This is a genomic window from Pseudomonas idahonensis, assembly GCF_037903935.1.
GTDB lineage: Bacteria > Pseudomonadota > Gammaproteobacteria > Pseudomonadales > Pseudomonadaceae > Aquipseudomonas > Aquipseudomonas danubii.
In genome coordinates this window covers 5,366,481-5,423,107 of record NZ_CP149586.1, presented here as the reverse complement: position 1 = coordinate 5,423,107, position 56,627 = coordinate 5,366,481, and the positions used below count along the sequence as shown (strand labels likewise).

The window sequence follows — 56,627 nt, the reverse complement described above, 5'->3', positions numbered from 1 at the left end:
TAGTTCATCACGTTCATCCGTATTCATGATGTTTTTCTCCTGCGTGGGGCGGCCGCGCCAGCACGCTGTTCCTGGCGTGCCGCCCAATGCCATGGCGTTTATACAGGCGTGCCAGGACCGATGCTGCCTCATTTGCGCCAAGCTTCCCAGCGTTAAAGGTGCAACCGGGGCAAACAGCCGGTGCAGCGCCGGAGACGACTCTCTGGCATGGGTGCGCGAGCCTGTCCCGGGTTACCAGGCCCCGGCGAACTTCACCGCAGCCGCTGCCCGTGAGGGCACCTTCAGGGTGTGCAGCAGGGACGAGACATGGATGCGAACGGTGAACGGCGAGATATCCAGCTCCCGGGCAATTTCCTTGTTGGTCTTGCCCTGGGCGATCAGGCGCAGCACTTCTTGCTGGCGGGTGGTTAGCTGGCTGATCTCGGCGCCGGCATCCAGGGGCAGCAGCAAGCCGGAAGGTGCGTACTTGACCACCACTTCGCCCTGGCGAATGGCCTGGATTGCCTGGCCGATCTCCTCCGGGCTGATGCTCTTGCCGATAAAACCGTCGGCACCAGCGGCCATGACTTCGCCGATCAGGTCCTGGTTGTCCACCATCGATACCACGATGAGCGAGGTTCGGGGCAGCTGTCGGCGCAGGTCGGCAATCAGGCTGACCGAGGTCAATCCGGGGAAACGCAGGTCCAGAATCAGCGAGTCCGGCTCCTCGCCGGTCAGGGCCAGGGCCAGTACCGCCGCCAGGTCGCCAGCCTCTTCGAGCAGGGCGTCGGGCAGCAGGCGCTGGAGGGTGCGCAGCATGCCCTCGCGGAATAGCGGGTGGTCGTCGGCGACGATAATCCGGCATGTCATGTCGTGAAACTCCTTGAAACATCCAGTCCTGCGCGCATGCTAACTTGACGCGCGGCGTTGTAACTGGCCGCTGGTCGTGTTCGATACGCGGTATTGCCGAGCGGCAAAAGACCACGGCAACACAGATTGCACAAGGAGGTGATTGCATGAACGTTGAGAAGGACAGCGAACTCGACCAGGCCACCCTGCGGATTATCGTGGCCGGGTGCGCCCTGGTCTGGTTTACCGTGATCGGCTTTCTCCCGGGGCAGCAGGTCGACCCTTATGTGCCGGTGATGATCTACATTGCCCTGTTCATGTTGGGTTCGATCCTGCTGCGCATGGCCATTGCCCGCTGGCCCGGGCATTACCCGGCGCGGCGTATCCTGGGCATGGTCTACGACTACACCGGCACCTGTTACGGCTTGGTGGTAGGCGGCGAGGGGGCGCTACCGATTTATGCGGTGATGGTCTGGGTGAACCTGGGCAATGGCATGCGTTTTGGCTCGCGCTACCTGGCCATTGCCACCGTGCTGGCGCTGTTTGCGCTGTTCATGGTCTATCTGCTGACCCCGTATTGGCAGGCCCAGCCCTACATGGTGCTGATGCTGATGATCACCAGCACGGTGATTCCGGTGTACGCCCACATCCTGCTCAAGCGCACCCGTCTGGCTTCGGAAGAGGCGATTGCCGCCAACCTGGAAAAGTCCCGGTTCCTGGCCCAGGCCAGCCACGACCTGCGCCAGCCGATCCACTCCATCGGCCTGTTCACTGCTTGCCTGCGCGAGGCCAACCTGGGGGGCGAAGAGCGGCGGCTGGTGGACAACATCGACCGTTCGCTGCTCAACGTGTCGCAGTTGTTCCGTTCGATCCTCGACCTTTACACCCTGGACAACGGACGCGTGCAGCCCAAGTACGAAACCGTGCACCTGGGGGAGTTACTGCGGGATCTGGTGCGCCAGAACGCCGAAGCGGCGCGCTGGGCGCGGGTCGAACTGCGCTTGCGCCCCTGCAGTTACTGGGTGCGGGTTGATCCGGGGCTGTTGGCGACCATGGTGCAGAACGTGCTGTCCAACTGCTTCAAGTACGCCGCAGAACGGCCGGTGCTGATCGGTGTGCGCCGTCGTGGCCAGGGCCTGGCCATTGTCATTTATGACCAGGGCCGAGGCATCGCCGAGGAGCATCTGCCAAAGATCTTCGATGAGTTCTACCGGGTCCGCCAGGTGCGCGACAAGGACGTCGAAGGCGTTGGCCTGGGCCTGTCCATCGTCAAGCGCCTGGGGCAGATGACCGACCTGCAGGTGACGATTCGTTCGCGGGTCGATCACGGTACTACCGTCAGCCTGCATGGCTTGGTATTGGCCGCGCCGCAGCGTTTGCACAGCCGTGACGAAGCGGTGCAGAGCGGCTTGCTGACCGGGTTGCGAGTTTGTCTGGTGGAAGATGATCGTAACGTCCTGCTGGCCACCTCGGCGTTGCTGGAGCGCTGGGGCTGTGTGGTCCAGGCCGAATCGAGCGGGGAGAATCTACTGACCGATTGCGACATTATCGTCGCCGACTATGACCTGGGCACCCGCGCCTCGGGTATCGAATGCATCGACAGCATCCGCCAACAACGGGGTTGGGAAGTACCAGCCTTGATCATCACCGGACACGACCTCGAGAAAATCCACGCCGCCCTGCACGACCGCAACATCGCCATCCTCTCCAAGCCGGTGCGTCCGGTGGAACTGCGGGGCACCTTGCGGGCCCTGCGCGAGACGCCGCTGGCGTCCAGTCACAGGGCCGTGACGCAAGAGGCGGCTACCAGGTCCGGCACGGGATAAGCAGGGGGTAGTTGGTCATGGTCAGCTTCTTGTTCTCGCCACTGGCGAGTTCGACGAAGTCATCCAGCATCCCTGAGTACGAAGAGATCGAACTGCGCTCGGTGTAGTAGTGGGTGGTCACCGGCCCGTAGTTGGTGTTGCTCTGGCCGGTGCCCACGTACTCATTCCAGCGGCTGGTGCCGTACACCATGTCTTGGCCCTGGACGAAGTAGCGGCCCGGTTGCAGCCCCGTGAACTGGAAGATGCCGTTGCCGTCGGTCCGGGTCACCCGGTGCACGGCCACGGCCTCGGGGGTCATGCTCACCGGCGCGCCCTCGGGCTGGGACCTGCGCAAGTCATGCCAGGCCTGCAAGTGCGGGGTGACCGGGTAGAGATAGATCTCCACATTGCCACTGTTCTCGATGCCGTCGTTGCCGACGATGCAGAACTTGCCGGTGAGCGTTGCGTTGCCGGGTTGCAGGGCGGCGCGCGCGGCCTGGGTATCGAAGGGGACGGTGGGGTACTGCACGGTGGGGATTTTTACCGGCGGGTATTCGTCCAGGGTTCGTCCCTGGCGCGGCGCGCAGGCACTCAAGGCACAGGCGAGCAGGACTGTGCCTGCCACCATGAATAAGCGGGAGTTCATGGGTTCAGAACCTTTGCAGAGGTTGCAGTGTTCGCGCGACACAGCCCTGCCATGGCGCAGTGGCCGGTGGTCGCCGCGAACCTGGGTAGTCGGGGACTGCCGGCTTACTGCTTGGTGCACTGGGCGGGGAGCGCTACTGCGCCGCCCATGGTGGCGAAGGCGACCATGCCGCCGCTGGGCAATACACACTCGTATCCGCCGTTGCTGGTGTTGGCGGTGAAGTAGGTCTGGGACGCGTCGCTACGCACGTTCGAGACAGTGGACACGGGTTTGCCAATGGTGATCTGGGCGCGGTTCTTGAGGTCGTCGTTGCTCGGTTTGGCAATGGCGCAACCGCCCAAGGTGAGGGCCAGGGCGCTGATCAGGGCGAAGGGGCGGAGGCTGGACTGGAGTTTCATGATGAATCTTCCTTGGTGTTGTTGTGTTTTCAACGGCGCAGCCGCTCCCGACACCGCAGAACGGCGGTGTTGGAGGAGAGCGGGTGGTTGCTCGGCACTATAGCCCCGGCCTGGGGGAGGGTCGATTAGCACAAATGGGCTAATGTCGCTTTGCAATTACGGGGCGCAGGGGGCGGTGATCAGGGCGGCTTGGTGGGCCCGGCGGGGTGAGCCGGGCCCGGATCAGGGGTCAGGTGAGCAGTTGTTCCTGCAGGCGCCGGCCCAGCACATCGAGCAGGTCGCAGCCGTCGCGCAGGGGGATGACGCACAGCTGGGCGAAGTCCTGGAGCAGGGCGGGATTGCTCTGCAGGTTGTCGTGGCTGGCGATGTTTTCCAGCAACTGGGTGGCCGCGCGGATGCGGTGGGCGGCGGCTTCGTGGAGGGCGTCCAGCGGGGCCTGGGTGTCCACCAGCAGGGCGGGGATGTTGTAGTCGTTGCTGGTGAGGGGCATTTAGTGCTCCACGTTTTTATCCACTGTATCGATGGGTGGATCGGGTGTGATTTTCTTCATTGGTCTGCTTCCTAACGTATGAGTCGGAGTCGCCAAAAATCACTTCCACGTAATTAGGTGGCGGCTGTACGCAGGTGTGGAAGACCGGGACGTTAGGCACCCGGCGCACTCAAGAGTGCCCCGCGCACAGCCACCATAAAGTGCAGGCTACAAACATGCCTGACGGTTGCTGGTGCTTTGCGCGCCTAACGATATAGGGGCTTCCACACCCCTGTCACTGAATTTGCAATGACCCCCAGACCTTAAGGGCATCGCCTTGGAGGGACAAGGTGATGCAATTGGACGCGAGTTGTAGGAATTTTCGGTGATCGCGGTTTGAGGGGAAGGGGGGGAGGGTTTGGTCTTGAACGGTGGGGAAGCTAGTCGTAAAACCGGGATCTTTTTGTGTACATATCCGTTGCTGCGGTCAGGGCGGCTGGCTCGGCATCCTTGCCGAGCTGCCCCCTACGCAACGCCTACGCTCGGCCGGCAGGGAAGGGGCCGGAAGATCAAGATCAAGATCAAAAGCCAAAGCCAAAGCCAAAGCCAAAGCCAAGGTGCGCAGGCCGGCTCTTTGTAGCCGCTGCCGAAGGCTGCGAAACCAGGCGACGCGATATGTCAGGAATATCGGGGAGGCAGGTTTAGCGTCTCCTGCGGAGCCGTACGCAGCCTTCGGCAGCGGCTACAGAGTATGTGCGTTCTGTAGCCGCTGCTGAGCCTGCGAAGCTGCGAAGAGGTCCGCAGGACCTTCGGCTATGCCAAGAGCAACGTCGCCCTGTGAAGGAGAAATGAAACAAGGCCGGCCGGCAGGCCGCCGTCTTGCTCTTGCTGTGGCTTTTGATCTTGATCTGTTAGCCCCGTTAACCACGATGGCCGAACGCAGGCATTGATCCGTGGGTAACCCGGCAGGGATGCCGGGTTAGCCGCCACCCGGCCATGGATGGCCGGTGGCGGCGGCCCACGGATCAATGCCGGAGTTCGGGCATGCCGAGCCTAGGCGAGGCACCGAGTGGAGGGGCAGAGCGTTTTGCTTACTTTTGCGCTCTTCAAAAGTGAGCCGCTGTAAGAGCGGAACCTTAAGTAGTCGCACCCGCAGGAATGGATATGTCCCCAACCCCCGCTGTAAGAGCGGAACCGCCAGTAGCCACACCCGCAGCACCGGATATGTACCCAAACCCCACTGTAAGAGCGGAACCGCCAGCCGCCACACCCGCGGCACCGGATATGTACCCCAACCCCCGCTGTAAAAGCGCAACCACAAATGGCCACCCCCGCAGCAACGGATATACACACCATCCCCTCTACCCTGAACACAAAAAAAGGCGGCTACCCCCAGGTAGCCGCCTTTTTCATGCCTGCCGGTAAAGCTTATTCCGCCAGTTTGTAGGCAATGATGTAGTCGCCCATCTTGGTGCCCAGGGAGCCGTGGCCGCCCACGACCACCAGGACGTACTGCTGGCCGTCCTTGCCGGTGTAGCTCATCGGCGTGGCCTGGCCGCCCGCTGGCAGGCGGGATTTCCACAGTTCCTTGCCGTTTTTCACGTCATAGGCGCGGATGTACTGGTCCAGGGTGCCGCTGAGGAAGCCCACGCCACCGCCGGTGACCATGGAGCCGCCCATGCTCGGCACGCCGATTGGCAGGCCGATCGGGATCGGCGAGCTGTCGCGGCTGGTGCCGTTCTTGTGCTTCCACACCACTTTGTTGGTGGTCAGGTCGATACCGGCCACGTAGCCCCAGGCCGGTGCTTGGCAAGGTACGCCCAGAGGCGACATGAACGGGTGCATGATCACCGCGTAAGGCGCGCCCGTGTTGGGTTGCACGCCCGAGGTTTCGCTTTCGCGCTTGCTGTCGGCGGCGACTTCGGCGCGCGGCACCAGCTTGGAAACGAAGGCCATGTAGTTCGGGCTGGTGAACAGCAACTGGCGCACCGGGTCCAGCGAGACGCTGCCCCAGTTGAACACGCCGACGTTACCCGGGTAGATCAGGCTGCCCTGCACCGACGGCGGGGTGTACTGACCTTCATAGCGCAGTTCCTTGAACTGGATGCGGCACAGCATCTGGTCGAACGGCGTGGCGCCCCACATGGCTTTCTCGTCCAGTGGCGGCGGCAGCAGGTTCAGGTCCGAACGGGCCTGGGTCGGTGCGGTGTGGTCGCCTTCGACAGCGCCGGTCGGGGCCGGTACTTCACGGATCGGCACGATCGGGGTGCCGTCGCGACGGTCCAGTACGTACAGGCTGCCTTGCTTGGTCGGCTGGATCAGCGCCGGCTTGACGCCGTCCGCGGTCTTCATGTCGAGCAGGGTCGGCTGGCTGCCCACGTCCATGTCCCACAGGTCGTGGTGGGTGAACTGGTAGTTCCAGCGCAGCTTGCCGGTGTCGATGTCCAGGGCCACGGTGCCGGCGCTGAATTTCTCGGCGCCTGCGGTGCGGTTGCCGCCCCATTGGTCAGGCATCTGGTTGCCCAGTGGCAGGTAGACCATGCCCAGTTTCTCGTCGACGCTGGCCAGGGACCACATGTTCGGCGAGTTGCGGGTGTAGGTCTGGCCTTCTGGCAGGGGAGCGGTTTCGTCGGGGTTGCCCGAATCCCAGTTCCACACCAGGTGACCGTCGTGCGCGTCGAAGGCGCGGATCACGCCGGACGGCTCGTTGGTCGATTCGTTGTCGGTGACGTGACCGCCGATGATCACCAGGTTGCGGGTGATGGCGGCCGGCGAGGTGGAGTAGTAGCCACCCGGAGTGAACGGGCCGATACCGGCCTTGAGGTCCACGGCGCCTTTGTTGCCGAAGTCTTCACAGACTTTGCCGGTGTCGGCGTTGATGGCGATCAGGCGCGCATCGGCGGTAGGCAGGAACAGGCGACGCGGGCAGCTGGCGGCGATGGCCTGGCCCGCCGGGGACAGGGTGGCCGGCTGGCTGATGGCGTCGGCGTTCTTGAAGTTGGCTTCGTCGTAGTACGACACGCCACGGCAGGTCATGTGCGCCCAGCCACGGAAGTCGTCGCCGTTGGGGCCCTGGATCTGCGGGTCGAAGCGCCAGATTTCCTTGCCGGTATCCGGGTCCAGAGCCAGCACCTGGCTGTGGGCGGTGCAGGCATAGAGCTTGCCGTTGACCTTCAGCGGGGTGTTCTGGTTGGTGATCTCCACCGGGTCCTTGGCGGTCGGCATGTCGCCAGTGCGGATGCGCCAGGCTTCCTGCAGCTTGCCGATGTTGGCCGGGGTGATCTGTTTCAGCGGCGAGTAGCGGTCGCCGAACTCGGTGCGACCGTAGGCCTGCCAGTCACCATCAGCCATGGCCGGTGCAGTGCTGGCCATGTCGGTGCTGTCGCGGCCCAGGTCGCCGGAGATTTCCCCAGGGTTGGTGAACTGGCTGCCAATGGCGGCGCCACCGGCCAGGACCACGGCCACGCTCAAGGCCGCGGTGCCGATCGGAGCCGGGCCATCGCGCAGCAGCGGACGACGGAACCAGGGCAGCAGCAGGACCACGCCCAGGGCGAACCACAGGGACAGACGTGGCACCAGTTGCCACCAGTCCAGGCCGATTTCCCACAGCGACCAGAGGGTACTGGCGAACAGTACCAAAGCATAAAGGCCTAGCGCGGCGCGTTTGCCGGCCAGCAGCAGAAGGCCGGTCAGCGTCAGGCCGATACCGGCCAGGACGTAGTACAGCGAGCCGCCGAGCATGCTCAGCTTGATCCCCCCGGCCAGCAAGGCCAGGCCCATTAGCAGCAGCAAGACTCCGAGCAGGCTTGGCAGCCGGCGGCTCGGACTTGAAGCACCCTCAGTGCTCATAGTGTGGTTCTCCGTGACGTTAAGAGTGTTCCCGCGCTTGTTCACTGTAGATGACGATCAGGCGCGGGCTTGGTTCAGCTGAAAACTGTGAATGGCGTCGTTTTTTGCCTCGCGGCTTTAGAACGAACTCTGGATCTTGATCCCGCCGATCAGCGCGTCGTCCACCTGGCTGACACCACCTGGATGACGGATGTACTGCAGGTTGGGGCGCACGGTCAGCCAGTTGGCCAGGTGCACGCCGTAGTACAGCTCGGCGCTGTACTCGGTGTCCTGGGGCGGCAGGTAGCCGGGGTTGTCGTAGGCGTAGATCGCGCGGGCCTGGTTGCGGGCCTGGGCGTTCTTGCGGTACGCCGGGTTGACGTGGACCCGGGCCAGGGCAAAGCCGATGTCGTCCTTGGCCCGGGCATCGAACAGGCCCTTGTAGACCAAACCAGCCTGGACGTAGTTGTCGATGGCGTTGGTCTTCTTGTCATGGGCGGTGACGTTGGCGAACAGGCTCAGGCCGCGGGAATGGTCGCCGGCCAAGCTGGTGACTTGCTGTTGCGCGCCGAACCACAGGCCGTGCTTGCTCGAGCTGCTGCGGTAGGCTTCGCCGCTCAGGGCCGCACTCTGGCCGTTGCTGTCCTTGTACACGTCGCTGGCCTTGGCGCTGCTGTAGTAGTAGCCGGCGCGGTACTCACCGGCCAGGCCGTTGAGCTTGGGTGTCCACACCAACTCCACCGGCAACAGGGTGCCCTGGGTGCCACTGCCGCTGAGCTTGAAGCCGTTGTCGCGGTCCAGGTTCGACGGGTTCTGTTCATAGGCGCCGATCTGTGCGTAGACCTCTGGAGTCAGGTGGTATTTGACCCGCAGCGCCCACTGGCTGACTGGCCAGTTGTACCAGACGCTGCCAGCCCAGTTGCCCACCTGGGAGCCGCAGAACGCCAGGTTCTGGAAGTCGCAGGGGAAGCTGTTGAAGTCTTCGCCCTGGCCGAAGCGGCCGGCCTTGATGTCGAGCTTCTGGTCGAAGAATTTCTGCTGGTACCACATCTGCGTCAGGCGCCAGGTCTGGCCACGGCCCCAGACTTCCTGGGCCGAGGTGAAGCCGCCGACCCGTGGATCGTTGATCCGGTCGTTGCTGATGTTGTCGCCGTCGCGCTTGGTCACGGTCAGTTGGAACTCGGCGTCATCCCAGCCAAGGATCTTCTGCAGGTCCAGGTGGCTGCCAAAGGCGAACTGGTCGCTGTAGCGCGCGGTGCGGTCATGGTCGTAGCCGCCATGCAGGTTGGCGCCCATTTCGCCGACGTAGTCGACCTTGAAGTCGTAGCCCTTGTTCGCCAGTTCCGTGCGCGCGCCATTCCAGTCGCCGAGCATCCACGGTGAGTCGCTGTCGAAGGCCGGTGCGGCCTGGGCGCAGGCGGCAAACCCCAGGGCGCCGAGCAGGCTCAGGGTCTTGGGCAGGGCAACGGGAGTCAGGACAGCGCTGTCTTTTAGGCGCTGAAAAGTAGGCATAGGCATTCGAGTCAGGTCTTTTTCTAGGAATAGGCAGAAGCAAGGGCGCGGCACGTGGCATCGATACGGGTTGATCGAGGACGGCAGGCCACTGATTTCAAAGGGAAAGATGAAACGGTTCAGCTTTATTAGGGGGCTAAGGATAAAGCGCCGTCTCATCAAGAGAAAGCGCTTTTATTGACATGAACCGTTTCGGATTCGGTAACAGTCACCGGGCCCGGGCAGGTTCAGCGCGGGGCGGTGGCCCCGGCGAGGGATTGTTTCTGCCGGGTGTAGCTCAGGGCGAAGTGCGCCACCAGGCCGAAGATCAACCCCCAGAACGCGGCGGCCAGGCCGAGAAAACTCATGCCTGAGGCTGTGACCAGGAAGGTGATCAGCGCGGCTTCACGCTGTTTCTCATCGGCCATGGCGCCGCTGAGCCCGGCGCTGATGGCGCCGAACAGGGCCAGGCCGGCCAGGGCCGCGATCAGCTCCTTGGGCAGGGCGGCGAACACCGAGGCCAGGGTCGCGCCGAAAATCCCCATGAGGATGTAGAACAGGCCACAGGCGATCCCGGCGATGTAGCGTTTGTCCTTGTCTTCGTGGGCTTCGCGACCGGTGCAGATGGCGGCGGTGATGGCCGCGAGGTTGATGCCATGGGAACCGAAGGGGGCCAGCAGCGCCGAAGTGATGGCGGTCCAGGACACGATCGAGCGCGCCGGGGTGGTGTAGCCGGCGCTGCGCATCACCGCCATGCCCGGCACGTATTGCCCGGTCAGGGTCACCAGGGCCAGGGGCAGGCCGATGTTGACGATGGCGTGCCAGTTCCACTCGGGGGCGATGAAGATCGGTTTGGCCAGTGCCAGGGTGATGGAGCCGCCGTTGAAATTGCCGAGGCCGGCGGCCACGGCGCAGCCCACCAGCAGCACTGCCAGGATCGCGTAGCGTGGCGAGAAACGTTTGCCCAGCAGATAGGCCGCGATCATCGCCAGCACCAGGGCCGGTTGCAGGGTGACCGAAGTGAACAGCTCGGCGCCAAAGCGGAACAGGATCCCCGCCAGCATGGCCGCGGCAATGGCCTTGGGCAGGCGGCTCATGAGCTTGTCGAAGGCCCCGGACAGCCCGACCACGGCAATGATCAGCGAGGCGACTATATAGGCACCGATGGCCTGGGGCAGCGACACCGTGGGCAGCATCGACACCAGCAGCGCTGCGCCGGGCGTTGACCAGGCGGTGATCACCGGCACCTTCAGGCGCCAGCTCAGCAGCAGGCCGGTGAGGCCGCTGCCGATGGAGATGGCCCAGATCCAGGACGACACCTGGTCACTGGGCAAGTGGGCTTCGCGGGCAGCCTGGAACACGATGATCAAGGGGCCGGCGTAGGAAATGATCACGGCGATCAGGCCGGCGATCACGGCGGAGAGGGACAGGTCCTTGCTGAGACTGTGCATGGCATCTCGACTGGCGTGGGTGAGAGAAAAATTGAGTCGATTGGGTTGGTGCTGGCTGAGTGTATTTCAATAAATTGGATCGATTCAATTGTTTCTCAAGAAGGATTTGCCAGGGGTCTTTTGGGTTTGTGTGTAAATTATTGATTTATAAGTATTTATCTTGATCATGAATAAAGTGTTCGAGTCGCTTGCGGTTATTTCATTTGCCTGATGATCGAATCAATAGCTCGATTGAGTCGATGTTAAAGGCGAGTGCAGGCCTGTGATATGCTCCGGCCCACTTCAATGCAGCCGATGGTGATCAGCCTCCATGTGGGTTCCCCAGTTAAGCGAGTTCAATCAGCCGGTCTACCTGTCCATTGCCGACGCCTTGGCGCGGGATATCAGCAGCGGCCTGTTGAACGACGGTGACCGCTTGCCGACCTTGCGCGAGCTGGCGGTGACCCTCAATGTCACCCCCGGCACCATCAGCCGCGCCTACAGCGAAGCTCAGCGGCGCGGGCTGGTGCAGGGCGAAGTCGGGCGCGGCACTTATGTGCTGGCGCAGCCGCCGCTGGTGTTGCCGGAAGGTTCCAGTGCACCGTCGCTGTCCCTGGGGCAGTCCGAAGCCCTGGATCTGTCGATCATCAAGCCTTACAGCGAAACCCTGGAGTACTGGTTGCGCGGCGCGTTGGTGGGCATGGCCCGCAGCAGCGATTTCGGTCGTGCCCTGGACTACGCCCCCGACGGTGGTCATCCGGCCCATCGTGAAGCCGGTGCCCAGTGGCTGCGCCATTCCCTGCCCGAAGCCCATTGGCAGCAGGTGGTGATGACTGCCGGTGCCCAGCACGGGTTGATGGTGGCCATCAGCGCCTTGAGCAATGCCGGCGATCTGCTGCTCTGCGAATCCTTGACCTACCCGGGCATCATCTCCGTGGCCCACGGCCTGGAGCGGCGCCTGCGGGGCGTGGCGATGGACGAGCAGGGGGTGATTCCCGAGGCCTTGCGCGAGCAGTGCCTGCGGGAAAAACCGGCGCTGCTGGTGTGCGTCGCCAGCTGCCAGAACCCCACCACGGCGATCATGTCACCCCAGCGTCGGGCGCAGATTGCGGCGATTGCCGAAGAGTTCGACTTTTTGATCATCGACGATGATATCTACGGCTTTCTCGCCACCGATCCGTCGATCAAACCGCTTTCCAGCTATGCGCCGCAGCGTTCGGTGTACCTCACCAGCCTGTCCAAGGCGATCATGCCGGCGTTGCGCGTGGGCTATCTCTACAGCCCGCCGAAGTTGCTGTCGCGCCTGAGCTCGATGGTCCGCAGCAGTGTGTGGATGCCCTCGCCGCTGACCGCGCAATTGGCCAGCAACGTGATTGTCGAGGGATTGGACCGCAAGCTGGTGCAGACCCAGCGCAACGAAGCGGCGGCGCGTCAGGCGATTGCCCGGGAGGTGTTTGCCGGCTTGGAGATTCAGACTCAGCCCCACAGCTATCACCTGTGGCTGACCTTGCCGGAGCCCTGGACTGGCGATGAGTTCGCCACCCTGGCCCGAGCCAATGGCGTGCTGGTGATGAGCGGCAGCCAGTTCCAGGTGGAGCGTGGCGCCAGTTCTTGTTGCGTGCGGGTGGTGCTGATGTCGCCGACGACCCAGGACGAGTTGCGTTTTGCCCTGACTCAGTTGGCCAGTTTGATCGAGGCTGATCCGCGGCGTTATTGCTGAGAACCGCTTTCGCCGGCAAGCCGGCTCCTACACAGATCTGTAGGAGCCGGCTTGCCGGCGAACGGTTTAAAAGGTAGTACGCAACCCCACTTCCACACTGCGTCCGGCGGCCGGCGCGATATCCCGCAGGATCGAGCTGGCGTAGCGCACGGTCTGGTTGGTCAGGTTCTCGCCCTTGACGAAGGCCAGCCACTGGCTACGGCCAATATCGAAGCGATAACCGGCACTGGCGCCAAAGGTGGTGTAGCCATCGGTGCTGCTTTCGTGGTCCGGCACTCGGCCCTGGCCGGCGGCATGCTGCACATCCAGGCGCGCCTGCCAGCGATCCAGTTCCCAGAGCAGGCCGCTGTTCAGACGCAGCGGGGCAATGCGTGGCAGGTACTGGCCATTGTCGAGGTTCTTGGCCCGGGTGTAGTCGCCGGACAGATCCAGGGCGAACTTGCCGTAGGCGCTTTCTCCCAGGCTCCAGCGATCCTGGGCTTCGATCCCGGTGAAGCGTGCTCGTACTCCGCTGTAGGAGTATTCCGGAATTCCGCCTGCCTCTTCTTCGCCTTCATCGTTGAGGGTCCGGCCCGTGCCCAGCAAGCCGATGTAGTTGGAGAAGTGGCTGTAGAACACCCCGACGCTGCCTTTGTGGGTGCCGTTGTCGAAGCGCAGGGCCAGGTCGCTGGACACGGCCTTTTCCTTGGACAGCTTGGCGTTGCCCAGCTCATAGGTGCCGGTGGCGACGTGGGCGCCGTTGGCATACAGCTCATAGAAGGTCGGGGCGCGTTCGGTGTAGCCCAGGGTGGCGGCCAGGGACCAGACCGGCGTCAGGGTATAGACCGCGCCGGAGGACAGGCTGCCGGCAGTGAAGCTGCTGGACTTGTCGGCCTGGGCAAAACGCTCGTTGCCTTTGCCGTCCGGGTCCACGGTGGTGTGTTCCAGGCGCCCGCCGAGGCTGAGTTTCAGGCGCTCGGTGGCTTGCAGTTCTTCAAGAATGAACAGGGCGCCGCTGTTGGTATCGGTCTTTGGCACGAAGGCTTCTTCACCCAGGGCGGAAAACTCGTTGCGATTGACCTGGGCGCCGACCACGCCTTCCAGCGGGCCGATGGGCAGGTGCCGGGCCTCGACCCGCGCCTCGTAGCCCTTGTTCTTGAAGGTGGTGCCAGTTTCACCGCCTTCGATCTCCCGGTGTTCATAGTCGGTGTAGCCGGCGTTGAACTTGAGCGAGCTGAACGGGCCCTGCAGGTTACGCAGCTCCGAGGCAAAGGCGTAATGATCCTGCTTCATGCGGATACGCACGTCGTCTTCGGCGGGGGAGCCGTAGTTGGAGTCGTAGTTGCTGTAGGACAGGCCGGCATAACCGTCGTCCCAGGTGTAGGAGCCGCCGATGGCGCCGCCGTCCTGGCGTCCGTCGCTGTTGCCCAGGCGGCCTTTCTTGCCGTCGCCATCTTCGCTCGCTGGCGCGTGGCGGCTGCGGGCGTAGCCGGGAATCTTCAGGTCATTGAACTGCCGGGAGTTGGCGTCCAGGTGCAGGGCGAAGGTGCCGTCGCCGGCTTCCAGTTTTCCGGCGCTGCTGCGGGTGGTGTCGGCGCCGCCGTAGCGCAGTTCACCGGCCCCGTGAATACCCTCGATGGCTTCGGTGGGAATGCGGTTGTCGAAGCTGTTGATGACCCCGCCAATGGCGTTGCCGCCGTACAGCAAGGCTGCCGGGCCACGAACGATTTCGATGCGTTCAACGTTGACCGGGTCCAGAGGCACGGCGTGGTCGTAGGACAGCGACGAGGCATCCAGGGCACCGACGCCATTTTGCAGGATGCGGATGCGGTCACCGTCCAGGCCACGAATCACCGGGCGGCTGGCACCGGGACCGAAGTAGGACGAAGACACACCCGGCTGTTTGTTCAGGGTTTCACCGAGGCTGCCTTTCTGTTGCAGGGTCAGTTGATCGCCTTCCAGCACGGTGGTGGGGGCGGCCAGCTCAGTGCTGCCCAGAGGATTGGCGGTGATGACTTGCTGGGGCAAATCCAGGGCCTGGGCCTGGGAGGCAATCAGCAAGGCGGCGGACAGCGGCGACAGGCGCCACAGTAAAGAGCGGGAAGGGCGAGGGACTGAAAGGGACATCGGTCATTCCTTGGCAAGCGTTGCGCAGCGCGCTTTGAGTCAGAAAACAGGCAGGACACGGGGGTGCCCAGGATGCGGGTGAGTTGTTATTGATTGATACAATATAACATCTCTTTTATCGCGAAAAGCCAGGAACTTTTTGCTTCTCATGCTCAATCGCCGTGGTTGTCTACGGCGGCTACAGTTAAAACAGCGCTCTGGCGCGGGCGCATGCCCTCGGCTAAGGTGCGCGGCTTTCCCTATTTTCTTCCCGCAAAGGCCTGGCATGACCGACACCCACACCGACCCGCTGCATGGCGTAACCCTGGAACAGATCCTCAAGGCGCTGGTGGAACACTACGAATGGTCGGGGTTGGCCGAGCGCATCGATATCCGTTGCTTCAAAAGTGACCCGAGCATCAAGTCGAGCCTGACCTTCCTGCGCAAGACGCCCTGGGCACGAGAAAAGGTCGAGAAGCTCTACGTGAAGTTGCAGCGCACCAAGCGTCCGCTCTGAGGAATTCCATGGCCGGTGTATCGCTGCAGGGGCTGCTCAGCCGACGCGGGCTGATCGCCATTGCCGCAGTGCTGGGTTGGCTGGGGCTGACGGTTCAGCTGTACCTGATTCTGTTGTTGCGCTGGGAGGCCGGGGCCAGCCTGCTGGGTGGGCTGGTGAACTTCTTCAGCTTCTTCACCGTGCTCAGCAATACCTTGGTGGCCAGTGTGCTGACCTGTGCCCTGAATCTGCGGATTTCCCGGGGGCAGGCGTTCATGCTGCATCCGGCGGTCAGTGGCGCGGTAGCGGCGAGCATTGTCCTGGTGGGGTTGGCTTACAGCCTGCTGTTGCGTCATCTGTGGCATCCCCAGGGCTGGCAATGGCTGGCGGATGAGTTGCTGCACGACGTGATGCCGGTGCTGTTCCTGATCTACTGGTGGTGCTGTGTGCCCAAGGGTGGGCTGCGGCTGAGGCACGTCGGCTTATGGATGCTTTATCCGATACTGTATTTCGCCTATCTGCTCTTGCGCGGGAATGTGCTGGGGCTGTACCCCTATCCTTTTATCGCCGTGGACAAGCTCGGCTATCCCCAAGTGCTGCTCAATGCCCTGGGCATATTGGCGGGATTCGTCCTGGTGTCGTTGTTGTTGCTGGGCCTGGATCGCTGGCTGGGCAAGCGCCCGGCGCCACCCCGGTAGGCCCCGGCTTGCCGGCGACGGGGTCCTTGAGACCGCTTTCGCTGGCAAGCCCGCTCCTACAAGGGAAATGCATTCCCGGTCACTCCGTAGGAGCCGGCTTGCCGGCGAAGGGGGCCTTGAGATCGCCTTCGCTGGCGTGCCAGTTCCTACCGTGAGGCGGGGTTATTCTGCTTCGCTGCCGTCCAGGCGCCAGTAACCGGCAGCCTTGACGAATTCGTCGTCGAGCCGGTGCTCATCCAGCAACACCCGACGAACCTGGCGCGAAACCTTGCTCTCGGTGGCCACCCAGGCATACAGCTTGCCTTGCGGGACCTGCAACTGACGCACAGTGCTGATCAGGTCCTGCGCGCCGCCATCACGCTCCACCCAGATCACCTCGACCTCGGCGGCGCTATGCAGTGCCTGGCGCTCCGCTCGATCCTGAACCTCGATCACCGCCAATACCCGGCGTCCGGCCGGCAGTTCTTCCAGGCGTCGGGCTATGGCGGGCAGGGCCGTTTCATCGCCGATCAACAAGTAGCTGTCGAAGATGTCCGGCACGATCATCGACCCCCGCGGGCCGCCGATGTGCAGGTACTGCCCCGGCTTGGCCTGCTCGGCCCAGGTCGAAGCGGGGCCGTCGCCATGGAGCACGAAGTCGATGTCCAGTTCGCCCTGTTCCAGGTCGTAGCGGCGCGGGGTGTAGTCGCGCATGGCGGGCATCGGTCCGCTGTCCTTGCCCGGGCCCAGCACCAGGGTTTCCAGGGCGGCTTGCTGTTCGGCGTTCTGCGGGAACAGCAGCTTTACATGGTCGTCGCTGCCCAGGCTGATAAAACCGGCCAGCTCAGGCCCGCCGAGGGTGATGCGGCGCATGCGCGGGGTCAGGTCGACGACGCGCAAGACTTCCAGGCGCCGGCGCTTGATCTCGTGCATGACCCGGTGAATGGATGGCTCTGGGGTTGCAGTCATTCGTATTTCTCCTGGGCAGTGTGGCTGACAGGACCATCGACAATGGCCTTGGCGGTGTTGTTCAGCAGGTCACGCACCCGGAGGATTTCTTCCGGGCTCCAGCGCCCATGGTGCATTTGCAGGGCGTGGCGCAGGTTGTGCACCGCCTCATGGATTTCTGCAGGGCGGTCGTGGCCGCGCAGGGAGCGCTTGCTGACCTCGATGCGCATGTGCACGCCGTCCAGGGCAATGGCCTGCTCCTGAAGGGAAAGACGACCGGCGTCGGTGACGCTGTAGCGCTTTTTTCCGCCTTCGGCGTCGCCCTGGATCATTTCGCTTTCTTCCAGAAAAGTCAGGGTCGGGTAGATCACACCGGGGCTCGGGCTGTAGGCGCCGTCGAACATGCCTTCGATCTGGCGGATCAGGTCGTAGCCGTGGCAGGGCTGCTCGGCGATCAACGCCAGCAGCAGCAACTTCAAGTCGCCGGGGGCAAACACCCGGGGGCCGCGGCCGCCGCGTTCGCGAGCGGGACGGCGCTCGAAACTGTCGTGGCCGTCACCCTGTTCGCGGTGGTGAGGGGGCTCTCTCATTTTCTCTTTCTCCTGTTCGGTTCAGATATAACTTAAGATATATCTTAACGATTGCGCAAGCACTTCTACGCCATCCAAAGCTGCCGTTGGTCTGAGATGGAAAATCACAATGGGCGGGCGATCCAGGCCATGGAGTGGCGTGCAGGGGCGGGTCAGCGGATGGATTCAGCGTTGGGCGAGGCTGCCCAGGCACTGGGTGCTGCTGCCAGGCTGCAGGTAGGGCATGAGAATCGGCGCCATGCCCTTGAGCACCTGCACCGGCAAGGCCGAGGTGAACTTGAAGCCCTGGGCCGAAGCCCCCGGCACGTAGGCTGTGAGGGTGCCGAAGTGGTGATCGCCGATGTAGAACACGAAGGTTGCGGTGCGGTTGATGGACTTGGAGCTCAGCACCCGGCCGCCGGCACCAGTGGCCTCGATGCGGTTGTCGCCAGTACCGGTCTTGCCGCCCATGGCCAGTGGCGTGCCGTCCGCCAGTTTGAAACTGCCGGATACCCGTTTCGCGGTACCGGCATCCACCACCTGTGACAGGGCCCCGCGCAGCGCCGTGGCGACCTCCGAAGGCATCACGCGCTTGCCCTTGCCAGGGTCGTTGCTCAGGCGGGTTTCGTAAGGCGTGCCGGCGGCAAAGTGCAGGCTGTCGATGCGCAGGGACGGCAGGCGCACGCCGTCGTTGAGGATGGTGCCCACCAGTTCGGCGAGCGCCGCCGGACGATCGCCGGAGCTGCCAATGGCGGTGGCCAGGGAGGGCACCAGGTGGTCGAACGGGTAACCGACGCTCTGCCAGCGCTGGTGAATATCCAGGAACGCTTCGACTTCCAGCATGGTACGGATGCGGCTGTCCCGGGCGCTGCGGTGGCGACTCTTGAACAGCCAGCTGTAGACCTCCTGGCGTTCGAATTCACTGGCCTTGACGATCTGGCTGAAGGTCGCGTCGGGGTTGTTCATCAGGTAGCCCAGCAGCCACAGGTCCAGGGGATGGACCTTGGCGATGTAGCCCTGGTCCGGCAGGTCATAGGCTCCCGGGCCATAGCCGGCATAGAGCTTGTCCAGGCGCTCGTCGGTGAGTTTTTCGGCGGTCTTGGCGTTTTTCATATGGGCCCGGACAAAGCGATTGAAACTGTCCTGGCTGGCGTCCGGCAGCAGGTAGCGGTGCACGGCAGCCAGGCGGATCGCCGTGGGGTGCATGCCGTCGAGAAAGGTGTCCAGGCGTGCCTGGGTGTCCTTGTTGCGGTACTTCTTCCAGAACCGCAGCAGGAACGAGGTGCCTTCGTGGTCGGCGAAGCGTGCCAGGTATTCCTGGCGCCGCGGGTTGGCGTCGTCCTTGAGCAACTCGGCACTGCTGCTGTCGCCGCCGTAGGTGCTGTAGCGCACCAGGTCACGCATCAGGCGAATGAACGGCAGGTTGATGGATTCGCGCAGGGCATCGCGCAGGGTCGGGCTGCGGCCGTTGTCCTCTTTGCGGAAGTTGTTGAAGTGATGCAACCCGCCGCCGGTGAAGAAGGCTTCGCCGGGGCTGGCGGAGTAGGTGCGGTCCAGGGCCGCGTCGAGCATTTTCGGCAAGCTGCGGTCGCTGTTCTGCATCAGGTAGTCGAGGGCCCAGCGGCTCAGTCGGTCCTGGTCGTTGACCACAAACTTCTTCAGCTCGGCCGGGGTTTTCCCAGCGTGCTTGTCGTGCAACTCGGCAATGATCTGCAGGTAGGTGGTCAGCACCCGCAGCTTGGCGGTGGAGCCCAATTCCAGCTTGCTGCCTTCGTTGATGTCGAAAGGCTGGTCGGTGCTGTCGGTCTGCACCCGCACCCGCGAGCCGTCGGGGGTGAGTTCGAACAGGGTGAAGCTGTAGCGCACTTGCGTGGTGCTGGTGGGGGTCAGCAGGCGCTCGCCGAGCACACCGATCTGCGCGGCGAAAGCCGGGTCGGCGAGCTGCTTGAGGTACTCGGTGGCCTGGCGCTGCAGGTCGCTCTGCAAGGTGCTGGTGGCCGACAGGTCAAGGCGGTCCAGGTCGTACAAGGGGCGGTTGAGCAGCGCTGCCAAACGGCGGCGGGCCACGCTGATGCCCTTGTTGGTTTCGATCGGCTGGATCGTCGGCTGCTGCTGCCAGTCGCGGTAGCTGACCTTGCTGGCCAGGGCCGCGGCGGTCAGGGCGGGATCAATGACATTGTTCTGCGCCAGCAGGCGGATATGGCTGTCGGTGAGGTCCGCCAGCTCGGCGTGCCCCTTGACCAGATAATAGGAAGGGCGGCGTTGCGCGATCATCAGCGACAGCACCTGGCGCAGGGCCAGGCCGCGCTGGGCCAGGCTCCTGGCATCGGTGGCGTTGCTGGACAGGGCCTGGTTGACCTGATCGAAATCGGCGCCGTACCAGACCCGCAGGCCCTCGGCCATGCCATGTACCTCGCCGTGGCCCGGAACCGCCGACAGCGGCACGCTGTTGAGGTAATCGCGAACGATCCGGCGTCGGGCCTCCAGAGTTTGCGGGCCATCCTGATAGGCGCGCACGCTGGCGGAAATCATCTGGCGGATCTTTTCGCCGCCGGACACCGTCAAGCCATCGGGGGAGTGGCGGTATTTTTCCAGCTGGGTGGCCAGGGTGCTGCCGCCGGCGGTCTGCCCGGGCAGGTGCAGAAGCTTGGCCACCTGGGACCAGGCGGCCTTGGCGAAGCGCGGCCAGTCCACCGCCGGGTTGGCCTGGGCCAGCTTGGGGTCCAGCAGATCGCGGTTCTCGATGAACAGCAGGCTGTGCACCATCAGGGGCGGAATATGGTTGAAGCTGGCATACAGCTGTTGTGGGTAATTGAATTGATACAGGGGCGCGGCGCGGCAATCGGTGATGGACAGGCCGGCCTGGATTTTCTCGGTATAGGGCACGAAAAAACCGTTTCTGCTGTAGTCCATCAATGCCGGGGAAAACCGTGTCTGAGCGTCGATCAGGTAGCCGCGCTTGAGCAGACGCGGCAGGAACTCGCCCAGGGCGCTATAGCCCAGACGCCGGTCGAAGGGGCCGGCGCCGGGATAGAGCATGGCGTCGCTGGGGCCTGGTTGCAGGGAATAGCTCAAGTCTTGAGCCAGCTTGCTGAATTCCCGGGCCTGGAGCTTGGAGGTCCGCATTTCCCGGGTGGCGGCGACACCCAGGGCGATCAGCGTGATCAGCAGTAGCAGCCAGAACAGGCGCCAGGCATAACGGTGGGCCCTGGGTTTTTTGGGTAAAGGCGCTTCGTCCTCGCTGTGGTTTGGCACTGCGTTTTTACGCGAATCGGTCTGCCACAGAGCGCCCATAGTCGATTGATCCATTCACGCAGATTGATCGGACTTGTCTGAAGCTTAGTCGGTGGTAGCCGCGGCAGAAGAAATTGTGAAAGCAATGGGGCCTGGAACCGGGCCGCGGCCGCAGGGCTGATCAGGAACCGGTGGGAAAGGGCTGTGATAGAGCCTTCTTCCAGGTAAATACGCCCTAGGTAGGGGCATGACGATGCACCAGGGCTGTGCAATACTCCGGGCCCTTTCCGAGTGAGGTTTAAGGGCAAAAAGCAGGTAATGCTTCTCCGCGAAAGCGGTATTTGCCGAGATTTCTCTCTGAATTTAGCTACTTATAGAGTGAAAAGCCCTGTCGGGAGCTTTTTATACTGCGCACCCCGCTGATCTGGCAGGTCTTGTCCTACAGACGCGCCGCCCCACAAGGCCGGTACGGTTGAGCAAGCTGCGGCTATCCGCCATGGCTTCGCAGACTCGGTGGTTCATATCCAATAACAAAATGAGGTTGTATCTCTATGTCAGTTGGCAACCAACTGCCCCACGGCGAGACCGCTCAGGGCGGCCCGCTGAAACGCGAACTGGGCGAACGGCATATTCGCTTGATGGCCCTGGGCGCCTGTATCGGCGTCGGCCTGTTCCTGGGCTCGGCCAAGGCCATCGAAATGGCCGGTCCGGCCATCATGCTGTCCTACATCATCGGCGGCCTGGCGATCCTGGTGATCATGCGCGCCCTCGGCGAGATGGCGGTGCATAACCCGGTCGCCGGTTCCTTCAGCCGTTACGCACAAGACTACCTGGGCCCGTTGGCGGGTTTTCTGACCGGCTGGAACTACTGGTTCCTGTGGCTGGTGACCTGTGTCGCGGAGATCACGGCGGTGGCGGTGTACATGGGCATCTGGTTCCCCGATGTGCCGCGCTGGATCTGGGCCCTGGCGGCCCTGGTGAGCATGGGCTCGATCAACCTGATCGCGGTCAAGGCCTTCGGTGAGTTCGAGTTCTGGTTCGCCCTGATCAAGATCGTCACCATCATCGCCATGGTGATCGGTGGCGTTGGCATCATTGCCTTCGGCTTCGGCAACGACGGCGTGGCGCTGGGGATTTCCAACCTTTGGGCCCACGGTGGCTTCATGCCCAATGGCGTGACCGGCGTGCTGATGTCGCTGCAGATGGTGATGTTCGCCTACCTGGGCGTAGAGATGATCGGCCTCACCGCCGGTGAAGCGCGCAACCCGCAGAAGACCATTCCCAACGCCATCGGCTCGGTGTTCTGGCGCATCCTGCTGTTCTACGTGGGCGCGCTGTTCGTGATCCTGTCGATCTACCCGTGGAATGAGATCGGCACCCAGGGCAGTCCGTTCGTGATGACCTTCGAGCGTCTGGGCATCAAGACTGCCGCCGGCATCATCAACTTCGTGGTGATCACTGCCGCGCTGTCGTCCTGCAACGGCGGCATCTTCAGCACCGGGCGCATGCTCTACAGCCTGGCGCAGAACGGCCAGGCCCCGGCCGGCTTCGCCAAGACCTCGAGCAACGGCGTACCGCGTCGCGCGCTGCTGCTGTCGATCTTCGCCCTGCTGCTGGGCGTACTGATGAATTATCTGGTGCCGGAGAAAGTGTTCGTCTGGGTGACTTCGATTGCCACCTTCGGGGCGATCTGGACCTGGGTGATGATCCTGCTGGCCCAGCTCAAGTTCCGCAAAGGCCTGAGCCCGAGCGAGCGGGCTGCGCTGAAATACCGCATGTGGCTGTACCCGGTCAGTTCCTACTTCGCCCTGGCGTTCCTAGTACTGGTGGTGGGGCTGATGGCCTACTTCCCGGACACCCGCGTGGCGCTGTATGTCGGCCCGGCGTTCCTGGTGCTGCTGACTGTGCTGTTCTACCTGTTCAAGCTGCAACCGACCAATGTCCAGCAAGGGGCGGTGCGTTCGGCGTCGTGATCCCTCGCCCGGGAGGCTCTTGTCTTGAGCATCCCGGGCCAACGGCCTGAACAGAAGAATCCGGCGTCCCGCCAGGGCCGCCGGATTTTTTTTACCTCGGTTCAGCCTCCCAGGGTGCCGCTGGTATCGGCATCGAAAACCGCCTTGGCTTGTCGGGCCAAGGGGGTCAGCAGGCTCAACAGCGTCGCTGCGTCATAGAGCTGGTGGGCTGCCAGGTTCGCCGGGGTGGGGTCGATGGGAATCAGCACTTCGGCATCGGCTGCGTGCAGCCAGATCGCCGTCACCTGCAACGCCGGGATGAACAGCAACCTCAACTCGCAGGATTTCCCCTGCAGCAGGGGGGCCTGTTCCGCCAGGTTCAGGGCACTGATGGTGGACGCCGCCAGAGCGCCGTGATTGAGCGCCGCGAACTCGACCTTGCCGGCCACTTCCGTCAGTTGCGCGTCGGCGATGGATACACCGCCGGCGAACACCAGGTAATGCCAGTCCCCCGTCGTGGCCTGGTCCAGGCCCTGGCCGTTGGCCAGGTCCCCCAGGCTGAGGGCGTAGCCGCGAAATGCCTGGGACAGGCTCAGGGTGCCGGCATTGGCAAAGGCGCGGTTGACGCCGAAACCCTGGGTGCGCAGGGCTGCCTGCAGTGCCGGGTGCAAGGTCTGGACGCCGTGGGTGGGCGCCTTGGGGTAAGTCAGTTGCATGACGCCTCCTAGTTTTTCCGGGTGAAGTAGGTGTGGGTCCAATTGCCGCCGCCGTTGTAGGAACCGGGGAAGCTGTTAAGGGCACGGGTCGAGTAACCGAAGATGGAGTCGGCGACCAGGATGTAGCTGCCATCGGTGCCGTAGATCGTCAGGAAATGCGCGCCGCCGCCATACCAGGCGCAACGCAGGCCGACGGGACGGCCCATGCTGAGCTGGTTTTCGATGGCCGGCATCTGCATCCGGTTTTCCCGCATGCCGCCATAACTGCGGGTGGTTCTGAGGGCCGAGTCCAGGTAGCCGTAGACGTTGCACGGTCCGGGCTGGCTGCAGCAGGAGTTGCGGCCCAATTCGGCATTGGCCACTCCGCACTGGGTCCAGGAGCCGGTGCCGTAGTAGTTGCCGACCGATGCCGACAGTGCCGCCCAGCACCAGTTGCTCTGGGTTTGCGGCTGCACGCTGAAATTGAGCCGGGCGCCGGCCTGGGGTGCCGCCTCGGCGCGTGGGTCGATTTCAGCCAGTTGCGGATCGATCAGCGTACCGGCCAGGCATTGGGGCAGGGCCTGCGGGTTGCCGGTGGGGGTCAAGGTGGTGCTTAACATGTTCATCCTCCATGAGTGAAAACCAGCCTCCGGCTGGTGTCGCTGTGGCATCTGGGCTACAGCAAGTTGCCGGACCCGGCGCTGGGTGCTGCGCGGCGCCAGCCTCGATGGCGTGCGCTGGCCGGGTCTGCAAGCAACCTTAGATGAGATATGCGCCAATGCAATTTAATTATGCGTTTGTGCATTGTGGCAGGCGTGAATGTCCCTGATAAAGGGGGCGTCCACAGTCGGCCCCGGTCCGGGTTGTGAACCTTTGTCGAGTGCCGAGTGAGGCTAGACGTCGATGATCACCAGGGTGCCGTGGCTGCCGGGCAGTTGCTGGGACAGTTGCTCGAAAGACAGCAAGGGCATGCTGGAACTGCGAAAGGTCAGTGGTGGTTCGGTCTGCTTTCGGTGGTCCGGTCAAGCATCGGGAGGATATCGGTTTCTAGAATTCGTCCATCAGCAGCACGCGGCATTCGCGGGCTTGAAAGGCGTTGATCTGTGGTACCAGGCGGGTGAAGTGTTCGGTGTTGCAATGAGCGTCGAGGGCGGCGCGGTCCGGCCACTGTTCGACGAAGATGAAGTGGCCGGGGTCTTTCTGATCGACGAACAGATCGTAGGCGATGCACAGCGGCTCCTGGCGGGTTTTTTCCACCAGTTCGGCGTACCACGGGCGCACGGTTTCCAGGTGTTCGGGCTTGATGAAATCTTCAGCGATAACCTTGAGCATTCCAATCTTCCTTGTGAGTCGCCAGGCTCCCCAGGTAGCCGGGGAGGCCTGGACAGACGTGCTTAAGCGGCGGCTTGGGTATTGGGTTCGAAGCTGTCGGCCCGGGCCAATTGCCACATGCGCGAGTAGAACTCGCCGTTGACTTCGCCGGTGAGCAATTCGCCGGGCTTGAGGAACACATGCAGTTGGGAGAACAGCTTGATCTCGGTGGCCGACATGCGTCGCACCAGGTGCTTGGCTTCCAGTTGCGACGGGTGCTGCAGGCCGGCGGCGGCCAGCATCTCGGCCAGGGCCTTGAGGGTGTTGCGGTGGAAGCTGTACACCCGCTGGGCCTTGTCCGGCACCACCAGGGCACGCTGGCGCAGGTTGTCCTGGGTGGCGACACCGGTGGGACATTTGTTGGTGTGGCAGCTTTGTGACTGGATGCAGCCGATGGCGAACATGAAGCCCCGGGCCGAGTTGGCCCAGTCGGCGCCGATGGCCAGGACGCTGGCGATGTCGAAGGCACTGACGATCTTGCCGCTGGCACCGAGCTTGATCTTGTCCCGCAGGTTCAGGCCCACCAGGGTGTTGTGGACGAACAGCAGGCCTTCGCGCATGGGCGCGCCGATGTGGTCGGTGAACTCCACGGGGGCTGCGCCGGTGCCGCCTTCCTTGCCGTCGACCACGATGAAATCCGGGAGGATGCCGGTTTCCAGCATGGCCTTGGCAATGCCCATGAATTCCCACGGGTGGCCCAGGCAGAACTTGAAGCCCACCGGCTTGCCGCCGGACAGCTCACGCAGTTGCTGGATGAAATGCATCATTTCGATCGGGGTGGAAAATGCACTGTGGCTCGACGGCGAAATGCAGTCCTCGCCCATGCGGATGCCGCGGGTGTCGGCAATTTCCTGGGTCACCTTGTGCTTGGGCAGGATGCCGCCATGGCCCGGCTTGGCGCCCTGGCTCATCTTGATCTCGATCATCCGCACTTGCGGGTTCTGCGCCTGGGTGGCGAAGCGCTCGGGGTCGAAGCGACCGTCGGCGGTGCGGCAGCCAAAGTAGCCACTGCCCAGTTCCCAGGTCAGGTCGCCGCCGTGTTCACGGTGATAGGGGCTGATGCTGCCTTCACCGGTGTCGTGGGCGAAGTTGCCGAGCTTGGCACCCTGGTTCAGGGCACGGATGGCGTTGGCACTCAGGGAGCCGAAGCTCATCGCCGAGATGTTGAATACCGAGGCCGAATAGGGCTGGGTGCATTGCGGGCCGCCGACGGTGACCCGAAAGCTGCTGGGGTCGCTCAAGGGCGCCGGGCGCATGGAATGGCCGATGAACTCGAAGCCCGACTGGTAGACATCAATCAGGGTGCCGAAGGGTTTGTCGGCGCTTTCATTCTTGGCTCGCGAGTACACCAGGGAGCGCTGGGCGCGGGAAAAGGGCAGGGCGTCGCTGTCGGATTCCAGCAGGTATTGGCGGATCTCCGGACGGATGCCTTCCACCAGGTAGCGGATGTTGCCCAGGATCGGGTAGTTGCGGCGTACCGCGTGTGGACTTTGCAGCAGATCGAAGATCCCCAGCAGGCTCAGCAGGCCGGTGACCAGGGTGAATGGCCAGAGCCAGTCGTGTTCGAGAAAGGGCAGGCTGGCGAGGGTGAATATCACGCAGGCAGCAAAGAAGGCGTAGCGGCTCAGAAGTGACAGGCTCATACGGTTTCCTTGGTTCGGACTCATCAGGTCAATCAGGCACCGGGTGCCTTGATAACGGGTAATCGACAGCGACACCGAACGGCTGAGACGGTGGGCTGCACAGGCATTTCTTATAGGAATTCACGGCTGTGTCAGAGCGTTGCAGCCCAGCATACTGGCCCGCTGGGGCCTTACGGGCAAGCCTGAATCGGGGGAACGAGGCAGGAGTCAGACCATTGTTGTAGAAGCTTATTGCGATAAGTTCTCGTTTAAAGAGGATTTTATTGTTACTGTATAACATTGTTTTTCACCCCCAGCCGCTGGAGACTCCGATGAAACCCAACATCCACCCTGACTACCGCCCCGTGCTGTTTCACGATACTGCCGCCGACGTGTTTTTCCTCATTGGCTCTACCGTCGATACCGACCGCACTTACCAGCACAGTGATGGCCAGACCTATCCCTACGTGACCCTGGATGTGTCCAGCGCTTCGCACCCGGTGTACACCGGCCAGCAACGCAAGACCCAGTCCGAAGGCCGTATCGCTGGCTTCAACAAACGTTTTGCCTCCTTCGGTTCCAGCGGTAAAGCCGCTGCCAAGTGAGGTCATTGGCCTCCATTCTCGCCGCCGTCCGTTGGAGCTCTTTCAGCGGACGGATGGTATTAAAAAGCCATCATTCCCCTCGGAAATGCTTCTACGCTTGAATCAGGCAACAAGGATCAGTGTTGCCAGTGAAAAGAATGAAGGACATGTGCATCGATGTTGACCCGAGGTGTCTCATGGGTGAGCTGAACGTTGCCACAGTCACACGCCAGCCCGAGGTTCTGTTGGTGGACAGCCAGGACGCGATCCTGCAACGCCTGCACCAACTGCTCAGTGCCCATTCCTACGTGCTGCACCTTGCCCACGACGCCAGCGAAGCCCTGAAGGTCATGGCCACCCGGGAGGTGGACCTGATAATCAGCGCCGCCCATCTGCCGCAGATGGATGGCCCGTCCCTGCTGGCGCGCATTCATCAGCACTATCCGGACACTACGCGCATTCTGCTGACCGGTGACCCGGACCTGAAACTGATCGCCAAGGCGATCAATGAAGGGGAAATCTACCGTTACCTGAGCAAGCCCTGGGATGATCAGGAACTGTTGCTGACCTTGCGCCAGGCGCTGGAGCATCAGCATTCCGTGCGTGAGCGCCAGCGCCTGGAGGCTCTGGCGCAAGAGCAGAACACTCAGCTCAAGGCCCTCAATGCCGAGCTGGAAAAACGCGTCGCGTCGCGCACCGCGGAGCTGCAACAAACCGCCGACATGCTGGACCTGGCCTATGAGGAGCTCAAGCACAGCTATGCCACGGGCGCCGAGCTGTTCTCGCTGCTGGTGAACCAGCGTCTGCCGAGCGACAAGCAGACCAACCGCCGGATCATCGATTTGGTGCGTGCCTACTGCAAGATCCACGGCATCGACGCCGTGGCGCAGCGCGACCTGGCCATGGCCGCGGCCCTGCACAACATCGGCAAGCTGAGCTGGAGCGACAGCATGATGATCACCCCGGCCGATTGGTTGCACCACCATGAGCGTGAACGCTATCGGGCCTATCCGGCGCAAAGCGAATCGCTGCTGATGACCCTGGAACCGGTACAGGATGCGGCGCGCCTGATCCGCCATCACCAGGAGCACTGGGATGGCAGCGGCTTTCCCGATCACCTCAAGGGCGAGGCGATTCCCCTGGGCTCGCGGCTGCTCAAGCTGGCGGTGGATTTTATCGAACTGCAGTGCGGGCTGATTCTCGAACGGCACATGAACAGCGACGAGGCCCTGGTGTTCATCCGTAAATACGCCGGCCGGCTGTACGACCCCGAGTTGGTGGAGGGGTTTATCCAAGTGTGTTCTGTGTACCTCAGCGATGTGACCCTGGGCGACCCTTCGGTCAAGGTCCTGGGCACCCGGGAGCTGGCGGCGGGCATGCTGCTGGCGCGCAACCTGAATGCCGACAACGGCATGCTTCTGCTCAACGCCGGCAAGGTGCTGAGCCAGCCTCTGGTGGACAAACTGATCGCCTTTGAAACCATGGAAGGCGCCCGTTACAGCGTGTTCGTCAAGCTGGCGCGAGAGCCGCAGTCGGGCACCTGAGAAACGCCCTGGAACGACGGGAAATATACCGCTGGCGGATGACGACCCGCTGCCGGGCATGTGATCCTTGCGCCTTCGTTCTCAAGGTGTCCAGGTCCCCATGTCGCTGCCCTCCGCCGTTGCACCCTCCGTCATCCGTATCGCCGCCGCCCTGTTGCTGGGGGCCGATGGCCAGACCCTGCTGGTGCGCAAACGCGGCACCCAGGCCTTCATGCAGCCTGGTGGCAAGATCGAAGCCGGCGAGCCGCCGGTGCTGGCCCTGGCCCGAGAGTTGGAAGAGGAACTCGGCCTGCGCATCGATCCGAGCCAGGCCCGCTATCTGCAACAGTTTTGCGCACCGGCCGCCAACGAGCCCGGCCATGTGGTGCAGGCGGAGGTCTTTCTTGTTCGCATCGACACTGCGGTGACCCCGGCGGCGGAGATCGAGGAGGTGCGCTGGATCGATCCGGCCAGCGATGGTGATTTGTTTCTGGCGCCGTTGACACGGGATCTGATCTTGCCGTTTTATCGCCAGGCCCAGGCGAGCCTCGCCTGACCTCCCGTTGCCAAGGGCTGCCATGATCCCACTTCACGACTACCTGATTTTCGCCGCGGCCTCGTTGCTGATGGTGCTGACCCCAGGCCCGAACATGATCTACCTGATTTCCCGTTCGATCTGCCAGGGGCGCAAGGCCGGGGTGACGTCGTTACTGGGCGTCGTGGCGGGCTTTTTCGTCCACCTGTTTGCCGCTGCACTGGGCCTGACCGCGATCTTCATGGCGGTGCCCATGGCCTATGAAGTGCTCAAGTGGGCCGGTGCCCTGTATCTGCTGTGGCTGGCCTGGCAGGCGCTCAAGCCTGGCGCGCGATCGCCGTTCGAAGCCCAGCAGTTGCCGGTGGACTCGCCCCGCAAGCTGGTGATCATGGGGTTCCTGACCAGCGCCCTGAACCCCAAGATCGCGGTGTTCTACCTGTCGATCTTTCCGCAGTTCATTCATCCCGAGCACGGTTCGGTGTTCTCCCAGAGCCTCATTCTCGGCCTGACCCAGATCAGCGTGAGCTTTTCGGTGAACCTGCTGATTGCCCTGTTTGCCGCAGGCATTGCCTCCTGGTTCGCCAGCAACCCCACCTGGCTTTCGGCCCAGCGTTACTTCATGGGGTTCGTGCTGGCGGGGCTGGCGGTGCGCTTGATGTTCGAACAACGCCGTACCAACTGAACATGACGGACTGACGATCTCGCATGAGCCTGCAGATCCAACACCTGACTCCTGACGATGCCGCGCAATACCGGGCCTTGATGCTCGAAGCCTATGAGCGCCATCCCCAGGCGTTCACTTCCAGCGTCAGGGAGCGGGAAAAGCTGCCACTGGCCTGGTGGGCCGCACGCCTGGATGGCGAACTGGACTTGCTGCTGGGGGCCTTTTCCGAGGGGCGTTTGCTGGGGATTGTCGGCCTGGCCTTTGAACTTCGCGAGAAAGCCCGGCACAAGGCGACCCTTTTCGGGCTCTACGTCACGGGCGAGCAGCGTAGCTGCGGCCTGGGTTATCAACTGGTGCAGAGGTTACTGGCAGAGGCGGCCGATTATGAAGGGCTGCGCCTGGTGCAACTGACGGTGACGGCGGGCAATGACGCAGCGCTGTCCGTGTACCGGCGCTGCGGCTTTGTCCAGTTCGGGCTCGAACCCCAGGCGGTGTGCGTGGGGGAGGACTATCTCGACAAGATCCACATGTGGCGCGAAGTGCCACGCTGATCCTGCTCGCTGGCCAGCCGGCGCCTGCGTGAGGGTGGCGCTCAGCGTACAGCGCTGACGCCGTCCAGGGTCGAGAACGAGGTGTCCTTGGCGGTCAGCAGGAAGTCACGCATGTAGGGCGCGTCCAGCATGTCGGCGCGAATCGCTGCGTACAGGGTGGCGAACAGTCCCTTTTCACCCAGTCGCTTGGCCTTCACATAACCCCGTGAGCTGTATTCATGCAGGGCCCAATGGGGCATGCCGCACACCCCGCGGCCGCTGGCCACCAGCTGCATCATCATCACCGTCAGTTCCGAGGTGCGGACCTGCGCCGGTTCGATGTCCGCCGGTTCCAGGAAGCGGGTGAAGATGTCCAGACGATCCCGCTCCACCGGATAGGTGATCAGGGTTTCGTTCAGCAGGTCTTCCGGGACTATGTAGGGCTTGCTTGCCAGGGGGTGCTGGTTGGCCACTGCAAGCATGGCTTCGTAGGTGAACAGCGGCACATAGGTGATGCCGGCCAGTTCCAGGGGATCGGAGGTCACCACCAGGTCCAGGTCACCCCGGGCCAGCGCCGGCAGCGGTGCAAAGGAGAAACCCGAGGCCAGGTCCAGCTCCACTTCCGGCCAGGCGTCGCGGAACTGGTCGATGGTGGGCATCAGCCACTGGAAGCAGCTATGGCACTCGATGGCCATGTGCAAGCGGCCGGCGGTGCCGCCGGCCAGGCGGGCAATATCCCGTTCGGCGCCGCGCAGCAGCGGCAGGGTGGCATCGGCCAGTTGCAGCAGGCGCAGGCCGGCGCTGGTGAAGCGCACCGGCTTGGTCTTGCGCACGAACAGTGGCATGCCCAGGCGTTCTTCAAGTTCCTTGAACTGGTGGGACAGGGCGGACTGGGTCAGGTGCAGGCGTTCGGCGGCTTCAACCAGGCTGTCGGCTTCGCGCAGGGCGTGCAGGGTCTTCAGGTGACGGATTTCGAGCACCAGGATCTCCATGAGTAAATTTTGTGATCAACACGAAAAGGTTGAGTTTGTCTCATGTTGCCCGAGCTGTCGACAATAGCGCCATCTTTGACAAGGAGGCGCTTTCCCATGGCACTGGCCCACACCCTCGGTTTTCCCCGCATCGGCGCTGACCGCGAACTGAAAAAAGCCCTCGAAGCCTACTGGAAGGGCGACCTCGATCAGGCTGCATTGCAAGAGGTCGGTCGCGAGCTGCGGGCTCGGCACTGGCAAGTGCAAAAAGACGCCGGCATCGACCTGCTGCCAGTGGGCGACTTTGCCTGGTACGACCAGGTGCTCGGCCACTCCCTGACCTTCGGGGTGATTCCCGAGCGTTTCGACGGTCTTCGCGATGCCCAGGGCCGCCCGACCCTGGACACTCTGTTCGCCATGGCCCGTGGCGCCAGTGCTGGCTGCTGCGGTGAGCAGGGCCAGGCGCAATACGCCCAGGAACTGACCAAGTGGTTCGACACCAACTACCACTACCTGGTCCCCGAGTTCAGCGCCGACCAGCCGTTCCAACTGAGCTGGGAGCAACTGTTCGACGAAGTCGAGGAAGCCCATGCCCTGGGTCATCAGGTCAAGCCGGTGATCATCGGCCCCTTGACCTACCTGTGGCTGGGCAAGGCCAAGGGCAATGGATTCAACAAGCTCGACCTGCTGGAGCGCCTGCTGCCGCTGTACGGCGAGATCCTCAACCGGCTCAAGGCCCAGGGCGTGGAATGGGTGCAGATCGACGAGCCGATCCTGACCCTCGATCTGCCCCAGGAGTGGAAGAGCGCCTTCGAGCGGGCCTACCACATCCTCCAGTACTCGCCGCTGAAAAAACTGGTGGCCACTTACTTCAGCGGTTTGGAAGACAACCTCGGCCTGGCGGTGGGCCTGCCGGTGGACGGCTTGCACATCGATGCGGTGCGGGCTCCGGAACAATTGGGCCAGGTCCTGGACCGGCTGCCGACCTACAAGATTCTTTCCGTGGGCCTGGTCAATGGGCGCAACGTCTGGCGCTGCGAACTGGAACAGGCCCTGCAGCAGTTGCAGGTGGCCCAGGAGCGTTTCGGCGACAACCTTTGGGTCAGCAGCTCCTGCTCCCTGCTGCACAGCCCGGTGGACCTGTCCCGGGAAGACCAGCTGGATGCCGAACTGAAAAGCTGGCTGGCCTTTGCCGTGCAGAAGTGCGGCGAGATCTCGGTCCTGCGTGATGCCCTGAACGATCCCCAGGCCCCGGCGGTGCAAGCGGCCCTGGCGCAAAGCCGGAAGGTCCAGGCCAGTCGTGCCCAGTCCCCGCGGATTCACAAGGCCCAGGTCCAGGCCCGGATCAAGGCCATCAGCGCCGCCGACAGTCAGCGTCAGTCGCCCTTTGCGCAACGTATCGAACAGCAGCGAGCGCGCCTGCAATTGCCGGTCTTTCCCACCACCACCATCGGCTCTTTCCCGCAGACTGCATCGATTCGCCTGGCGCGCCAGGCCTACCGGCAGGGCAAGCTGTCGCTCAACGACTACACCGATGCCATGCACAGCGAGATCCGCCACGCAGTGCAGATCCAGGAGAGCCTTGGCCTGGACGTGCTGGTCCACGGTGAAGCCGAGCGCAACGACATGGTGGAGTACTTTGCTGAGCAACTGGACGGCTACTTGTTCACCCGTTTTGGCTGGGTCCAGAGCTACGGCTCGCGCTGCGTCAAGCCGGCCATCATCTACGGCGACCTGAGCCGGCCCCGGGCCATGACCGTGGACTGGATCCAGTACGCCCAGAGCCTCACCGACAAGGTCATGAAGGGCATGCTGACTGGCCCTGTGACCATGCTCATGTGGTCTTTCCCGCGGGAAGACGTATCGCGCAAGGTCCAGGCCCAGCAACTGGCGCTGGCCCTGCGCGATGAAGTGCAGGACCTGGAACAGGCCGGGATCAAGATCGTGCAGATCGACGAGGCGGCGTTCCGCGAAGGCCTGCCCCTGCGCCGCGCGCAATGGCAGGAGTACCTGGACTGGGCGGTGCAGGCCTTCCGCCTGAGCGCTTCGGGTGTGCGGGACGAAACTCAGATCCATACCCACATGTGCTACAGCGAGTTCAACGATGTGATCCAGTCCATCGCTGCCATGGATGCCGACGTGATCACCATCGAGACTTCCCGCTCGGACATGGAGTTGCTGCAAGCCTTCGAAGCCTTCGACTACCCCAACGACATCGGCCCGGGGGTGTATGACATCCACTCGCCACGGGTGCCGGATACTGCCGAGATGGTCAAGTTGATGAGCAAGGCGGTCAAACGCATTCCCGCCGAGCGACTGTGGGTCAACCCCGACTGCGGCCTGAAGACCCGCGCCTGGCCGGAAACCGAAGCGGCCCTGGTGAACATGGTGGCCGCGGCCCGCCAGCTGCGCAGCCAGCTGGCCTGAAAGCCGGTAGAAACCTGCTTGCCGACGAAGGCGATCATCAGTTCCACCTCGTCGGCAAACGAGGCGTCGCCCGAGCGCCCCTAAGCGATGACCGCTGGGCGGGCTTCATCAAACTGTCACGCAACTGTGGCAGCGCGAAACATCGAAGTTCATCAGACTCGCGCTCTACTGGGGTTCTGCGTTTCGGTGTTTTCCATGCGGGCAAGATTGTTTTCCACTGTCATCCTGCTGGCCGGGCTTTTGCTCGGCCAGCTGTCTTTTGCGGCCTCGCGCTGCGATGTCAACGTACCCACGCAACGGGTCGACCTGGCGCAGGTGAGCCTGGCCTACCAAAGCATCGGTCGAAGTTCCGATCCGGCATTGCTGCTGGTCATGGGCCTGGGCGGACAATTGATCCACTGGCCGGACGAAGTGGTGGAGGCCTTGTGTCAGCAAGGGTTTCGGGTGATTCGATATGACAATCGCGACGTCGGCCTGTCCACCTGGCGCCAGGCTCCGGCCAGCGCCAACCTGACCTTCGAAGTGCTGCGCTACAAGCTCGGCCTGCCCGTGGCTGCGCCTTATACCCTGAGCGACATGGCCGATGATGCCCTGGGGCTGATGGATGCCCTGCACATCGAGCAGTTTCATGTGCTGGGGGCGAGCATGGGCGGCATGATTGCCCAGCATCTGGCGGCCATGGCGCCACAACGAATCGAGAGCCTGACGCTGATCATGACCAGTTCCGGGGCCGAAGGCCTGCCGGCGCCGAACGAGGCGCTGGTGCAATTGCTGTCCCGGCGCAATGCGCCGAACCGTGAAGCGGCCCTGGAGCAGCAGGCGGACCTGCTGGCGGCCCTGGGCAGCCCGAAGATTACGGATGACCGTCAGGTCCTGCTGCATCAGGCTGCGTTGTCCTATGACCGGGCGTTCAACCCGGAGGGCGTCAAGCGTCAGATCATGGCGATTCTCGCCGAGCCGAGTCGGGTGGCCTTGCTCAAGCAACTGCGGGTGCCGGCGCTGGTGGTGCACGGCACCGCCGATCCGCTGTTGCCGGTGATGCATGGGGTGCACCTGGCGGCGCAGATCCAGGGCAGCCAGCTGAAGCTGATTCCGGGGTTGGCCCATCGTTTCCAGGACGCCTTCAAGGCGCCTTTGCTGGCGGCGGTGCTGCCATACCTGCAAAACCATCGCGAAGACACTTCCCACTGGGCCCAGATCGAGCCGGTGGATAGCGCGAATGTGCTGTGAGGTCATGCGCCAGTAGGAGCCGGCTTGCCGGCGAATGAGGCAACCCCCGCTCAACGAATGATCTTGTCTACCTGAATGCCGAGCTTTTTCAGGCGGTACCAGAAGCTGCGTTCGGAAATGCCGATCATCTGCGCCGCTGCCGCCTGGACGCCGTTGCTCTGGTGCAGGGCCGCGAGAATGTAGGCCCGCTCCACTTCGGCCAGGGCCGCGTCCAGGTCGCTGGGCACTTGTGGGCCGACGCTGAGGGCCACGCTGCCCTCGGTTCCTGCTGGTGGGGTGTCGAACAGATAGCCTGGCAGGTCACTTTCTTCGATGACCGATGCGCGGGCGACGATGGTGGCCCGCTCCACGCAGTTCTGCAGTTCGCGGATGTTCCCTGGCCAGGTGTAGGAGGCCATGGCCTGCAGGGCTTGGGGGCTGAAGCCGGTGATGCGCTTGCCGGCGGTGGCCCCCAGGCTGTGGGCGAAGTGGCGGGCCAGTGGAGCGATGTCCTCGACCCGCTCGCGCAGCGCCGGCAAGGGAATGGGGAAGACGTTGAGGCGGTAGTACAGGTCCTCGCGGAACTCCTTGTTGGCCACGGCTTCCAGCAGGTTCTTGTTGGTCGCGGCGATCACCCGCACATCGACCTTGCGCTCCCGGGGATCGCCCACCGGCTCGATCACGCGTTCCTGCAGGGCGCGGAGGATCTTGGCCTGCAAGGCCAGGGGCATGTCGCCCACTTCATCGAGAAACAGGGTGCCCTTGTCGGCCTGCTGGAAGCGTCCGACCCGGTCCGCCACGGCGCCGGTGAAGGCGCCCTTGCGGTGGCCGAACATCTCGCTTTCCAGCAAGCCTTCGGGAATGGCCGCGCAATTGACGGCGACAAAGGGTTTGTCCGCGCGATTGCCGTGCTTGTGGATGGCCCGGGCGACCATCTCCTTGCCGGTGCCGCTTTCTCCGGTCAGGAGAATGGTGGCGCTGCTCTCGCGTACCGAGTCCACCGCCTGCAGTACCTGGCGAAAGGCCGGGCTGTCGCCCACCAGGCTGTCGAACTGCTGATGCTCGTCGAGCTCGGCGCGCATGCGCTGGTTGTCTTTGAGGATGTCGCGAAACTGCAGGGCCTTGCTGACGGTGATGTCCAGCTCATCGATATCGAAGGGCTTGGCAATGTAGTCGTAGGCACCGTTGCGCATGGACTGCACAGCGTTTTTCACCGTGCTGTAGGCGGTCATCACGATCACCGGCAGGTTCGGGTAGCGCTGCTTGATTTCCGCCAGCAGTTGCGGCCCGTCCATGCCCGGCATGCGCCAGTCGCTGATCACCAGGTCGATGTCTTCCTGCTCCAGCACCTTGAGGGCGTGCAGGCCATTGCTTGCCGTGAACACCTGGATGCCGTTCTGGCTCAAGGCCGAAGACAGCAGGTCACAGAGTTTGGGTTCGTCATCGACCACCAGCAGGTTATGCGTCATCAGTGTCCTCGTCGTCCTCTTCACCGTTGGCCGGAATGTACAGGCTGAAGGTGGCGCCGGCATCTTTTTCGCTGACGCACTCGATGTGGCCGTCATGGCTTTCCATGATCGAAAAGACTTTCGCCAGGCCCAGGCCGGTGCCCGAGGCCTTGGTGGTGACGAAGGGGGTGAAGATGCGTTCCAGCATGTCCGGCTCGATGCCCTGGCCGGTATCGCTGACGCTGAGGATGGTTTCGTCTTCCTGCTGGGCGATGCCCAGGGTCAGTCGACCGCCCTCGGGCATGGCGTCGATGGCGTTGAGGATCAGGTTCAGGCAGGCCTGCTTGAGCTGCCGGGCATCGGCGTGGATGGTCGCACCCGGTGCCTGGTCGTCGATCCGCGCTTCGATATTGTGGGTCGCCAGTTCCGGGGTGCAGAAGCCCAGCAGTTCCTCGACCAGCGGGCGTGCCGCCTGGGTGGCACGAATGGGCGCGCTGGGCTTGGCGAAGTCGAGAAAGTCGGTGATCAGGTCGTTGATCCGGCTGACTTCACTGATCACGTATTCCAGGTGGCGCTTGTCGTTTTCCGGCAGGTTGGCCCGACGGTGCAGCAACTGGGTGGCGGTCTTGATGATGCCCAGCGGATTGCGGATTTCATGGGCCAGGCCCATGGCCACCTCGCCCAGGGCGTGCAGGCGATCGCGACGGCGCAACTGGCCCTCCAGGTGCTGCAGTTCTCCCAGGCGCTCGCTCATGTGGTTGAAGGTGCTGCTCAGCTCCGCCAGTTCGTCGCCACCGATCACCGGCACCCGCTGCCGGTAGTCGCCGGCGATCACCGCCTGGACCCCCTTGGACAGGCCCCGCAGCGGCCGCGTCAGGCGTTGCGACACCAGCCAGCCGACACACAGCGAGGCGGCCGAGCTGAGGAGGAAGATCAGGATGAACAGGTTGCTCTGGTTAACCAGGCCCACCAGGCTGCTGTGGCGCAGCAGGCCACTGAAAATTACCCCCACCAGGTCGCCGCTGTCGTTGAAGATCGGCCGGTACAGGCCGCTGTAGCGGCTGGTGAACTGCTCGGTGGGCTGGCGGGTGGCGCGCAGGATGTCTTCGATCTTGTGCGGCACGCGGGGGGGATGGTCCTCGAAGCGCTGGGTGGCGAAGATCTCCGAGAAATCATCGGCCTTGGCCAGGTACAGGCGCAGGTCCAGGGAGTGCACATCGGCCACGCTGGTGAGGAAGCTGGCGTCCAGGTAGGTGGCGATCAACAGCTGATAGTCGACCCCGTCGAGCTGGGTCTGGAAGGTCGAGACCACCGCCCCGGTGGCCACGCCACCCACCTGGATGGTCTGCAGGACGGCGTTGGAAGCGGTGCTGATCTGCCCTACCACGTCGTCCGCGGCGGTGGTGAACACCACCTTGTGGTCGCTCTTGCGGATCAGCGCCACCACGTCGATGCCCATGGAGTCGGCAATGTCGGCGGTGAGCTTGTCATGCTTGGCTGCATTGCGGTCCGTGGGCGGGCGCGTATAGCGCAGGAACAGCTGGGCGATCCGCGCGTTGTCATGGAGGATCTCGGTGATCTCGTCCTCGACGATCTTGGTGGATTCCTGCAGCCAGATGCGCACGTTGCTGTCGAAAATCTCCGACAACGTGGTGGCCGCCAGCTCCGCGGCAATCATGGTGGGAATCACACTGACCAGCCAGAACGCCAACACCAGCTTGCGCTGCAGGCTCCAGCGGGAGATGGCAAAAGGGCGGGGCGGGCGACGATCTTTTCTGGTCATGTACTTTCGCTTATTGCAGCAGCCATGGCGGGGTCGGAGCGATCCGGACGGACAAAGCGTTTTATCACCTTGAGCAGGGCATTGAGCAAGGGATTGCGATGTCGGAAAAACAACATGTTACCGGTGAACTGGCAACCCAGGCGCAACTTGCTGGCGTAACCGGCCTGACCACACTCGTACAGGGGAATGTGCTGCTGGATACAGTAGTCGACGTTGGCCAGCCAACTGCGGAAGTACAGATTGTGCTCACGGGTGACGTTCAAGTCGTGGGCGAAGAATTTGTCGATCAGCCGATGCTGGTCGATGAGTACCAGGTTGAAGGCCACCAGTTGGTCCTGGACCCAGTACAGGACGCAGGCGGCGCGCTGGTCCAGTTGTTCGAGAATGCCGGTGAAATAGGCCGCCGGCAGGCGCTCGAACTGCAGGTCGCTGCGTTCCAGGGTGGCTTCGTAGAGGCGCATGATCTCGGGCAACACGTCGTCGATCTGCCGCCGCCACTCGATGCGCGGCGCCGGGGCGCGCAGCTTGCGCCGCAGGTCCTTGCGAGTGGACTTGCCCAGGGTGCCAAGATAGGCGTCGATCGAGGCGAAGGGCACCGGCAGCAGCGCGCTGGGCAGGCTCGGCATGGCTTGCAGGCCGGCGGCTCGGCAACTGGCGGCCCATTGCGGGTCGCTGCTGGGGGCATCCTTGACCGCCATCAGGCCGATGCCGAAGCGGTCGGCGTCGCGCCGGGCCAGTTGCAACAACTGCTCCAGCAACGCCTGACGACGTTCCAGGGGAACGTGGCTGGCGGTGCCGGCACTGCACTGTTCGGCCACGGGCGAGCCGATGGCGTACAGGCGCAGCTCCAGGGCACCTGGCCACTGGCGTGCCAGGCGTTCGGTGAAGCGTTTGGCCAGGCCGGAGACCGTGGTGTCGAGCCGATACTGAGTCGTGAAGGCCGGCGCTACCGCCACCAGGGTCGAGCCCTCGTAGATCGCCAGGTAGCGCCACTGGAAGTCGGCGATGGCGGCTTTTTCCACGGCCAGGTAGTAGTCCCAATCCTCCAGGGCGTCTGGAAAACAGTCGTTCCAGGCGCTGCGTTCAATGGCCTGGATGGTGGAAAAGGCTTGGGCGGTAATCACGTATCTTCCTTAAGTCATGCCAGCTGGCGATAGTCTTCGCGCACCGCAGGTGCAACCACTCGCTGCTGGATGAAGTCCACGCTCAACTCGATCACCCGCTGGTATTGCAGGTCCACGGTGATCATGTGATAGCAGTTGTCCAGGAGGATCTTGGTCACCGGGCCGCCGAGCTTGCGCTCCACGTAGTCGGCATTCCACGGACTGGTGATGTCGTCCTCGCTGGAGTGCAGTACCAGGGCCGGGGTCATGATCGAAGGCATGCGTTTCTTGACCACGGCGTTCATCCGGTGCAACTCGCGCACCGTCACGCCCTCCATGGTCAAGAGGCCTGCATCGCTACTCTGGCCGGCCTTCATCTGTTTCTCGACAATGGCCCGCAGGCGTTCGTTCTTGATGCCGTAGGGCGGCTTTTCCTCGAAGCGGCAGATGTGCACGCCGAAGGGAATCTTCATCAGCAACGGGGTGAGGAACGCCAGCTTGTTGATGCTCCAACCGTCGTACTTGAGGGTGGTGGAATACATCAGCAGGCCGCTGATCTGTCCCGGATGCTCGGACGCCAGGTACATGGACATCACGGCGCCCATGGACAGACCGCCGACGAACACTTGCTCGTGACGCTGTTGCACGCCGACAAAGGTCTTGCGCACGCCCTCGTACCAGTCCTGCCAGCCGGTGGCCTGCAGGTCGCTATTGTCCCCGCAGTGCCCGGGCAGGGTCGGAACGTACACCGTGCACGTTCCGTCCTTGGCCAGGCCCTGGGCCACCCGACGGAGTTCCGTCGGGGTGCCGGTCAGGCCGTGGATCAACAAGACCCCGACCGGACCCGTGCCGAGAACGAAGCCGGCGTCGCCTTCGCCCAGATCGATCTCAGCGGCGCTCATCGCTTCATGGCCCGATCCAGCAGGCGGTCCAGCAGTGCGATGCCCAGATCGATTTCCGCGTAGCTGATTTCCAGCGACGGGGCCAGGGTGATGACGTTCTTGTAGTAGCCGCCCACGTCGAGGATCAGGCCCAGGCGCTGGCCGTCGATCTCGATGTCGCCCTTCATGCCTTCCTCGACCATGAAGTCCAGGGTCGCCTTGTCCGGGGTGAAGCCGTCGGTGGTGCAGATTTCGCAGCGCAGCGCCAGGCCCAGGCCGTCGACATCGCCGATGATCGGGTAGCGCTTCTGCAGGTCTTGCAGGCCGGCCAGGAAGTACTTGCCCTTTTCCATGACCATCGCGCCGTAGTCGATCTCGCTGGTCATCTTGAACATTTCCAGGCCCACGGCGGTGCCCAGCGGGTTGGAGGCGAAGGTGGAGTGAGTCGAGCCTGGCGGGAACACGCCCGGGTTGATCAGCTCTTCACGGGCCCAGATGCCGCCCAGTGGGTTGAGGCCGTTGGTCAGCGCCTTGCCGAACACGATCACGTCGGGTTGGACGTCGAAGTGCTCGATGGACCACAGCTTGCCGGTGCGATAGAAGCCCATCTGGATTTCGTCCACCACCATCAGGATGCCGTGCTGGTCCAGCACCTGCTTGAGCTCGCTGTAGAAGTTCATCGGCGGGATCACGTAGCCGCCGGTGCCCTGGATCGGCTCGACGTAGAAGGCGGCGTATTCGCTCTGGCCGACTTTCGGGTCCCACACACCGTTGTATTCGGTCTCGAACAGGCGGGCGAACTGCTGCACGCAGTGGCTGCCGTACTCTTCCTTGGTCATGCCTTTAGGGCCGCGGAAGTGGTACGGGAACGGGATGAACTGCGCGCGCTCGCCGAAGTGGCCGTAGCGGCGGCGGTAGCGGTAGCTGGAGGTGATCGACGAGGCGCCCAGGGTACGACCGTGGTAGCCGCCTTCGAAGGCGAACATCAGGCTCTTGCCGTTGGTGGCGTTACGCACCACTTTCAGCGAGTCCTCGACCGACTGCGAACCGCCGACGTTGAAGTGCACGCGACCGTCGAGGCCGAACTTCTTCTTGGCGTCCACGGCAATCATTTCCGACAGCTCGATCTTGCCTTTGTGCAGGTACTGGCTGGCAATCTGCGGCAGGGTGTCGATCTGTTGCTTGAGGGCATTGTTCAGGCGCGGGTTGGCGTAGCCGAAGTTCACCGCCGAGTACCACATCTGCAGGTCGAGGTAGGCCTGGTCGCTGGTGTCCCAGACGTAGGAACCTTCGCAGCGGCTGAAGATGCGCGGGGGTTCGATGTAGTGAACGGTATCGCCGTAGGAGCAGTACTTGGCTTCTTTTTCCAGAAGGATCTGGTCTTCGGCGGTAGCGATGCGGATATCAGACATGGTGGAAGAGTTCCTGGGTTTCAAGGGAGAAATGGGTGGCGTTGGCCGCGTTGTTCGGCAGTTTTGCCAACAGCGCCGGCAGTTCGGCGAAGGAGTCGAACCGAGCGTGAGGAATCTTGTTGCGTTCGCAGTAGTCGGCCAGGCGATCCTTGGCGAAGACGAAGTCGGCGGTGGTAGCCACGCACATGTCCGACTGGCCATCACCGATCACCAGCACCCGTTTGCCCCGTGGCGTGGATTTGCACTTGCAGTTGCCCGAGGCGGCGCGGCAGGCGTCGCTGGCGTAGGGAAAGTCGATGCGCCAGCTGTTGTGGTCGACCTGGCGCAGGCGGTTGGCGAGGATCGGCAGCAGGGTCACGTAGTTGCGTGCCAGGATGCGGGCGATGCCTTGCTCGATGCCGTCACTGACCACTTCAATGGAAGCGCCCAGGCCGATCACGTGATCGACGAAGTCGGGGAAGTCCGGGTCGATTTCGACACTGTCGAAGTAGCCCAGCAGTTCGGCGGGCGAAGCCTTGACCAGGGCCAGTTGGCGACTGAGGCATTCTCGGGAGCCGATGTGACCGTCCAGCCATTCCTGTTCTATGCCTTCCCAGCTCGGGTCGGCGAAGCGTTGGAGAACGTTATCGATCACGTCGGCGCGGGAGATGGTCCCGTCGAAGTCACATACGATATGCCAGTGCATCATCTGCTGTTACCTGTTGAATAAGAGCGCTGTTTGCGCTTGCGACAGGGGTAGAGCAGGGACTGTGCCAAGTTGCGAAAACCCAGCAGGGCTGGGCCTCTGGCGAGGGCGGCAGGAGATTTGTAGCGTTCTTGCTACAAATTTTGTAGGTCGCTACAAACAACATCAGTGCTTGCGTTCCAGGGGCGCTCTGATGATTGATGCGCGCATGTTCAGACAAGGAAACTCATTCATGCCTCGGCTTTCTTCCCCTGCTTTACTCGCCGGTCTGCTGTCGCTGACCGTTGCCTGTAGTGCCTTTGCCGATTCCGACATCACGGGCGAACTCGGTCTGGGCGTCGGCTATCAACCCCATGACCCCACGGGCAGCCGCTATGACACGGTGCCGCTGCCGTACCTGGATCTGGACTGGGGCGATGTCAGCCTCAGTACCGACGACGGCCTGACCTGGGATGCGTTCAAGGGCAATGGTTTCAGCGCCGGCCCCTATATCAACTACCTGCAGGGACGTAACGCCGATGGTGAGCTGCGCGGCTTGCGGGATGTGCGCGACATGGCCGATGTCGGGGCTTTCGTGCAATACGCCCCGGACGACTTCTGGCGGGTGTTCGCCGCCGTGGGCCAGGCCGTCGGCGGTGCCGGTGGCCAGGGCGGCATGCTGGGCAAGGTCGGAGGGGAGATCGGCTATCCCTTGGGCATGGGCATCATCGGCAGCAATAACCTGACCCTGCACTTTGCCGACGCCCGCCAGAGTCAGACCTTCTTTGGCGTCAACGCCAAGGAAGCCCTGGCTTCGGGTATCGATCGCTACAGTGCTGGCGGTGGCCTGCAGAACTTCAGCCTGAGCCAGAACATCCAGGTGCCGCTGGGCAACAATTGGTCGCTGGTGGCCAGCGCCAGTTGGATCCGTCTGGTCAACTCCGCAGCGAACAGCTCCATTGTTCGCCAGCGGGGCGAAGTCAACCAGGGCCAGGTGCAGACTGCCGTCAGCTACAAGTTCTGAGGCGCGTTGCTGCAGGTCGCCCCCCGGCCTGCGGCGCTTCCAGGGAAAACTGGTCTGGCCTTTGCAATGACGGCCATGCACTCAATTTCTTAGGAAGTTTTTCATGGCTCGACCTGCCTACCGTCTACTGGCCTATTCCCTTTGGGACCTGATTCCGATTGTCATGGCCGTTGCGCATTTCGCCTTCGTCCTGTGGCTGGTGCTGGATTTTCACGCCCTGTCCTGGTGGTTGATCGTCCCGGCAGCGCTGCTGTATTCAGTCAGCCTGTCGTGGAGCATCAACAGCATTTCCCACAACCAGATCCACAACGCCTATTTCACCCCCGGGTGGATGAACCGCGGCTTCGATCTGCTGCTGTCGGTGACCATAGGTTTCTCCCAGACCCTGTACCGCGATATTCACAACCGCCATCACCGGGGCAACTCCGACCTGCCGGACGCCCACGGCAAGACTGTGGACCCGCTGTCGATCTACCTGCATGGCAAGAATGGCCAACCGGACAATCCCTGGGCCTACACTTTTCTGAGCTTTTTCCGTGACGATCCCAAGGAGATCTATCAGGAAATGCAGCGCAAACGGCCTGACGATGCTCGTTGGGTAAAAGTGGAAATCGGCGTCACAGTGGCGTTCTATCTGGCCCTGGCGCTGTATGACTGGCATGCGGTGCTGGTGCTGCTGCCGTTCTGGTACCTGGGGCAGTCGCTGTCTTCGCTCAATGGCTACTACGAGCACCTGGGGGGCAATCCGGACCTGCCGATTGCCTGGGGCGTGAGTTCCTACAGCCCGCTGTACAACCTGATCTGGATGAACAACGGCTATCACGCCGAGCACCATTACCGGCCGAAAATGCATTGGACCAAGGTCAAGGCCTTCCACCGCGAGATCCGCGAACAGCAGCGGGCGGCGGGGGTGAAAGTGATTCCCGTGTCCCACGGCCTGGGATTCCTGGTTGCCCACCGCAAGGCCTAAACCCCGTGGCTGTAGGAGCTGGCTTGCCAGCGAAGGGGTCGGCAAGATCGCCTTCGCCGGCAAGCCGGCTCCCACACAACATCCCTTCGCTGTAGCAAAGAGGCCCTCAGGCCTCCTCGCCCTCCGCTAAGAGGGCAATCCCGCCGATGATCACCAAGACCCCGACCCAGTGCAGCAGGCTGATCTGTTCGCCCAGGCCCAGCCAGGAGCCCAGCAGCACCACGACAAAGACCAGGGAGCTCAAGGGGAACGCCAGGGACAGGCTGCTGCGACGCAAGATCAGCATCCACACGAAAAACGCGCCGATATAGCAGGCAATTGCCAGCAACACGCCCGGATTGACCGCTACCGCCGCCAGCCATTGCAGGTTGAAATCCATCTGCCCCAATTGGTCGCCGCCAACTTTGGTAGCGATCTGGCCGGCGCTCTCGAAGCCGATCAGCAGGGCCCAGAGCACGATGGTGCCCAGACGCTCGTGCAGCCAGCCGTGGGAGGTGTTCGAACTCATGAAAGGTTTCCTTCTATTCGTTGAATAAGGCTCAGGTACTGGCCACGCACACCAGCATCACCCCGGCGGTGATCACCAGCGTGCCCATCCAGCGCCGCCGGCTGACGGTCTCGCCCAGCACCAGCTTGCCCGCCAGCACCACGCCGCAATAGGCCAGGGCCGCAGCTGGAAACAGCAGGCTCAGAGGGGCCCGGGACAGGGCTTCGAGCCAGACGAAAAACTCGATCACATAGGCCCCGATACCGCACCACAGCAGGGGCGCGTTGAACACCTGGCCCCAGAAGGCATTCAGGCGAAAGCCGCCGTCCAGCTCCGGCAGGCGGTCCAGGCCGAGCTTGAAACAGAGCTGGCCGATGACGTCCAGCACAATGGAAAAAGCGACTAGCAGAACAACGGTCAAGGTCACGGGAACAGCTCCTCGAACAGCGAGATCAGGGCTTCATTGGTCACTGAGTTGCGCAGCAGGTCGTCCTGGCTCCAGCGCTCGGCCGGAGGTTGGTCCGACTTGGCTTCCCAGCGTTTGAAGGCATTGCTGAAGGCGGGTTTGGCGAACTCGCCGCAGACATCGATGCCCAGCACCCGCTTGCGCGCCGCCAGTTCGCGTATCGCTTGCAGCAAGTGGGTCAGGCGCATGCCGCCCTGGTCCCAGTTGGTGGCGGCGTCTTCGCTGGCCAGCACGTCCTTGTCGATGGTGATCCACACCGCTGCGGTGGGCAGGCTGTCGATCATTTGTGCGAGGAAGGCGGCCCAGTCCTGGTCCGCCAGATTGCGCCAGTGCAGGTGGTTTTCCTGTTGCTGGTGCCCGGCGCCATCGCCGACCCGGCCCCAGACCTTGGACGGCGCGTGCTGCCAGGGAAACAGCTGCAGCTTGCCGTGCTTCAGGGCGCCGAGGTTGCCGCCTCGCAGTTGTGGGTTGTGCAGATCTTCACTGCACGGGCCCAGGGTGACAATGCGCTGGATATTGGGCAGCTGCAGCGCCCGGTTGACCCAGGAGCCGCAGTGCCGGCGGGGGGCGAAGCGCACCCAATCCGGGTGATTGTCGAAGTGGATCAGGCTGATCGGTTCGGGCAGATCGTAGAGAAAGGCCGGGGTCAGGTGGTGATAGTCGCCGGAGCCGACAAAGAAGATTTCCGGTTGCGGGCCGCTGTGCCGGGGGCGTTGGCCCAGGCGTTCGCGGAAATGACGGTAGGTGCGTTCGGTGGACCAGAGTCGCAGCTTGGGGCCCAGGTCCAGCAGGTCCAGGCGTCGCGCCTGGCCGCTTTTCAGGCGCCGGACTATGGGCTCCTGGGCGGTCAGGCTGTGGTCGAGATCTAAGATGTTCAAGGTGTTCTTTACCCATGGCAGCGCCCTCCAGAAAACTGCGTGATCAGGCGAAAACGCAGGCTGGGCGGGCTTTACAGGGTAAATGCAAGGGTCGGGCCAGGGTCGTGGCCAGGTTGCCGGCGAGAGACCGCGGCGCAGGCTTCGCGAGCAAGCTCGTTCCTACGGGAATGCTAGGGGCTCAGGCGTGGAGGCGGACCCAGACGCTGACCAGCAGGGTGGCGGCAATCAACCAGGCCACGGCGGCCACCGCCAGGGAGGCTTCCAGGCGCAGGCGATCGACCATTACATAGAGCGTCGCCAGGTAGACGAAGTAGGGAATGATCGACCACATGCCGAACAGGATGGTGGTCTTCAGGTCATCCAGAGAACGGCCCTTGCCGACGATGTAGTGGGCAATCAGGGCAAAGGTCGGGAACAGCGGCACCAGGCCGGCGATGTAGTAGTTCCGGGTTTTGGCCAGGGCCGCCAGAATCACCACCACCGCCGCGCCCAGGGCGGCCTTCAATAATAGATCCATAAATGTTTGCGCCTTGGGTTAGGCTCTGTACGAAAAGCCTTGATACTCGGTGATGCTGCGTTGAAAACGGTCTCGGAATGCTCATTTACAACCCGTAAACTCCGCTTCCTCGACCGTTTTCGCCTTGCCTGACCTTCGTCTCAAAACTTTTCGTACAGAGCCTAGTGGCTCAGGCCGTATTTCTTGACCTTGTCGAACAGCGTGGTCTTGGCCATGCCCAGTTCCTGGCTGGCCTGGGTCAGGTTGCCACCGCTGCGCTGCAAGGCATCGTTCAGCAGGTTGCGTTCAAAGGCTTCCACCGCTTCGGCGAAACCCAGGCCCTGGGCGTTGCTGCTGCCGGACTTCTTGAACGCCGGCAGACCGAGGGCAAAGCGCTCGGCGACGTTGCGCAACTCGCGCACGTTGCCCGGCCAGTCGTGGCTCATGAGGGTCGATAGGGTCTGGTTGTCCAGCTCTGGCACGGTGCGGTCGAAACGCAGGGACGACTGCTGCAGGAAGTGTTCGAACAGTTGCAGGATGTCCTCGCGGCGTTCGCGCAGGGGCGGTAGTTCCAGGGTCACCACGTTGAGGCGGTAATACAGGTCGCTGCGAAATGCCTTGGCCCGGCTCAGTTCGTCCAGGTCCGACTTGGTGGCCGCGATCACCCGGCAATCCACGGCCACGCTCTGGTTCGAACCGAGGCGCTCCAGGGTCCGCTCCTGCAATACCCGCAGCAGCTTGATCTGCAGATTGATCGGCATGCTTTCCACTTCATCAAGGAACAGCGTGCCTTGGTGAGCGTGCTCGATCTTGCCGATACGGCGCTTGCCGGCGCCGGTGAAGGCGTTGGCCTCATGGCCGAAGATTTCACTTTCGAAGAGGTTTTCCGGCAGGCCGCCGCAGTTCAGGGCGACGAACTGTTGTTGGTGGCGGCGGCTGAAGTCGTGCAGGCAGCGGGCGACCAGTTCCTTGCCGGTACCGGTTTCGCCCTCGATCAGCACGTTGGCCGAAGTGTCGGCGACGTTGGCGATCAGCTCCCGCAGGTTCTGCATGGCCGGCGAGCGGCCGATGATCCGTCCCTCCAAGGAACTGCGTTCGGCCAATTGGCGGCGCAGGGAGGTCACTTCCCGGGCCAGTCCCCGTTGTTCCAGGGCGCGGCGGGCCACGTCCACCAGACGCTCGGGAGAAAAGGGTTTCTCCATGAAGTCGTAGGCGCCTTTCTGCATTGCCCCCACGGCCATGGAAATATCCCCGTGACCGGTGATCAGCACCACCGGCAGGCTGCGATCCCGGGCCTTGAGTTGGGTCAGCAGTTCCAGGCCATCGATGCCCGGCAGGCGGATATCACTGACCACGATGCCGGGAAAGTTCTCCCCAACCTGGGCCAGGGCTTCTTCGGCGCTGCCCACGCCGATGCAGGGAATGTCTTCCAGGGCCAGGGCCTGTTGGCAACCCAGCAGGACATGGGGGTCGTCTTCGACGATCAGCACGGTCAGCTCGTTGTTCATATCGGCTCGGCTTGATTGGGGCTTGCCAGGGGCAAGCTGAGGACAAAGGCGGTGCCGCCGCTTGCCGGATGTTCCACCCCCAGGCTGCCGCCGGTGGCGGCGGCGAGGCTGGCGGACAGGGTCAGGCCCAGGCCCAGGCCCTGTTCGCCGGGTTTGGTGGTGAAGAAGGGTTCGAACAGGTGCTTGCGCGCCTCAAGATCGATGCCATGGCCGTTGTCGCGGACCCGCAGGCGATACTTGCCGTCGCCGAGCTCGCCTTCCAGCCACAGCTCCGGCGCCGGTTGGGCCTGCATGGCGTCCAGGGCGTTGCCGATCAGGTTGACCAGGATCTGTTCCAGGCGGGTCTGGTCGATCTGCAGGGTTTGCTCGCTGAAGGCCCGGTGCAGTTGCAGGGGCAAGGGTTCGATGCGCGCGTTGAGGAGTTGCAGGGCGGCGTCCACAGCCTTGTCCAGGCTGGCCTGGCCCTGATCGTCGCCGCGGCGGGCGAAGGAGCGCAGGCTGGCGGTGATGCGGCCCATGCGGTCGATCAGTTCATTGATGGTCTTGAGGTTGGCGCTGGCGGTGTCCAGGGCGCCGCGCTCAAGAAAGCGCACGGTGTTGCCGGACAAGGTGCGCAACGCCGCCAGCGGCTGGTTCAGCTCGTGGGCGATGCTGGTGGACATCTGGCCGATGGCCGCCAGCTTGCCGGCCTGGACCAGTTCGTCCTGGGCCCGGCGCAGGGTCTCTTCGGCCTGGCGGCGTTCGCGGATCTGCCCCTTGAGGCGCTCGTTGCTGGCCCGCAGGTCGGCGGTGCGTTCGGTGATCCGCCGCTCCAGCTGGCTGTTGGCTTCCTGCAGGGCTTCTCGGGCGGCCAGGCGGGTGGCGATGACCTTGCGCCGTTCATTCCAGGCGATCAGCAGGAAGGCCACCAGGGCAAAGGCCACGGCCACCAGGATGCCCTGGTTGATGGCTTCCCGGCGCAGGTCCTGCAACGGGGTGAGCAGGGTGAAGTTCCACGGGGTGTCGCTCAGCGGCCGGGTCTGGGACAGGTAGCTGATGGCCTTGTCGTCGGATACCAGTTCGGTATTGGCGGGAAAGGTCAGCTTCTCCACGCCTTCGGCCAGGCGTTCCCGGGCCAGGGGTTCCAGTTCGTTGAGGGGGAACCAGTAGTACTGCAGGCTGCGGGCCAGGCGTTCCTTGGTGTCGTCGCTGAGCGGGCGGACCGACTTGAGCCGTCGCGCCGGGTCGCTGGAGAGAATGATGATGCCGTTCTCGTCACTGACGAAGGCTTCCAGGCGGGCCCTTTGCCACCGTTCCTCCAGGGCCTCCAGGCGCACTTTGACTACCGCCACGCCAATGATCTTGCCGTGTTCTTCCAGGCCGTGGGCCAGGTAGTAGCCGGGCTCGCCGCTGGTGCTGCCGATGCCGTAGAAACGTCCGGGCTGGCCACGTACGGCGTTCTGGTAGTAGGCGCGGAAGGACAGGTCTTCACCCAGGTAGCTGTCGACATCGCGCCAGTTGCTGGTGGCCAGCACCCGGCCGGTGGTGTCCATGACATAGATGGCCCGGCTGCGGCTGCGCCGATTCAGGCCTTCGAGGTATTGGTTGACGGTTTGCCGGTGCTCCGGCGAGGGATCGGCCAGCAGCCTGGAGACACTGGACTCCAGTTCCAGGAGGCTGGGCAGATAGGTGTATTTGCTGATCTCGCTTTCTACGGCGCGGGCGTGCAGTTCCAGCTGGCGTTCGCCATTTTCACTGAGGCTGCGAATGCCATTGTGTTCGCTGATCCAGAAGCCGACGTAGCCCAGGCCGATCATCAGCAGGATGACCAGGGGCGGCAGGAACAGGTGACGGATCAGGCGGGGTTTCACGGCGAGTGATGGCGGCGCGGCGCGATAGAGAGTGGGGTCGCATTTCATCACAGATGCCTTGGGTCAACCACTGTGCGGTGTCCATAGGAGCCGGCTGGCCGGCAAAGCGGGCGAACCTGGCGATAGGGGAGCCCGGTGCGTCCCCTTCGCCGGCCAGCCGGCTCCTACAGAAGCACAGGTTTAGTGCTGCAGGATCTTCTCGAGGAAGTGCTGGGCACGTTCGGAGCGGGCGCTGATGTCACCGAAGAATTCCTCTTTCTGGCAGTCTTCGATGATCTGGCCCTTGTCCATGAAGATCACCCGGTTCGCCACTTTGCGGGCAAAGCCCATTTCGTGGGTCACGCACATCATGGTCATGCCTTCCTGGGCCAGTTGCACCATCACGTCCAGCACCTCGTTGACCATTTCCGGGTCCAGGGCCGAAGTGGGTTCGTCAAACAGCATGACGATCGGGTCCATGGCCAGGGCGCGGGCGATGGCCACACGCTGTTGCTGGCCGCCGGACAGCTGGCCCGGGTGCTTGTGGGCATGGGCGGAGAGGCCGACGCGATCCAGCAGTTGCAGGCCTTTCTTGGTGGCCTCTTCCTTGCTGCGGCCCAGGACCTTGATCTGCGCGATGGTCAGGTTCTCGGTGATGGTCAGGTGCGGGAACAGCTCGAAATGCTGGAACACCATGCCCACGCGAGAACGCAGTTTCGGCAGGTTGGTCTTCGGGTCGGCGATGGAGGTGCCATCGACCACGATGTCGCCCTTCTGGAAGGGTTCCAGGGCGTTGACGCATTTGATCAGGGTGGATTTGCCCGAGCCGGACGGCCCGCAGACCACCACCACTTCACCTTTCTTGACCTCGGTGCTGCAATCAGTCAGCACCTGGAAGTCCCCATACCACTTGTTGATGTTCTTGATAGAGATCATACGGCGAACCTTTTTTGCAGACGCTTGACCAGCAGCGAGGCGGCAAAGCTGATTGTGAAATACACCAGACCGGCAACGATCAGGAATTCATTGGAGCGGCCGATGATGTCGCCGCTGGAACGCGAGGCGTTGAGGAAGTCCACCAGGCCCACGGTGTACACCAGGGAGGTGTCCTGGAACAGGATGATGCTCTGCTGCAGCAGCAGCGGAGTCATCTTGCGGAACGCCTGAGGCAGGATGATCAGGCGCATGGTCTGGCTGTAGCTCATGCCCAGTGCCTGGGCAGCGCCCATCTGGCCCTTGGGAATGGACTGCACGCCGGCACGGACGATTTCGCAGAAGTACGCCGCTTCGAACATCATGAAGGCCACGATGCAGGAGGTGAACGCACCGATCGGGGTGTCTTCGCCGGTGATCCAGCGCAGCACGAACGGCACCGCCAGGTAGAACCAGGTGATCACCAGCAGCAGCGGAATCGAGCGGAAGTAGTTGACGTAGGCACCGGCCAGGTTCGACAGCAGCTTGTTGTGGGACAAGCGCATCAGTGCCAGCAAGGTGCCGAGGATGATCCCGCCCACCACGCCCATGACCATCAGCTTGAGGGTCATCAGCATGCCGTTCCACAGGCCGGGAATGGCCGGGATGATGCCCGAGAAGTCGAATTCCATTATTTACCTCCCACGGAGATCAGGCCGGGGACCGATACTTTTTTCTCGACCAGGCGCATCAGCAGCATCAGGCTCATGTTCAAGGTGAAGTAGATCAGGGTAGCCAGGGTGAAGGCTTCGAACAGGTTGGCCGAGAACTCGGCGGTCTGTTTGGTCTGGGCCAGCAGTTCCATCAAGCCGATCAGCGACGCCACGGAGGAGTTCTTGAAGACGTTGAGGAATTCCGAGGTGAGCGGCGGAATGATGATCCGGTAGGCCTGGGGCAGCAGCACGTTCCAGTAGATCTGCGGCAGCGAGAAGCCCATGGCACGAGCGGCGGATTCCTGGCCACGTGGCAGCGCCTGGATGCCGGTACGCACCTGCTCGCAAACCCGTGCGGCGGTGAACAGGCCCAGGCACACGACAACGCTCAGGTAGGCCGAGGTGGTCGGGTTGAGGTCCTGCTTGTACCACTCCTGGAGGTTGGCCGGCAGCAGATCCGGCACCAGGAAGTACCAGATGAACAGCTGCACCAGCAGCGGCACGTTACGGAAAATCTCCACGTAGACCGTGGCAATGCCCGACACCAGACGGTTCGGTATGGTGCGCATGACGCCCAGGATCGACCCCAGCAGCAGCGCGATGATCCAGGCCACCACGGCGATGGCGATGGTCCAGCCCAAACCGCTGATGAACCAGTCGAGATAGGTCTCGCTGCCCACACCGGTGGACTTGAAGAATACGCCCCAGTCCCAGTTGTAATTCATTAGGGTTACCCCTCAGATCGTTCGATGTACAAGCACCCGCCTGGGGACGTCCGTTCCCGCCTGATCATGACGATCAGGCACACACGAGCGGCTCGACAACCACCGGTTCGAGTGTTTCCAAAAAATGCCAGCAGGTAGTGACAGGCTCCTGAAAGGGCAGGACCCCTTCAGGAGATAAGGTTAGTCAGGAATCAGGACTTCTTGTCGTCAGCCGCTTTGTCGGTCGGGTTGGCGATCAGGGCCTTGAGCTCGTCGCTCATCGGGAACATCAGGTTCAGGCCTTTTGGCGGGATCGGCGATTGGAACCATTTGTCGTAGATCTTGTTGATCTCGCCCGACTTGTAGGTGGCGACGATGGCGTCATCCACGGCTTTCTTGAACGGGGCATCGCCCTTGCGCACCATGCAGCCGTAGATTTCGTAGGACTGAGGAGTGCCGGTCACGGCCCAGTCGGCAGGCTTCTTGGCCTTGGCCATTTCACCGGCCAACAGCGCGTCGTCCATCATGAAGGCCACGGCGCGGCCCGATTCCAGCATCTGGAACGACTCACCGTGGTCCTTGGCGGAGATCACGTTCATGCCCATCTGCTTGTCGGCGTTCATCGCCTTGAGGATGCGCTCGGAAGTGGTGCCAGCGGTGGTCACCACGTTCTTGCCTTTGAGGTCAGCGAAATCTTTGTAGGTCGAGTCCTTTTTGGACAGCAGACGGGTACCGATTTCGAAGATGCCGACGGAGAAGTCGACCTGTTGCTGACGTTCGACGTTGTTGGTGGTGGAACCACACTCGACGTCGACGGTGCCGTTCTGCACCAGTGGGATACGGGTCTGGGAGGTAACCAGGTTGTACTTGACCTTGAGGTCAGGCATGTCGAGGTCTTTCTTGATCGCTTCGACGATTTTCAGCTGGATGTCGTGGGAGTAGCCCACTGGCACGCCGGAAGCGTCAGCGATGTAGGAAAACGGAATGGAAGCGTCGCGATGTCCGAGGGTGATGGTGCCGGATTCTTTGATTTTCTTCAGTGTGCCGGTGAGTTCGGCTGCGAAAACTGGAGTGCTAATCAGAGCGGCAGCGATAGCTGCGCCCAACAGATGGGGAACGATGCGCATCAATATTTCCTCGACATTTGTTTTTTTTATGAAGCCAGTTCGACGGCTCTTTTATACAGCGAATGCCTTGACGGCTCCTGTTGTGTTGGCACGACAGGCATTCGTCGCACAGTGTAGAGCATGAGTCGTGCCAGACCCATTGTTCATGGGCAACACCTTGATTTTAAAGGCTATTAAATATTTGTTGCGAAGGTTTTTGCTGCGGATTATCCGGTTATCCGAATCATTTTCGGTGTGGCGTTCGGAAAACCGAATGCGCATCCGGCACCTGTAGGAGCCGGCGTGCTGGCGAAACGTTCAATGCGTCGCCCACAAAAAAGCCCCTGAACCTTAGGGCGCAGGGGCTTTGTCTATCCGAGCTACTCAGGCGGCCTTGATCTTGCCGCGGTTGTGCTCGACCTTCTGCAAGTAGTCTTCCAGTTGCTGCTGTTGCGCCACGGTGGTGAACAGGCCGAGTTTGCTCCGGCGCCAGAGGATGTCCTGGGCTTTCAGTGCCCATTCCTCCGCGCACAGATAATCCACTTCACGAGTATAGAGGCCGCCACCCAGGTGCTCGCCCAGGTCGCTGAGGCTGTGTACACCCTCCAGCAGGCGCCAGGTGCGGCTGCCATAGGTGCTGGCCCAGCGCTGGGCGATCTGGCTGGGCACCCAGTCGAATTTCTTGCGGATGGCTTCTGCCAGGGCCTGTGGCGTGCTCATGTTCTCGCCGCCGGGCAGGGTGGCTGTAGCAGTCCAGCTGGGCTTGGCCTGCTTGAAGTAAGGCGCCAGTTGCGCCATGGCCGATTCCGCCAGCTTGCGATAGGTGGTCAGCTTGCCGCCGAACACCGAGAGCAGCGGAGCTTCCTCGCCAGTGCCGGAAAGGGCCAGGGTGTAGTCGCGAGTCACCGCCGAAGGGTTGTCGGATTCGTCGTTGCACAGTGGGCGAACCCCGGAGTAGCTGTGCTGGATGTCGCTGCGGCTCAGTTGCTTCTTGAAGTGCGCATTGACCACTTGCAGCAAGTAATCGGTTTCCGCTTCGGTAATCGACACCTTGGCCGGATCACCGGTGTATTCGCGGTCGGTGGTGCCGATCAGGGTGAACTGATCGAGGTAGGGAATGGTGAAGACGATACGCTGGTCTTCGTTCTGCAGAATGTGTGCGTGCTCGCCTTCGTAAAGCTTGGGCACGATCAGGTGGCTGCCCTGGATCAGGCGGATGCCGTAAGGCGATTCTAGCTTCAGATCATCCTTGATGAACTTGGCGACCCAGGGGCCGGCTGCGTTCACCAGGGCTTTGGCGCTGATGGAGAACAGGCTGCCGTCGGCACGCTCCAGTTCCAGCTGCCACAGGCCCTTGCTGCGCCGGGCGCTGACGCAACGGGTCTGGGTATGCACGTGGGCGCCGTGCTCGCGGGCGGCCATGGCATTGAGCACCACCAGGCGGGCATCGTCGACCCAGCAATCGGAGTATTCGAAGCCTTTGGTGATCTCGGCCTTCAGGGCGCTGTCGGCGCCGAACTTCAGGCTGCGCGAGCCGGCGAGTTTTTCGCGCTTGCCCAGGTGGTCATACAGGAACAGGCCGGCACGAATCATCCAGGCCGGGCGCAGGTGCGGCCGGTGCGGCAGGACAAAACGCATGGGCTTGACGATGTGCGGGGCCTTGGCCAGCAGCACTTCACGTTCGGCCAGGGCTTCACGCACCAGGCGAAACTCGTAATGTTCGAGGTAGCGCAGGCCGCCGTGGATCAGCTTGCTGCTGGCCGACGAGGTGTGGCTGGCCAGATCGTCTTTTTCGCAAAGGAACACGGACAAGCCGCGACCTGCCGCATCCGCGGCAATTCCAACACCATTGATCCCACCGCCGATGACGGCGATATCGTAAACCTCGGAGAGAGGGCGCGCGGGCAAGGTAGAAGTGGGCATCGACAGGCCTCGTGTTGCTTTGATATTTGAATTCGAACATTAATGTTCATTTTCGAAAATACTAGCGCATAAAGAAGGGCGTATCCAGCAAGTTTCGATTGAAAAAACTGATCGAAATGCCCTGAAAGGAAAGTTTACGAACATTAACGAGGGGTAACTGTAGTCGCTGCCGCGGGCTTTGACTGTGTGCGAGTGATCGGCCGTGTCGATTCCGAAAACGATGCAGCCCTTGCTGGGCGGCGTTCGGACACAGCCGGATCCGGGAGGGGAGGAGGGGGTCAGACCACTTCGAGGCGGATCTTGTGCTGATTGAGCAGTTGGGTCAGGGCCGGTACCGGTTGCTGGTCGGTGACCAGGCAATCGATCAGGCTGATGGGACCCAGGCGGATCATGGCATTGCGCCCGAACTTGCTGGAGTCGGCGGCGAGGATCACTTGTCGGGCGTTGGCGATGATCGCCTGAGATACCCGTACTTCCTGATAGTCGAAGTCCAGCAGGCTACCGTCTTCGTCGATACCGCTGATGCCCACCAGGGCGAAATCCACTTTGAACTGATTGATGAAGTCGACGCTGGCCTGGCCGACCACGCCGCCGTCACGGCGTACATTGCCGCCAGTGAGCAGCACATCGAAATCGTCCTTGGCGCTGAGCATCGAGGCCACGTGCAGGTTGTTGGTGATGATCTTCAGGTGGCTGTGGTTGAGCAGGGCGCGGGCGATGGACTCGGTGGTGGTGCCGATGTTGATGAACAACGAGGCGTGATCGGGGATCTGCGCGGCAACGGCTTCACCGATGCGTTGCTTTTCGTCGCGCATCTGATCGGCGCGCATGGCGTAGGCGGTGTTTTCGACGCTGGAATCATAGGCCGCGCCGCCGTGATAGCGGCGCAGCAGATTGGCTTCCGCCAGCTGGTTGATGTCGCGGCGGATGGTTTGCGGGGTAACAACGAACAGCTGGGCCAATTCCTCGATGCTGACGTACCCGCGTTCGCGGACCAGATCGAGGATTTGTTGCTGACGGGGAGGCAGATTCATGGGGCTTCCTTTGGGCTGCCGTGCAAAATTTGCCCATGATGCCGCAGGAATCCCCTCCCGACCAGTTACAAGCGGTTACCAATCCACGGCTTGGCTTATTTGGCCTCGTCGTGGGGTTCCCAGTCGCGGGTGCGGCTCACCGCTTTCTTCCAGCCTGCATACAGGCCTTCTTTTTCCTCTTGCGCCAGCTGTGGTTCGAACTCGCGCTCGATCACCGCTTTGCCTCGCAGCTCTTCCAGGCTGTCCCAGAAACCGCAGGCCAGGCCCGCCAGGTAGGCCGCGCCCAAGGCTGTGGTTTCGCGCATTTGCGGGCGCTCCACCTGAGTGCCGAGAATGTCCGCCTGGAACTGCATGAGGAAATTGTTGGCCACTGCGCCGCCGTCAACCCGCAGGGCTTTCAGGCGTTCGCCGGAATCCTGCTGCATGGCGTCGAGCACATCGCGGGTCTGATAGGCAATGGACTCCAGGGCGGCGCGGATGATGTGGTCCACGCGTACGCCACGGGTCAGGCCAAACAGCGCGCCGCGGGCGTAGGGGTCCCAGTAGGGAGCGCCCAGACCGGTAAAGGCGGGTACCAGG

Annotated in this window: 50 protein-coding genes (2 of these 50 cut by a window edge); 14 read left to right on the top strand and 36 right to left on the bottom strand. The window is 62.7% G+C overall.

Annotation, left to right across the window (positions count from 1 at the left end; translation table 11 throughout):
* Together WIN67_RS24415 and WIN67_RS24410 are read right to left on the bottom strand one after the other, a co-directional pair.
* On the bottom strand, window positions 1-27 hold the 5' end (the start) of the coding sequence (locus WIN67_RS24415; RefSeq protein ID WP_102880785.1) for a hypothetical protein. Its footprint begins 405 nt before the window's first position; 27 of the gene's 432 nt are visible here — the first part of the coding sequence; it begins with the start codon at window positions 25-27; its stop codon lies off the left edge, out of view.
* 204 nt (window positions 28-231) lie between these two features.
* Complete coding sequence (locus WIN67_RS24410) at window positions 232-849, bottom strand: LuxR C-terminal-related transcriptional regulator (RefSeq protein ID WP_102860431.1); 618 nt, start codon at window positions 847-849, stop codon at window positions 232-234.
* Window positions 850-995: 146 nt separating this feature from the next.
* Between WIN67_RS24410 and WIN67_RS24405 the strand changes: the two genes are divergently transcribed.
* Window positions 996-2,654, top strand: a complete 1,659-nt coding sequence (locus WIN67_RS24405; protein ID WP_110597119.1) for an ATP-binding response regulator — start codon at window positions 996-998, stop codon at window positions 2,652-2,654.
* Here WIN67_RS24405 and WIN67_RS24400 read toward each other — a convergent pair.
* The 6 genes from WIN67_RS24400 to WIN67_RS24375 form a co-directional block, all read right to left on the bottom strand.
* A complete protein-coding gene (locus WIN67_RS24400) occupies window positions 2,632-3,279 on the bottom strand; it encodes a carboxypeptidase-like regulatory domain-containing protein (protein ID WP_339070138.1) in 648 nt (215 codons plus the stop codon). The two genes, WIN67_RS24405 and WIN67_RS24400, sit on opposite strands and share 23 nt — an antisense overlap.
* Before the next feature lie 104 nt (window positions 3,280-3,383).
* Window positions 3,384-3,677 carry a hypothetical protein gene (locus tag WIN67_RS24395; RefSeq protein WP_110597117.1) on the bottom strand — a complete coding sequence of 98 codons (294 nt, stop codon included), beginning with the start codon at window positions 3,675-3,677 and terminating at the stop codon, window positions 3,384-3,386.
* A 229-nt stretch (window positions 3,678-3,906) separates the two neighbouring features.
* On the bottom strand, window positions 3,907-4,167 hold the full coding sequence (locus WIN67_RS24390) for a hypothetical protein (RefSeq protein ID WP_015636855.1): 261 nt from the start codon (window positions 4,165-4,167) through the stop codon (window positions 3,907-3,909).
* A gap of 1,407 nt (window positions 4,168-5,574) precedes the next feature.
* Window positions 5,575-7,995: a glucose/quinate/shikimate family membrane-bound PQQ-dependent dehydrogenase gene (locus tag WIN67_RS24385; protein ID WP_339070137.1), complete on the bottom strand. Its 2,421-nt coding sequence runs from the start codon at window positions 7,993-7,995 to the stop codon at window positions 5,575-5,577.
* Window positions 7,996-8,112: 117 nt separating this feature from the next.
* Window positions 8,113-9,486: a carbohydrate porin gene (locus tag WIN67_RS24380; RefSeq protein WP_339070136.1), complete on the bottom strand. Its 1,374-nt coding sequence runs from the start codon at window positions 9,484-9,486 to the stop codon at window positions 8,113-8,115.
* A gap of 227 nt (window positions 9,487-9,713) precedes the next feature.
* Window positions 9,714-10,916, bottom strand: coding sequence for a benzoate/H(+) symporter BenE family transporter (locus WIN67_RS24375; RefSeq protein WP_339070135.1), 1,203 nt, complete (start codon window positions 10,914-10,916; stop codon window positions 9,714-9,716).
* 310 nt (window positions 10,917-11,226) lie between these two features.
* Between WIN67_RS24375 and WIN67_RS24370 the strand changes: the two genes are divergently transcribed.
* Window positions 11,227-12,615, top strand: a complete 1,389-nt coding sequence (locus WIN67_RS24370; protein WP_339070134.1) for a PLP-dependent aminotransferase family protein — start codon at window positions 11,227-11,229, stop codon at window positions 12,613-12,615.
* A 66-nt stretch (window positions 12,616-12,681) separates the two neighbouring features.
* Here the strand turns inward: WIN67_RS24370 and WIN67_RS24365 are convergent, their stop codons facing one another.
* Window positions 12,682-14,721, bottom strand: coding sequence for a TonB-dependent receptor (locus tag WIN67_RS24365; RefSeq protein ID WP_339070133.1), 2,040 nt, complete (start codon window positions 14,719-14,721; stop codon window positions 12,682-12,684).
* Between the two features lie 265 nt (window positions 14,722-14,986).
* Between WIN67_RS24365 and WIN67_RS24360 the strand changes: the two genes are divergently transcribed.
* Window positions 14,987-15,217, top strand: a complete 231-nt coding sequence (locus WIN67_RS24360) for a VF530 family DNA-binding protein (protein ID WP_019093117.1) — start codon at window positions 14,987-14,989, stop codon at window positions 15,215-15,217.
* A gap of 8 nt (window positions 15,218-15,225) precedes the next feature.
* Window positions 15,226-15,894: a Pr6Pr family membrane protein gene (locus WIN67_RS24355; RefSeq protein WP_110651355.1), complete on the top strand. Its 669-nt coding sequence runs from the start codon at window positions 15,226-15,228 to the stop codon at window positions 15,892-15,894.
* 162 nt (window positions 15,895-16,056) lie between these two features.
* Here WIN67_RS24355 and WIN67_RS24350 read toward each other — a convergent pair whose 3' ends face one another.
* The 3 genes from WIN67_RS24350 to WIN67_RS24340 form a co-directional block, all read right to left on the bottom strand.
* Window positions 16,057-16,842, bottom strand: coding sequence for a siderophore-interacting protein (locus WIN67_RS24350; RefSeq protein WP_110651357.1), 786 nt, complete (start codon window positions 16,840-16,842; stop codon window positions 16,057-16,059).
* Window positions 16,839-17,411: a PadR family transcriptional regulator gene (locus tag WIN67_RS24345; protein WP_339070132.1), complete on the bottom strand. Its 573-nt coding sequence runs from the start codon at window positions 17,409-17,411 to the stop codon at window positions 16,839-16,841. Before WIN67_RS24345 ends, WIN67_RS24350 begins: the two co-directional genes overlap by 4 nt.
* A 165-nt stretch (window positions 17,412-17,576) precedes the next feature.
* On the bottom strand, window positions 17,577-20,684 hold the full coding sequence (locus tag WIN67_RS24340) for a transglycosylase domain-containing protein (protein ID WP_339070131.1): 3,108 nt from the start codon (window positions 20,682-20,684) through the stop codon (window positions 17,577-17,579).
* 491 nt (window positions 20,685-21,175) lie between these two features.
* Here WIN67_RS24340 and WIN67_RS24335 point away from each other — a divergent pair, with 491 nt between their 5' ends.
* Window positions 21,176-22,597 (top strand): amino acid permease, encoded by a 1,422-nt coding sequence (locus tag WIN67_RS24335; RefSeq protein ID WP_268562006.1) that lies wholly within the window; start codon window positions 21,176-21,178, stop codon window positions 22,595-22,597.
* 101 nt (window positions 22,598-22,698) lie between these two features.
* Here the strand turns inward: WIN67_RS24335 and WIN67_RS24330 are convergent, their stop codons facing one another.
* The 4 genes from WIN67_RS24330 to WIN67_RS24315 all read right to left on the bottom strand — a co-directional run bounded on the left by WIN67_RS24330 (window position 22,699) and on the right by WIN67_RS24315 (window position 26,285).
* Window positions 22,699-23,292 carry a hypothetical protein gene (locus tag WIN67_RS24330; RefSeq protein ID WP_306396508.1) on the bottom strand — a complete coding sequence of 198 codons (594 nt, stop codon included), beginning with the start codon at window positions 23,290-23,292 and terminating at the stop codon, window positions 22,699-22,701.
* 8 nt (window positions 23,293-23,300) lie between these two features.
* On the bottom strand, window positions 23,301-23,891 hold the full coding sequence (locus WIN67_RS24325; protein ID WP_306396506.1) for a papain-like cysteine protease family protein: 591 nt from the start codon (window positions 23,889-23,891) through the stop codon (window positions 23,301-23,303).
* 427 nt (window positions 23,892-24,318) lie between these two features.
* Window positions 24,319-24,603, bottom strand: a complete 285-nt coding sequence (locus WIN67_RS24320) for a putative quinol monooxygenase (protein WP_102860450.1) — start codon at window positions 24,601-24,603, stop codon at window positions 24,319-24,321.
* A gap of 62 nt (window positions 24,604-24,665) precedes the next feature.
* Window positions 24,666-26,285, bottom strand: a complete 1,620-nt coding sequence (locus WIN67_RS24315; protein WP_102860451.1) for an FMN-binding glutamate synthase family protein — start codon at window positions 26,283-26,285, stop codon at window positions 24,666-24,668.
* 311 nt (window positions 26,286-26,596) lie between these two features.
* Here WIN67_RS24315 and WIN67_RS24310 point away from each other — a divergent pair, with 311 nt between their 5' ends.
* From WIN67_RS24310 to WIN67_RS24290, 5 genes are all read left to right on the top strand, one after another.
* Window positions 26,597-26,869: a type B 50S ribosomal protein L31 gene (locus WIN67_RS24310; RefSeq protein ID WP_102860452.1), complete on the top strand. Its 273-nt coding sequence runs from the start codon at window positions 26,597-26,599 to the stop codon at window positions 26,867-26,869.
* A 176-nt stretch (window positions 26,870-27,045) separates the two neighbouring features.
* The gene (locus tag WIN67_RS24305) at window positions 27,046-28,392 is read left to right on the top strand and encodes an HD domain-containing phosphohydrolase (RefSeq protein WP_102880769.1); all 1,347 of its coding nucleotides are present in this window, start codon (window positions 27,046-27,048) and stop codon (window positions 28,390-28,392) included.
* Window positions 28,393-28,492: 100 nt separating this feature from the next.
* On the top strand, window positions 28,493-28,927 hold the full coding sequence (locus WIN67_RS24300) for an NUDIX hydrolase (RefSeq protein ID WP_110651363.1): 435 nt from the start codon (window positions 28,493-28,495) through the stop codon (window positions 28,925-28,927).
* 22 nt (window positions 28,928-28,949) lie between these two features.
* Window positions 28,950-29,588 carry a LysE family translocator gene (locus WIN67_RS24295; protein ID WP_102880767.1) on the top strand — a complete coding sequence of 213 codons (639 nt, stop codon included), beginning with the start codon at window positions 28,950-28,952 and terminating at the stop codon, window positions 29,586-29,588.
* A gap of 29 nt (window positions 29,589-29,617) precedes the next feature.
* On the top strand, window positions 29,618-30,121 hold the full coding sequence (locus WIN67_RS24290) for a GNAT family N-acetyltransferase (RefSeq protein ID WP_110651513.1): 504 nt from the start codon (window positions 29,618-29,620) through the stop codon (window positions 30,119-30,121).
* A 41-nt stretch (window positions 30,122-30,162) separates the two neighbouring features.
* Here WIN67_RS24290 and metR read toward each other — a convergent pair whose 3' ends face one another.
* Window positions 30,163-31,080 carry a transcriptional regulator MetR gene (gene metR / locus WIN67_RS24285; protein WP_102860993.1) on the bottom strand — a complete coding sequence of 306 codons (918 nt, stop codon included), beginning with the start codon at window positions 31,078-31,080 and terminating at the stop codon, window positions 30,163-30,165.
* A 108-nt stretch (window positions 31,081-31,188) separates the two neighbouring features.
* Here metR and metE point away from each other — a divergent pair, with 108 nt between their 5' ends.
* Together metE and WIN67_RS24275 are read left to right on the top strand one after the other, a co-directional pair.
* The gene (gene metE, locus WIN67_RS24280) at window positions 31,189-33,498 is read left to right on the top strand and encodes a 5-methyltetrahydropteroyltriglutamate--homocysteine S-methyltransferase (RefSeq protein WP_339070130.1); all 2,310 of its coding nucleotides are present in this window, start codon (window positions 31,189-31,191) and stop codon (window positions 33,496-33,498) included.
* 195 nt (window positions 33,499-33,693) lie between these two features.
* Window positions 33,694-34,728, top strand: coding sequence for an alpha/beta fold hydrolase (locus WIN67_RS24275; protein ID WP_170001624.1), 1,035 nt, complete (start codon window positions 33,694-33,696; stop codon window positions 34,726-34,728).
* 50 nt (window positions 34,729-34,778) lie between these two features.
* Here WIN67_RS24275 and WIN67_RS24270 read toward each other — a convergent pair whose 3' ends face one another.
* The 6 genes from WIN67_RS24270 to WIN67_RS24245 are packed head-to-tail and all read right to left on the bottom strand — an operon-like array spanning window position 34,779 to window position 42,022.
* Complete coding sequence (locus tag WIN67_RS24270; RefSeq protein WP_102880764.1) at window positions 34,779-36,176, bottom strand: sigma-54-dependent transcriptional regulator; 1,398 nt, start codon at window positions 36,174-36,176, stop codon at window positions 34,779-34,781.
* Complete coding sequence (locus WIN67_RS24265) at window positions 36,166-37,938, bottom strand: sensor histidine kinase (RefSeq protein ID WP_102880763.1); 1,773 nt, start codon at window positions 37,936-37,938, stop codon at window positions 36,166-36,168. Before WIN67_RS24265 ends, WIN67_RS24270 begins: the two co-directional genes overlap by 11 nt.
* Window positions 37,935-39,062: a GNAT family N-acetyltransferase gene (locus tag WIN67_RS24260; RefSeq protein WP_170001628.1), complete on the bottom strand. Its 1,128-nt coding sequence runs from the start codon at window positions 39,060-39,062 to the stop codon at window positions 37,935-37,937. Before WIN67_RS24260 ends, WIN67_RS24265 begins: the two co-directional genes overlap by 4 nt.
* A 14-nt stretch (window positions 39,063-39,076) precedes the next feature.
* A complete protein-coding gene (locus WIN67_RS24255; RefSeq protein ID WP_102880761.1) occupies window positions 39,077-39,943 on the bottom strand; it encodes an alpha/beta hydrolase in 867 nt (288 codons plus the stop codon).
* Window positions 39,940-41,334 carry an aspartate aminotransferase family protein gene (locus WIN67_RS24250; RefSeq protein WP_102860462.1) on the bottom strand — a complete coding sequence of 465 codons (1,395 nt, stop codon included), beginning with the start codon at window positions 41,332-41,334 and terminating at the stop codon, window positions 39,940-39,942. Before WIN67_RS24250 ends, WIN67_RS24255 begins: the two co-directional genes overlap by 4 nt.
* A complete protein-coding gene (locus tag WIN67_RS24245) occupies window positions 41,327-42,022 on the bottom strand; it encodes an HAD-IB family phosphatase (RefSeq protein ID WP_102860463.1) in 696 nt (231 codons plus the stop codon). Before WIN67_RS24245 ends, WIN67_RS24250 begins: the two co-directional genes overlap by 8 nt.
* A gap of 229 nt (window positions 42,023-42,251) precedes the next feature.
* Here WIN67_RS24245 and WIN67_RS24240 point away from each other — a divergent pair, with 229 nt between their 5' ends.
* Together WIN67_RS24240 and WIN67_RS24235 are read left to right on the top strand one after the other, a co-directional pair.
* Window positions 42,252-43,022 carry a MipA/OmpV family protein gene (locus WIN67_RS24240; protein ID WP_249735707.1) on the top strand — a complete coding sequence of 257 codons (771 nt, stop codon included), beginning with the start codon at window positions 42,252-42,254 and terminating at the stop codon, window positions 43,020-43,022.
* Window positions 43,023-43,125: 103 nt separating this feature from the next.
* On the top strand, window positions 43,126-43,992 hold the full coding sequence (locus WIN67_RS24235) for a fatty acid desaturase family protein (protein WP_102880759.1): 867 nt from the start codon (window positions 43,126-43,128) through the stop codon (window positions 43,990-43,992).
* 106 nt (window positions 43,993-44,098) lie between these two features.
* Here WIN67_RS24235 and WIN67_RS24230 read toward each other — a convergent pair whose 3' ends face one another.
* The 13 genes from WIN67_RS24230 to glpK form a co-directional block, all read right to left on the bottom strand.
* Entirely contained in the window at window positions 44,099-44,500 is a 402-nt protein-coding gene (locus WIN67_RS24230) for an EamA family transporter (RefSeq protein WP_025129629.1), read from the bottom strand.
* A 31-nt stretch (window positions 44,501-44,531) separates the two neighbouring features.
* Complete coding sequence (locus WIN67_RS24225) at window positions 44,532-44,906, bottom strand: EamA family transporter (protein WP_102880758.1); 375 nt, start codon at window positions 44,904-44,906, stop codon at window positions 44,532-44,534.
* The gene (locus WIN67_RS24220; protein WP_102880757.1) at window positions 44,903-45,823 is read right to left on the bottom strand and encodes an arginase; all 921 of its coding nucleotides are present in this window, start codon (window positions 45,821-45,823) and stop codon (window positions 44,903-44,905) included. Before WIN67_RS24220 ends, WIN67_RS24225 begins: the two co-directional genes overlap by 4 nt.
* Before the next feature lie 178 nt (window positions 45,824-46,001).
* Window positions 46,002-46,340 (bottom strand): GlpM family protein, encoded by a 339-nt coding sequence (locus WIN67_RS24215; protein ID WP_102860467.1) that lies wholly within the window; start codon window positions 46,338-46,340, stop codon window positions 46,002-46,004.
* 161 nt (window positions 46,341-46,501) lie between these two features.
* Window positions 46,502-47,827: a sigma-54-dependent transcriptional regulator gene (locus WIN67_RS24210; protein ID WP_102880756.1), complete on the bottom strand. Its 1,326-nt coding sequence runs from the start codon at window positions 47,825-47,827 to the stop codon at window positions 46,502-46,504.
* On the bottom strand, window positions 47,824-49,725 hold the full coding sequence (locus WIN67_RS24205) for a sensor histidine kinase (RefSeq protein WP_102880755.1): 1,902 nt from the start codon (window positions 49,723-49,725) through the stop codon (window positions 47,824-47,826). Before WIN67_RS24205 ends, WIN67_RS24210 begins: the two co-directional genes overlap by 4 nt.
* 132 nt (window positions 49,726-49,857) lie before the next feature.
* Window positions 49,858-50,592 carry an amino acid ABC transporter ATP-binding protein gene (locus tag WIN67_RS24200; protein ID WP_102860470.1) on the bottom strand — a complete coding sequence of 245 codons (735 nt, stop codon included), beginning with the start codon at window positions 50,590-50,592 and terminating at the stop codon, window positions 49,858-49,860.
* Window positions 50,589-51,260: an amino acid ABC transporter permease gene (locus WIN67_RS24195; RefSeq protein ID WP_102880754.1), complete on the bottom strand. Its 672-nt coding sequence runs from the start codon at window positions 51,258-51,260 to the stop codon at window positions 50,589-50,591. The genes WIN67_RS24200 and WIN67_RS24195 overlap by 4 nt, the downstream gene beginning before the upstream one ends.
* The gene (locus WIN67_RS24190) at window positions 51,260-52,006 is read right to left on the bottom strand and encodes an amino acid ABC transporter permease (protein WP_102860471.1); all 747 of its coding nucleotides are present in this window, start codon (window positions 52,004-52,006) and stop codon (window positions 51,260-51,262) included. Before WIN67_RS24190 ends, WIN67_RS24195 begins: the two co-directional genes overlap by 1 nt.
* A gap of 191 nt (window positions 52,007-52,197) precedes the next feature.
* The gene (locus WIN67_RS24185) at window positions 52,198-53,112 is read right to left on the bottom strand and encodes a glutamate/aspartate ABC transporter substrate-binding protein (protein WP_102860472.1); all 915 of its coding nucleotides are present in this window, start codon (window positions 53,110-53,112) and stop codon (window positions 52,198-52,200) included.
* Between the two features lie 363 nt (window positions 53,113-53,475).
* Window positions 53,476-55,014: a glycerol-3-phosphate dehydrogenase gene (glpD, locus tag WIN67_RS24180; RefSeq protein WP_339070129.1), complete on the bottom strand. Its 1,539-nt coding sequence runs from the start codon at window positions 55,012-55,014 to the stop codon at window positions 53,476-53,478.
* A gap of 278 nt (window positions 55,015-55,292) precedes the next feature.
* Window positions 55,293-56,048 (bottom strand): DeoR/GlpR family transcriptional regulator, encoded by a 756-nt coding sequence (locus tag WIN67_RS24175; protein ID WP_011063123.1) that lies wholly within the window; start codon window positions 56,046-56,048, stop codon window positions 55,293-55,295.
* A gap of 95 nt (window positions 56,049-56,143) precedes the next feature.
* Window positions 56,144-56,627, bottom strand: partial view of a glycerol kinase GlpK gene (gene glpK / locus WIN67_RS24170; RefSeq protein WP_339070128.1) — the 3' end only. 1,022 nt of this gene lie beyond the right edge of the window; 484 of the gene's 1,506 nt are visible here — the last part of the coding sequence; its start codon lies off the right edge, out of view; its stop codon occupies window positions 56,144-56,146.

Bases quoted from the DNA above. Each gene is read 5' to 3' on its own strand.
- WIN67_RS24265 (WP_102880763.1), bottom strand. From the start codon at position 37,938: ATGACCAGAAAAGATCGTCGCCCGCCCCGCCCTTTTGCCATCTCCCGC.
- WIN67_RS24310 (WP_102860452.1), top strand. From the start codon at position 26,597: ATGAAACCCAACATCCACCCTGACTACCGCCCCGTGCTGTTTCACGAT.
- WIN67_RS24395 (WP_110597117.1), bottom strand. From the start codon at position 3,677: ATGAAACTCCAGTCCAGCCTCCGCCCCTTCGCCCTGATCAGCGCCCTG.
- WIN67_RS24345 (WP_339070132.1), bottom strand. From the start codon at position 17,411: ATGAGAGAGCCCCCTCACCACCGCGAACAGGGTGACGGCCACGACAGT.
- WIN67_RS24215 (WP_102860467.1), bottom strand. From the start codon at position 46,340: ATGGATCTATTATTGAAGGCCGCCCTGGGCGCGGCGGTGGTGGTGATT.
- WIN67_RS24240 (WP_249735707.1), top strand. From the start codon at position 42,252: ATGCCTCGGCTTTCTTCCCCTGCTTTACTCGCCGGTCTGCTGTCGCTG.
- WIN67_RS24230 (WP_025129629.1), bottom strand. From the start codon at position 44,500: ATGAGTTCGAACACCTCCCACGGCTGGCTGCACGAGCGTCTGGGCACC.
- WIN67_RS24305 (WP_102880769.1), top strand. From the start codon at position 27,046: ATGGGTGAGCTGAACGTTGCCACAGTCACACGCCAGCCCGAGGTTCTG.
- WIN67_RS24245 (WP_102860463.1), bottom strand. From the start codon at position 42,022: ATGATGCACTGGCATATCGTATGTGACTTCGACGGGACCATCTCCCGC.
- WIN67_RS24315 (WP_102860451.1), bottom strand. From the start codon at position 26,285: ATGAGCCTGTCACTTCTGAGCCGCTACGCCTTCTTTGCTGCCTGCGTG.
- WIN67_RS24330 (WP_306396508.1), bottom strand. From the start codon at position 23,292: ATGCAACTGACTTACCCCAAGGCGCCCACCCACGGCGTCCAGACCTTG.
- WIN67_RS24410 (WP_102860431.1), bottom strand. From the start codon at position 849: ATGACATGCCGGATTATCGTCGCCGACGACCACCCGCTATTCCGCGAG.
- WIN67_RS24370 (WP_339070134.1), top strand. From the start codon at position 11,227: ATGTGGGTTCCCCAGTTAAGCGAGTTCAATCAGCCGGTCTACCTGTCC.
- WIN67_RS24360 (WP_019093117.1), top strand. From the start codon at position 14,987: ATGACCGACACCCACACCGACCCGCTGCATGGCGTAACCCTGGAACAG.
- WIN67_RS24190 (WP_102860471.1), bottom strand. From the start codon at position 52,006: ATGAATTACAACTGGGACTGGGGCGTATTCTTCAAGTCCACCGGTGTG.
- WIN67_RS24350 (WP_110651357.1), bottom strand. From the start codon at position 16,842: ATGACTGCAACCCCAGAGCCATCCATTCACCGGGTCATGCACGAGATC.
- WIN67_RS24175 (WP_011063123.1), bottom strand. From the start codon at position 56,048: ATGAATCTGCCTCCCCGTCAGCAACAAATCCTCGATCTGGTCCGCGAA.
- WIN67_RS24385 (WP_339070137.1), bottom strand. From the start codon at position 7,995: ATGAGCACTGAGGGTGCTTCAAGTCCGAGCCGCCGGCTGCCAAGCCTG.
- WIN67_RS24270 (WP_102880764.1), bottom strand. From the start codon at position 36,176: ATGACGCATAACCTGCTGGTGGTCGATGACGAACCCAAACTCTGTGAC.
- WIN67_RS24405 (WP_110597119.1), top strand. From the start codon at position 996: ATGAACGTTGAGAAGGACAGCGAACTCGACCAGGCCACCCTGCGGATT.
- glpD (WP_339070129.1), bottom strand. From the start codon at position 55,014: ATGCCCACTTCTACCTTGCCCGCGCGCCCTCTCTCCGAGGTTTACGAT.
- WIN67_RS24340 (WP_339070131.1), bottom strand. From the start codon at position 20,684: ATGGGCGCTCTGTGGCAGACCGATTCGCGTAAAAACGCAGTGCCAAAC.
- WIN67_RS24390 (WP_015636855.1), bottom strand. From the start codon at position 4,167: ATGCCCCTCACCAGCAACGACTACAACATCCCCGCCCTGCTGGTGGAC.
- WIN67_RS24205 (WP_102880755.1), bottom strand. From the start codon at position 49,725: ATGAAATGCGACCCCACTCTCTATCGCGCCGCGCCGCCATCACTCGCC.
- WIN67_RS24335 (WP_268562006.1), top strand. From the start codon at position 21,176: ATGTCAGTTGGCAACCAACTGCCCCACGGCGAGACCGCTCAGGGCGGC.
- WIN67_RS24300 (WP_110651363.1), top strand. From the start codon at position 28,493: ATGTCGCTGCCCTCCGCCGTTGCACCCTCCGTCATCCGTATCGCCGCC.
- WIN67_RS24375 (WP_339070135.1), bottom strand. From the start codon at position 10,916: ATGCACAGTCTCAGCAAGGACCTGTCCCTCTCCGCCGTGATCGCCGGC.
- WIN67_RS24365 (WP_339070133.1), bottom strand. From the start codon at position 14,721: ATGTCCCTTTCAGTCCCTCGCCCTTCCCGCTCTTTACTGTGGCGCCTG.
- WIN67_RS24400 (WP_339070138.1), bottom strand. From the start codon at position 3,279: ATGAACTCCCGCTTATTCATGGTGGCAGGCACAGTCCTGCTCGCCTGT.
- WIN67_RS24275 (WP_170001624.1), top strand. From the start codon at position 33,694: ATGCGGGCAAGATTGTTTTCCACTGTCATCCTGCTGGCCGGGCTTTTG.
- WIN67_RS24235 (WP_102880759.1), top strand. From the start codon at position 43,126: ATGGCTCGACCTGCCTACCGTCTACTGGCCTATTCCCTTTGGGACCTG.
- WIN67_RS24295 (WP_102880767.1), top strand. From the start codon at position 28,950: ATGATCCCACTTCACGACTACCTGATTTTCGCCGCGGCCTCGTTGCTG.
- WIN67_RS24185 (WP_102860472.1), bottom strand. From the start codon at position 53,112: ATGCGCATCGTTCCCCATCTGTTGGGCGCAGCTATCGCTGCCGCTCTG.
- WIN67_RS24200 (WP_102860470.1), bottom strand. From the start codon at position 50,592: ATGATCTCTATCAAGAACATCAACAAGTGGTATGGGGACTTCCAGGTG.
- WIN67_RS24255 (WP_102880761.1), bottom strand. From the start codon at position 39,943: ATGAGCGCCGCTGAGATCGATCTGGGCGAAGGCGACGCCGGCTTCGTT.
- WIN67_RS24250 (WP_102860462.1), bottom strand. From the start codon at position 41,334: ATGTCTGATATCCGCATCGCTACCGCCGAAGACCAGATCCTTCTGGAA.
- WIN67_RS24320 (WP_102860450.1), bottom strand. From the start codon at position 24,603: ATGCTCAAGGTTATCGCTGAAGATTTCATCAAGCCCGAACACCTGGAA.
- WIN67_RS24195 (WP_102880754.1), bottom strand. From the start codon at position 51,260: ATGGAATTCGACTTCTCGGGCATCATCCCGGCCATTCCCGGCCTGTGG.
- WIN67_RS24355 (WP_110651355.1), top strand. From the start codon at position 15,226: ATGGCCGGTGTATCGCTGCAGGGGCTGCTCAGCCGACGCGGGCTGATC.
- WIN67_RS24210 (WP_102880756.1), bottom strand. From the start codon at position 47,827: ATGAACAACGAGCTGACCGTGCTGATCGTCGAAGACGACCCCCATGTC.
- WIN67_RS24325 (WP_306396506.1), bottom strand. From the start codon at position 23,891: ATGTTAAGCACCACCTTGACCCCCACCGGCAACCCGCAGGCCCTGCCC.
- metE (WP_339070130.1), top strand. From the start codon at position 31,189: ATGGCACTGGCCCACACCCTCGGTTTTCCCCGCATCGGCGCTGACCGC.
- WIN67_RS24380 (WP_339070136.1), bottom strand. From the start codon at position 9,486: ATGCCTACTTTTCAGCGCCTAAAAGACAGCGCTGTCCTGACTCCCGTT.